We start from the raw sequence: 57,671 nt of genomic DNA on the forward strand, positions 1-57,671 counted from the left end.
AGGCGTGGCTGCTGATGCGCGACGGTGAGGGTGCCCGGTTCCTCGCCCGCATGGCCAAGGCCGCCCGCAAGCGCCACGCCGGGCTGGCCGTGATCACCCAGGACGTCGCCGACATCCTCGGCACCGACCTCGGGCAGGCCGTGGTCGCGAACGCCGCCACCCAGGTGCTGCTCAAGCAGGCCCCGCAGGCGATCGACGCCGTCGGCGACGCGTTCGGCCTCACCGCGGGCGAGCGCCGGCTGCTGCTCGCCGCGCGGGTGGGCACCGGGTTGCTGATCTCCGGCACCAACCGGACCAGCTTCGAGGCCATCGCCTCCCAGGCCGAACACCAGTTGTGCACCACCCGACCCAGCGACCTGGCCGACTTTGAGAACGAGGAGGAGCTGTGAAGCCGCCCCTCACCAGCCACCTATGGTCACCTGTCCCGATGCGCGCCCCGTCCGAGCCGGGCGCCAACGTCCCTATGCCGCCGGCGGCTGCAGGCGAGTGGGTGGTCGACGCGGCCGCGTGGGCGGCGCAGCGGCCCTGGCTGCTCGTCGTCGCCGCGACTGCAGTGGCTGCCTACGTCACCGGACGCAACCTCGTCGCACTGCGGCGGCACCGCCGGCACGCCGACGCCGCTCGACTCGTGACGATCGCCCCACCACCCGAGGTCGACCCCCGCGGCGCCGCGGCGCTGTGGGCCAACCTCGCCGGCACCCTCACCCCGTCCCGGCGCCGCCGGTGGCTCTACGGCAGCCCTCACGTCGCCTGGCAGTACACCTGGACCGGCCGCCGACTGCTCATCTCCGTGTGGGTGCCCGGCACCGTCGCACCCCGCGGGGTCGAGGCCGCCGTGCGCGCCGCGTGGCCCGGCGCCGCCTGCACCACCGACATCACACCTGCCCCGCCCATCCCGGCTGCGCTGCCGGCGGTTGTGGGCGGGCAGCTGCTGCCCGCCGCCGCCGAATGGCTCCCCTTCGCCAGCGACCACGACAACGACCCGCTGCGCGCCCTGATGTCAGCCGGATCGGGTCTGCGCGCTGATGAGCACGCCTGCGTGCAGATCCTCGCCCGTCCCGCCACGCCCCGCCGCGCCCAACGGGCACGTCGCGCCGCCGCGCGGCTGCGCGCCGGGAAGACTGCTCTACCGGCGATCAATCCGGCCGCGCCGCTGCTGTGGCTGCTCGAGGCACTACTCCCCGGGCGTCCCGCCACGGCACGGCCCGCGCAGACGGGCCGCCGTGACCCGGCAGTGGAACGTGACGTGCGAGCCATCCTCGACAAGAGCTCACACCTGCTGTGGGAGACCGCCATCCGGTACGCCGTCGGCAAGGACAGCCGCGGCCACACCGACCAACGCCCGCGGCTGCGGGGCATCGCCGACACCATCGCCTCCGCCTACGCCGTCTACGCCGGACGCAACAGCCTGACCCATCGCACCCTGCGCCAGCCGGCGGCGGTGCTCGCCCAGCGGCGTCTCACCCGCGGTTTCCTCACCTCCACGCCCGAACTGGCCGCGCTCGCGGCGCTGCCTCGTGACCTGGCCGTGCCCGGGCTGGACCGGGCGCGGGCAAAGTCCATGCCGGCGCCGGTCGCCGTCCCTACCGGCGGGCGCGGCACGAAGAGACTCGGTGACGCGCAGGTCGGCGGCCACGGCGTCGCCCTGTCCGTTCCCGACGCCCGCTACCACCTGCACGTCGTCGGCTCCACCGGGAGCGGAAAGACGACGCTGCTGGTCAACATGGCCGTCGACGACATCAGAGCCGGTCGGGGCACCGTGGTCATCGACCCCCACGGCGACCTGGTCCTGGACATCCTCGACCGGCTTCCCGCCTCCGTCGCCGACCGCCTCGTCATCTTCGACCCGGACCAACCGAATCCGCCGACCATCAACCCACTCTCCGGCGACGATCCCGACCTGGTCGTGGACAACCTTGTGTCGATCTTCGGGACCATCTTCGCCAAGGCGTGGGGGCCCCGCATGGACGACGTCATGCGGGTGGCCTGCCTGACCCTGCTGCGGCACGCCAACGTCACCCTGCAACACATCCCACCCCTGCTCAACAGCGCCCAGTTCCGGTCGGCGATGACCGTCGACCTGGACGACCCGGCCGGGCTGTCCGGGTTCTGGCAGTGGTACGACGAACTCAACCCGGCCCTGCGGTCGCAGGTCATCGGTCCCGTCCTCGCCCGCCTGCGGGCGTTCCTGCTGCGCGACTTCGTCAAGCGGACTATGCGCTACCCCCACTCGAGCTTCGACATGGGCAAGGTTCTCGACGGTGGGGCGCTGCTCGTGCGCATCCCGAAGGGCCAGCTCGGGGAGGACACCAGCAAGCTGCTCGGCTCCCTGGTGCTGGCGCAGGTGTGGCAGGCCGCCACCGCCCGCGCCCGCATCGCCCCGGACAGGCGCCGCGACGCCACACTGATCATCGACGAGGCGCAGAATTTTCTCACCCTCGCCAACAGCCTGGACACGATGCTCGCCGAAGCCCGCAAGTACCGGCTGTCCCTCGTCCTCAGCCACCAGGACCTCGCGCAGTTTCCCAAGGACCTGCTCGCCGCCGTGTCCGCGAACGCCCGTAACAAGGTGTACTTCTCGTGCGCGCCCGAGGACGCCCGCGTGCTGGCCCGCCATACCGTGCCCGAACTCGACGAGCACGACCTGACGCACCTCGACGCCTACACCGCCGCGGCGCGGCTCGTCGTCGGCGGCCGGCAGACGCCGGCATTCACCCTCAAGACGCGCCCGCCCCAGCCGATCATCGGCGAGGCCACCGCGATCCGCGCGACGGTCGCCCAGGCCGTGGACCCGCAGAACAGCACCGCCATCGACGCCCTCGTCGACCACCTGTCGAAGCCGACGAACGGCAGCACCACGGCTCGAAACACCAAGAACAGGCGGTAAACGAGGCGGCTGCGGCAGGAGGTCCCGTTACCGCCGACGGGCCGGGGCTGCACAGCCCCTTCGGTGAGCCTTTCGTCGCCCGTTCACCACCGCGGTGCTCACCGCCGCTGACAGACCCACCGGAATCGGTCTGTCAGAGCCGCACACCAGCCCTGACCGATCGTCACCACGGCCCTCGCAGATTCCAGACACCCCTCCAACGGAGGGGTGTCTCCGTCTTCCCCTGAAGGGATCCGCTCATGTCCACCACGACCGCCGGCTCGCATCCGCCCGAACCTCGTCCGCCCCACTCGGTTGGCTCGTCTCCGTCGCCCTCGCTGTCGTCGCGCCGGCCATCCCGCCAGGAGCGCCTGGAACACCTACGGCGACTGACCCTGCGCGACCGCACCCTGCTCGGCTGGCTCGCCGAGCACTACCTGCTGTCCACCGACCAGATCAGCACGGCGCTGTTCCCGTCCCGGCGGGCGGCCCTGCTCCGCCTCGCGACGCTGCGCACGATCGAGGCGGTCACCCGGTTCGTCGACGTCACCACCGGCACCAGCCAGTACCTCTACGCCCTCGGACCGCTCGGCGCCGTGCTGCACCCCACCGCCTACACCGACCCCGACCGGCCCACCGCACGCCCACCTCGCTCCAGCATCGAACGCACCGAACGCATCGTCGGCAGCCGCAAGCTGCGCCACCTCCTCGGCGTCAACCAGCTCTTCGTCGACCTGCACGCCTACACCCGCACCGACCCGAACGCCCGACTGCTGCGCTGGTGGTCCGAGCAGCACGCCACCGCCGCCTACGCCGCCGCCGACATCCGCCCCGACGCCCACGGCGTCTGGTCTAACGGCGACCGCACCATCGGATTCTTCCTCGAGCACGACAACAACACCGAAAACCTGGGCAGGGTGCTGCGCAAGCTGCGCGCCTACGAACGCCTCGCCGAGTTCGGTCCTCGCTACCCGGTTCTGCTACGCGTTCGCAGCCGTCGCCGGGAGGTCAATATCCTGCGTGCGCTGGCTGGCGTGCCCACCGCCATGCCGGTCGCCACCGGCATCCACGACGAGCACCCGGCCGGCCCGGCCTGGACTCTCACCAGCGACACCGGGTTGCGCCGCTGGCTACACGAGCTGCCCAGCGACCACGGACCGGACAACCGTGCCACCAACCCGCACCGCTTCGTCCCCCCAGATGTCGACGAGTAGCACGACTCGCAGTAGTTAATAGCAGTGTCGCTTCTCTCTGAGCCTGTCAATGGCCGGCGCCTTCGGCCTGGGCTGTGAAATTTTCAGGACGGCCTGTTGTGCCGGGTTCTCCCCGCTCGACTTCTGAGTACGCGCATCTGCAGGGCTGTTTGCTGTCCTGAGCGCAGAGCAGCGCTGGCGGTTGAATCATGAGTCGGCGAGCATCGACGGCTGGCGACCGCCGGGTTCGTGCCTCAGTGGTCGGAGGCCGTTGGTCAACGGCATGCCTATAGCCGCCGTTACACACCTCCGGCCCCTGCGGCGACCCGGGCGGTCACTGCTGCGCGTCCGCGCGAGGGTGGGTCGCCGTCTCGGGGACCGTGTTGAACAGGGAGACGATGTCGTCGAGAGTTGCCGTCACGATGGCGAGAATGGCAGCGAGTCCGCTGACGAGAACCAGGCTGCCGGTGGGCCGACCCGCACCGGCGGCTCCGGCGGCCCACCCGAACAGGCCCCCTCCCGCAGCCAGGAGTAGGACCACGTTCCGGGCGATGTGCCGAGGCGCGACCGGACTGCCGCTGTCGCCGAAGCAGCCGCAGGTGGTTGCGGTCTTTGTTCGCAGCGCCACGACCAAGGCTGCGGTGAACGCGGTCACCAGCACGACGGACAGCGTGAAGCCGACCGGAGCGGTCACGGGAAGCGCCAACGTGAGCGCTGACGCTGTCTCCGCGACGACGATCAGTGCCGCTGCGGGCGTCGCCGCGCCGCGCAGTGGCGGCGCCAGCGATACCACCGACTGTCGGAACGCGCGGAACGCCGCAGGGCGATGCACCTTTCCCGCGACCGAGAAGGCGAACACCAGGCCGAGGAAGATTCGGCCGAAATCAAACAGGTGATCCACCGACGTCCGCTCCTTCGGCGAGGTCCCACCGGGCGATGGAACGCTCCGGGGCGGCGCCGTCGGACCGACCCGGCTCACCGTGGGCGCTGTTGGACCTCACCCTCGATCGCGGGCCACCCATTCGGCGTACGACGGTGCCCAGGATGGCGCAGGTCGGGATCAGTCCGAGATGTCGGGAGTCCAGGCTCTGTGCGATGTTGTCACCGAGCACCAGCACGTACCCGTCCGGCACGTGTCCCCCCGGCATTCCGGGAAGCAGTCGGTCTCCGGCGACGGCGACGATGCGTTTGACGAGCCAGGGACCGGTCGACGAACCGGGCAGACCTGGCGGGCGCGGATTGCGCAGCACCACGACCTGTCCGGTCGACAAGGGGTCTCCGCCGGCACGCCGCCGGGTGAGCAACCGGTCCCCGTCACGATAGGTGGGAAGCATGCTTGGTCCGTGCACCTCGGTGACGATGAGCCGACGACGGATCCATCCGACTGCGCCGAGCAGCAGCGCCAGCGGTGGTACGACCATGAGGTACACGCTCATGTGGCTACCTCGATCGGTCCCCGGTGGTAGCCCGACGACTGGATGTCGAACAGGCGCGCGTAACAGCCGCCCCGATTGATCAGATCGTCGTGCGTACCCCGCTCGACGATCCTTCCCTCGTCCAGCACGGCGAGCAGGTCCGCGTCCCGGAGGGCGCCGAGCCGGTGTGAGATGAGCAGGCTCGTCCGGCCGGTACGGTGTCGCTTCAGCCGGCGGTGGATGTCGTACTCGGCCTCGGGATCGAGGCTGGCGCTGGGCTCGTCCAGGATCAGCAGATCGCGTTCGCCGCGCAACACGGCGCGGGCCATCGCCACCCGTTGCCACTGGCCGCCGGAGAGCGGGGCGCCGTCGGCGGGCTCGTCGCCGTCCATGTCGAAGAAGCTGCGGCTCAATAGGGTGTCGTACCCGCGGGGAAGCGCGGCCAGCGTCTCGTCGACACCGGCGCCCTGGGCGGCCTGCCGGATCGCCGGCCGGTCCGTGAGCCGGGCCAGATCGCCGAGCCCGATGTTCTCGGCGGCAGACAGGTCGTAGGCCATGTAGTCCTGGAACAACGCGCCGATCCGCTCCCGCAGCTGCGTCGGATCCATGTCCCGCAGGTCCACCCCGTCCCACCGGATGCTGCCGCGCTGTGGGTCGTAGAAGCGGCAGAGCAACTTCACCAGCGTGCTCTTTCCTGACCCGTTGCGGCCCACGAGGCCGAGGGATTGTCCGCACGGTATGGACAGGTCGACCCCGCGGAGCACCCAGGGTGAGTCCGGCCCGTACCGGAACCACACGTCCCGCAGCTCGATGCCCGTGTCCAACGCCGGGACGGGGGTGGTGCGGGGTCGGACGACAAGGTCGGGCGGCGTTCGTTCGACGTCCCGGAAGTGCTGAAACAGCAGGAGGTGCTGGTGAGTCGAGGCGACCTGGTTGACCAGTGAGGCGGTGCCGGCCTGCACGCCCGCGACGGCCGCGAGGAAGATCGCGATGTCGCCGACACCGATCGTTCCGCCGCGCACGGTGGAGACAGCCCAGATGATCCCGCCACCGTTGATGACGGCGTAGAGCAGCCCCAGGGCCACCTGAACCCGAAGGCCCCGGCGGTCGAGCCGGCGGCGTTCGCCGTCGGCCTGCCGGCGCTCGGTCAACATCCGGTTGCGCAGGAAGCCGCCGAGGCCGAACAGCCGCAGCTCCTTCGCCGCGTCGAGGTTGGCCATCAGGTCGGCGTAGAAGAACTCGCGCCGTTCGGTCGGCCCGATTCTCCACAACATGGCGGCCGTTCGCCGGGCCAGGGCGATTTCGGCTATGAGCGCCGGGATCGCGCCGGCCAGAACGACTAGGGCCATCCACGGGCTGATGGTGATCAACGTGCCGAGGAAGCCGCCGATCGTCACCACGCTGCCGACCAGTGCGATGGCGCCCTGGACCACCGCCGGCGGTGTGGTTGCGCTGGACTGACTGGCGATGCGGAGCCGATCCATGAACGTGGGGTCTTCGAACCGGGCGAGGCCCGGCAAGCGGTTGAGCGCCGAGTACAGCCGGTCGCTCGCGGCCAGGCCGGTCGCCCGGCTTAGCTCGGCTCGCAGGTAGTTGGTGGCCTCCGGCAGGACACCCAGGACGAGCCCGAGCACGCAGAGGCTGACGCCGATCGTGGTCAGCCCCGCCGCTCCGGTCACGATCCGGTCGAGCAACGTCTTCAGCAGCCAGGCGGAGCAGACGGGAGCGGCGGACGCGACGAGCGTGACCAGGCCCAGCAGGACCAACGGTCCGGGAGCCGCCCGCCACGCCATCGTGAGGGCTGCCCGGACGCCGCCGGGCCTCCGCCACCGGCGGGTCGAGGGCCTACGAGTCATGCTGGTGCCACCGCGTCGCTCGCCCGCAACTTGGTGACGACCGACTCGACCGCGGTGATTACGCCGTCCTCCACGCGCAGGAGCGTCGGGGTGGCCACCACCTGGAGTGCGGTGCTGACCGGCCCGCCGAGCGGCTCGAGGACGACGTGGCAGGCCTCTTCCAGCCGGGCCACCAGCTCGGCGTGATCCCCGCCGCCGGTCAGCACGACGGCCACCGGGTTGTCGAGCTGCCGGGCGTACGCCACGAAGTCCGGCAGTTGGCGGTGGCACGGCTCGCAGCCGGGGGCGAAAACACCGATCGTGGCGCGTGCGGATAGCGACTCGGCGTTGAGCGGGACGCCTCGGGTGGAGGTGGCCGAGAACGCTCCGATCCGGCTTCCCAGCGACGCGGAGTGGCGCGGCTCGAGGCCGGCCAGCCTCGTCTCGTGGTCCCGCAGCCGGCGGACCATGGCGAGGGTGAGGACGAGGTTGAGCAGGCCGATGACGGCCGTGATGAGCACGGCCGCTGCGGTGAGGGACATGGCGGCTCCAGTCGTTCGACGTTCAGGGGTGGCCAGGGCGGGGACCGGGTGGCCTGGTCGGCAGACTGGGCCACCCGGCCGGTCGGCTCAGCGGCAGACCCACCTGCTGGGGCAGTTGTCGTAGTTGGCCAGGCACTGGACCCTGCAGCCGGAGGTTCCGACGACGCAGGGCCCGGCCCAGCCGGAGAAGATGCAGGCGGCGTCGGCCTGCATGCGGCGGGCGAGGCGGTTCAGCAGCGCGTCGCCGATCCGGGTGAAGGTTTTCATGACTCTCCTCAAAAGCCGGCGGTCCGTGACGGACCGGAGGTGGAGACCCCACCATCGCCGTCCCGAATTGGATGAACCTTGAGCGAAGCTTGAAGGCCTACGCCACCAGGGGCTTCGGCTCAGGCCGTACCAGCAGTCGGGCGGGTAGGCGATACTGTCCACGGGCGACGCTTGACACGTTTCGCATCAGCTTTGGGCGCCGCCTGGTTGAAGCGGTGTGAGGCGCTGGCCTAAGGGGGGCGATGGGGACCGCTTTTCTCCTGCTCGGCCAGGTGGAGGTTCGACTCGACGACCGGGTGATCGACGTCGGACACTTTCGGCAACGTGCCGTGTTGCTGGCGCTCCTCGTTGACGCGAACCGTTCAGTCTCCACCGATCAGCTCATCGACCGGGTCTGGGGCCAGCGCCCTCCACAGCGGGCCCGCGGCACCCTCTACGGCTACCTGTCTCGGCTGCGGAAGAGCCTCAAGGACGCATCGGACGTCGACATCCGGCACCACGCTGACGGCTACGTGCTCGCCGTCGCGGACACGTCAATTGACCTGCGGCAGTTCGAGCGGTTGGCGGTCGCGGCAGCTGTGGAGCACGACGACGAGCAGGCCCTGGCACTGTGCGAGCGGGCACTCGCTCTGTGGCGCGGGGAAGCCTTCGCCGGCTGGGACGCGCCGTGGTCGAATGCGATCCGGGACAACCTGCAACGTCAACGGCGGACGGTCGAGCTGCGGCGTAATGACATCGCCCTGCGTCTCGGCCGGCACAACGATCTACTGCCCGAACTCGCCGCCGCGACCACGGCCCGTCCACTCGACGAACGCCTCGCCGGGCAGTACATGCTCGCACTGCATCGCGGCGGCCAGCAGGCGGAGGCCCTGCAGCACTACCACCAGACCAGAGTGCGGCTCGCGCGCGAGTTCGGCGTCGATCCGAGTAGGGCGCTCCAGGACGTGTTCCAGCGGATCCTGGCCACCGATCCCAGCCGGGAGTCAGCTCTTCCTGACCGCCGACGCGACAGGCAGGACTCGGTGCCGTCCCAGAATCCGGTGGCCGACGAGCTCGCCCTCGCCCCTCCTTGCGCCGTCGCACCCGGTCCATCCGGGCCGGGTGATCCCTCGTCGGCTGCCGTTGCGCCGGCGTCGCCACCCGACCCTTCTGATCCCCAAATCGCCTGGTGCACGCTGCCGCGCGACTCGGCGACCTTCATCGGCCGGGCCCCGGAGGTCGACCTGGTTGCCGGTTCGCTGGCCGCCGGTGGGGCCGGCGGACCGGTCGCCGTGTACGCGATCGACGGCATGCCCGGAGTGGGCAAGACGGCCCTGGCCATTCACCTCGGTCACCGGCTGGCCAGCCAGTTCCCGGACCGGCAGTTGTTCATCGATCTGCACGCCCACACCGCCGGTCACGAACCCGTCGCCCCGATGGAGGCGCTGGCCGCGTTGCTGGTCGCCGACGGGTTCCCGGCACATCGCCTGCCGGCGGGACTGGATCAACGAGCTGCCTTGTGGCGGGGTCGACTGGCGGGCAAGCGGGCGCTGCTCGTACTCGACAATGTGCTGGACTCGGAGCAGGTGCGTCACCTGCTGCCCGGTACCGCTGGGAGCCTGGTGCTGATCACCAGCCGACGCCGACTGGCCGACCTCGACGCGACGTCCATCCCGCTCGACATGCTGCCCGCTGGGGAGGCCGCGGAGATGTTCGGTCGGCTGGCGCGGCGCGGCGGGGAGGAGCCCGATGCCGTCGCCCGGCTGGTCGACCTGTGCGGGCGCCTGCCGCTGGCGATCTCCCTGCTGGCCGCCGTACTGGCCAAACACCCTTCCTGGCGGGTCGACCATCTGATCCACGAGGCCCGAACCAGGATGCTCTCCGTACGGGCCGAGCAGCGCAGCGTCGCCGCCGCGTTCGACTTGTCGTACCGACACCTGCCCGCGCCGCTACAGCGCTTCTTCCGCCGGCTGGGCGCCTACCCGGGCATCGAGATCGATCCGTACACCGCTGCGGCCCTGGATGACACCACGGTGGACCAGGCGACCGAACAGCTCGACGCTCTCTGCCACGACCACCTGCTGACCGAGGGTGCCTACCGACGGTTCCACCTGCACGACCTAATCCGTGAGTACGCGAATTCGCTCGCCGCTGGCGACGGCGATCAGGAACAGGCGCTCGACCGCGCCTACGGATACCTGGCCGGGGTCGCGGCCATCGCCGATCGGCGGATCAGTCGGTATCCGCGGCCCCGCAGCCGCTCGATCGGTCCGGTCGGCTCCACCGACACGTCATCGGCACCGGAGTTGGTCAGGTCGGATCAGGCGATGGCCTGGCTGCGTGCCGAGTGGCCGAACCTCCTCAGCCTGCTTCGTCACGCGAACCGGCGCGCACAGCATGAGCGGGTCGTCGCTCTCGCTGCCGGGCTGGCCTCCCTGTTGCGCGTCGACGGACCGTGGCGGCAGGCCCAGGCCGTGGCTGCCATGGCTGCCGTGGCGGCCCGTCGGCTGGACGACCGGCGGGCGTTGGCCGACGCCCTGGTCGACCGGGGCATCGGGGAGCAGCTCCTCGACGACTACTCGGCCGCGAGGGCGACTCTCGAAGAGGCGCTGACCCACTACCAGGCCCTGGGCGACGAGGTAGGCGAAGCGAATGCATACCTGCACCTCGCCGAGGTGGCAGATCTGGCCACCGACTACCCTCACGCCCTGAGGCTGGTGCGCGAGGCGCACTCCCGCTTCCGCCGGCTCGGCAACACGCTCGGTGCTGCGGCAGCCCTCGTCACCATCGGCAGCGCGCACCGCGCCCTCGGCGACTACGGGCGGGCAGCGGAGGCACTTCACGAGGCACTGCTGGGCTACCGGGAGCTGGACAACGACCTCGGCGAAGCGAGCGTGCTCATCCACCTCGGGCCGGTGCGGGAACAGCGCGGTGACCTTTCCGGCGCTGCGCAAGCCCTGCGCCGCGCCCTCGCCATCAGTCGGCGCGTCGGCAGCCGCCTCGGTGAGAACGGCGCACTGCATAATCTGGGCCCGATCCTTCAGCGGCAGGGCGACCTGACCGGCGCCGCCGAGGTTCTCTCCCGGTGTGTACGGATGAGCCGTGAGATGGGTGATGACGCCGGACAGGCCAACGCCTTGAACTATCTGGCCAGTGTGCGGTGCGACATGGGTGAGCTCGCCGGCGCCCGGGAACTGCTGGACACGTCGCTACCGATGTTGCGCCAGATCGGCGACAGGCTCGGCGAGACGGAGGCGCTTAACCAGCTCGGGACGCTCCACCGACTGTCCGGCGATGCGCTGACCGGCGCAGAACTCCACCAGCAGGCACTCCAGCTGGCCCGGCGCATGCACAGCCGGTGGTATGAGGCGCACAGCCTGGCCGGCTTGGGCCGCTGCGCCATCGCCCGCGGAAGCACCACCGAGGGGACCGACCTGTTGGGCCAGGCGTTGGCGACCTTCCAGTCGATCGGCGCAGGCGAAGCCAGCGATATCAGCACCGAACTCGCGGCAGCGCGCGGACTCGACCCGTCATCGCCGTCCTCGGTGCGAGCCCGTACCTAGCCACCGCCGCCTGCTAGGCCAGCCTGGGCAGCGCGTGGTCCACTGCCGCGCATGACGTGGCGGAGGACCCCGGCCGTGGTGGCCGTCATCTTGACGTTGGCGGCCTACGACGGTTGGCGCTGGTGGCACAACCACCCGCCGCACGGTCCGGAGGCGTTGGCCATCACGTCCTAACGACGGCTCTGGTGCTGGTCCAGGCCGACCTGATTCTCGGCGGCCTGAAAGGTCTCTTCAACGGTCCCGCGGATGCCCTCGACCCGGACGAGTTTGGCGAGGGTGGCCGGCGTGGGGGTCCAGCAGCGGTAGAAGGCCAGCTCGTCGGTGCTGATGTTGCGGCGGACAGCAGGCTGTGCCGCCCGCGGTCATCGGGACCAGCGTCACTGCACACGTCGTCTGGCGCGTCCAGTCCTAGAAGCGCGGGCCTTTGGACCCGGCGCCGGCGCTGCGGCGCTGCCACGCCCCGGACCCTGGCAGTTCCGCGGTCTTGCCTTTATCGAAGATATCGATCATCAACACGTTGGCAGCTTCCGTCAAACCGCCTGATCAGACCATACGAAACAGCCTAGCCAGCCGGGTGGAAGGTGCGTCCTATGCAGCGCCGCGTACCCCTGGATGTGCCAGCTACTGCCCCTCTTGCCGGGGACCGGCACTTGACACGTAGGCGGCCTTCGCGGCCTTCACACGGTCCCGCACGTCACCATGTACCGCGCCTTCAACGTTCAGCGGTGGTCGAAGTTCCCTGATCAGCCCCGTCTCATGCTGTCGAGGCTCCTCGCACGCGAACCAGGTGAGACGCAGATGAGCTTGCATCCAGGCGGTGAGACGCCGTTCGTCTTCCTCGAGGAGGACTACCCGATCCGTCCATCTCGTCTGGTAGTGCTCGGTCGGCAAGAGGAGACCGGCAAGTGTCCGGCGGAGAGTGGAGGTGCCCGAGCGGGCCAGATGGTTACTTGCAATCCTGCTGCGTAGGTTGGTCGCAATGCCCAGGTACAGCAGGCGCACACTCGGATCCGTGGCGTTGAGTGGACCGGGAAGGTCGGCAAATATCTCCGGGCGCGCCCACCACGCATAGAGGCCGGTGGTGCGTGGCAGCAGAGCCACTCCGTCAACCGGGGCTACGGGTGCGCCGTTCAGGCCCTCAGTGACGGCCTGAACCGCCGGCTTGGTTGACACCTCCATTGGAGACTCCTCACAGCAGGTAGTCCGGCTGGTCGCTGCGGCAACCGATCCGGTTCAGCGGTCGCGACCGGACTGCCATCGCCAGATCGCGTGATCAAGTTTGGTTGGAGTGACTCCAAGCGCGTGGGCCGCCCCGGTGACGATCCTCGCTGCCAGGTCAGCGCTCATGGTGCGTTCCGGGCGACCAGCGTCCTAGTCACCGACCGGGTCGCGGCCCTAAGTCCGCGGTGAGGCGGGCGCTGCCGCACGCCGTCCTGGTCGTCGACCACTTCCACCTCGTTCAACTGGCCAACCAGACCGTCACCGAGGTCCGCCGTCGCGTCACCGTGCAGCAACGTGGCCGGCGCGGCCGCAAAGGCAACCGGGAATGGGAACTGCGCAACCGGCTCACCCGCTCCGCCGCACGGATGCGTGGCGAGCACGTCGACGCCCTGGTCGATGACCTGTCCGCCTTACCGACGCCGATCGGCGCCCCGATCCTTGCCGCGTGGAACGCCAAAGGAAGACCTCCTCGACCTGCTCACCACCGCTCGCGCCCACCCCGACCGCGAACAGATCTGCCGACTGTTGTATCGGTTCTACCGCCGTTGCGCCGAAGCCGACGTGCCCGAGCTCCAGCGCCTCGCCACCACTGTCGAAGTGTGGTGGCCGCAGATTCTCGCGTTCCTGCAAGCCGGCATCACCAACGCCGGCTCCGAAGGCACCATCGACTGCGGCGCCTACGACTTCCGCAACCCTAACAACCAGCGCTTACGCACCCGCTGCGCCACCACTCGGAAAGCACGCGGACACCTCAACGCCCGCTAAGTTCAAGCCAGAGCCCCAATCGGGCGGGCACGAACCCACTGAGGTCATCACCGTCGAGGCGCCGCTTGACGTACCTGTGGAACTATTCGGATGGGATCGTCCGGGTGGCTTGGATGGCGCGACGCAGCCGACCGTCGGCAGCCAACTCCCCGAACATGTAGATCTCCGTGGTTATGGTGCCGCCCTTACGCAGCTCCGCGATGAGCCGGTACCGGGCGGCGACCTGGTCGCCGTCCACCAGCACCTGCTCCACCTCGACACGGAGACCAACTGCCCGTTTGCGGGCCGGACGGATGTGATCCAGCAGCCGCTTCCGGTCCAGCAGCACGCCGTCGTTGACCAGCTCATAGTCCGGCGTGTGGTAGCGGTCAAGCACAGTCGCCGGATCCTCGTCGCCCAGCCCCGCCTCCTGCGGATAGCGGATTAGATAGCCGGTCAGATCGGTACGGGGCGTCATTTGATCTCCCTGAAACGACTTATCTTTGACAGGGTGTCTACGATAATGCTAGGCGGTAGATTAGACAACATGTCAGAGATAACAGTTGGTCGGCGCCGACGGCGGCGCTCGGACGCCGAGCGCAGCGCCACCGCTGTACTCGACGCCGCCGTCCAGGTGCTCGGTCGGCATCCGGAGGCGAAGGTGGAACAGGTCGCCACCGCAGCTGGCGTCACCCGCCAAACCGTTTACGCCCACTACCCGTCCCGGCCGCTGCTGGTGGCCGCGGTCATCGATCGCATCACCGCCGAAGCCGTCGCCGCCCTCGACGCCGCCGGCCTTGACAGCGGCACCGTCACCGAGGCGCTGCTGCGCTGGCTGGACGTCACCTGGCGGCTGTTCGACCGGTACCCGCTGCTCCTGCACCCCTCGGTGACCGCGATTGAGCAAGCGGACTCCGACCGCCAGCATGCCGCAGTCAACGAGCGCCTGGAGCGGCTGATCAGGCGCGGCCAGGCCACCGGCGAGTTCGACGACACCCTCAGCCCGGCCTGGTTGGTCTCCGCGACCATCGGGCTCGGACATGCAGCCGGCGGCGAGGTCGCCGCCGGCCGCATGACCACCGCGCAGACGGCGGCAGCGCTGCGCCACAGCATCCTGCGCCTCTACGGCGCCCGCGAGCCCTGATCAGCGACGGTCTCCTGCCACTCCCGGATCCACTCGATGTAGATCCGTGCACCGAGCCCGCCAGCACACGAACCCCAGTGCCGTGGTCGAGGGGCCACGCATCGTGGTGGCCGCGGGCTCACCCTAAGGTCCGCCGCGACGGTTGCCGAGGCCCGCGACAGATAGCTGAAGAATCCGCTGACCCCCGCTAACTTCGCAGTGCCTGGAACGGTCTCGTTCTGGCTCGTTCTGCCTGCCGTGGCGGTGCTCATCCGATCCGCGATATGCCTAGTGCGGGCCAGGATCTTCCTGTCCGGAGAAACGGCCCCCTTTGTGAGGTCGGCCGGATCTCACTGCCTGTCTCACAGGCGGCGTCCGTTGTCTGGCAGCGCAGGTCATCGGCAATTCTGACGATCATGACTGCGTGCCGCGCTGACAGATCCAACCGCTACCGTCATCGCCACCAACCTTTCATGTCGCTCCACCTGGTCCGGTCCCACCTTCGGGAACCCCCGCCGCACCATCCCGGCACGCTTCGCCCACCCGCCACCAGGCCGGTCGGTGCCCGCGCCGCGCGGCGACCCTGAACGGTCGCACCGAACCGCCCCGCGCCCACCCGCTTCTCACCCTGTTCACCCCGTGATCCGACCCATGCACCCGGTGGGCTGGTCATGTCCGCGCGCCCACGACGGCGCCCACAGCGAAGGAGACCACCTTCATGACACCTACCCCTGCGGGTACCACACCGCTGACCCGCTACGGCAGCCGCGTGCCGACCGTCACGCCCCGCTCGGGTTGCGCGGCCGCTGCGACGGCCAGCACCGGCAGCAGGCCGGGCCACGGCACTGCGGCGGCGCCGACCGCGACGATCCGCACGATGATCGTCTGCCTGCCCGACGGGTTGTCCGCGCAGGCTCTCGTTACCGCCCAACTCGACCGGCGCCTCGCCGGGTCCGGCATGTCGCCGCGGTTCTGGGCGACGCCTGACCTGCGGTGGTGGCAGCGCGGTCAACTGCTCGGGCTGCAAACCGGCCGGCCGGCGTACTGTGCCGGCGGACCCGTTCGGCTACTCGACCTCGCGGGCATGCGCCACGCCGCCGGCGTCGGCGCCGGCATCCGATACGAGGTGTGGCGGCGGGTCGTGCACGGCACCCGGCCCGCCATCCCGTGGCCGACCTATTTGGCCCGCCACCTGGTCTCCCCCTTCAGGTATCCGCGTGAGCGGGCGGAGGAGGACTTCCACCAGCAGCCGCGCGTCAACGCGATGCGGATGCACAACGCGGTCAGCTACGGCGCCCACCGGCTGCCGTTGGAGGACCTGGAGGTGTTCCAGGCTGGCTCGGTTGCCTACCAGCACTACTGCGCTGCCAACGCCGTGTGCGGCGACGCGCTGCTCACTCCCGACGGGCGCAAGCTCGCCCCGACCAGCGACGCCCTCTGCCATCGGGTGACCTACCTGGAGCAGGCCACCCGCTACCTCGACACCGTGCAGCCTCACCAACGGCTGCTCGCTGTCGCTCTCTGACACGGCAGAGCCGCTGCGGCGCAGCCGTCATCCTCGCGGTCGGCGGCAGCCCTTCGGTTCTCCCACACCTGAACGCGCCAGGTGCGAGCCCGCCTCCCACGCACGCCGTCTCACCCCCGGCTGGCGCTGTCTGCAGCGCGCCGGGCATAGGCGGGCGCCAACGTGGTGGCCGGCGCCGGGTGCCCCGGGCTGGGGTGCCCTCCAGGCCACCCACGACGAGATCACCGGCCTGCCCAACCGGCGGCTGCTGCTCACCCGCCTACGCGCCGCCCTCGCCGCGGACGTCGCATGCGGGCTGGTGTTGCTCGACCTCGACGGGTTCAAGACCGTCAACGACACCTTCGGCCACGACACCGGCAACGTGCTGCTCGCCCACGTCGGCCGCGTCCTCGCCGGCCTCGACGGGTCCGTCGAGGTCGCCGCCCGGCTGTCGGGCGACGAGTTCGCCCTGCTCGTGCGCGGCGACCGCGACGAGACCGCGGCCGCAGCCCGCGCCGCCTACCGCACCATCGGCGCCACGCGCATCGACCTCGACAGCGGGACCGTCACCGTCACCGCGTCCGTCGGCTACACCCACACCCACGACCCACAGGCCAGTCCCCGGCAGCTCCTCGCCGAGGCCGACGTGGCGATGTACGAGGCCAAACGCTCCCGCACCGGCGTGCACGGTCACCACCCGCTCGCCGCGCCGGGCCGGCGCAGCCGCGACCGCCACTGAACCCAGCTCGAATGCGTCAAGGACCCCGCAGCCCACCGGCTGCGGGGTCCTTCCCATTCCACCCCCGTTGCCAAGGGAGAACCACGTGCTGTCCTTCGCTGCTGTCCACACCCTTGCCGGTTGCCTCCTGGCCGCCGACGCCGAAGCCGACGCCCTCGGCTGGGGCACTCCAGCGACGCTGCTGCTCATCCACGACCGGCCCCTGCCATCCGACGGGTCGGTGCCGGTGCGGGAGATGCGCAGCGTCGAGTTCCCGCTGCAGCGCGGTGACCTGCTCACCGACCCCGCCGGGCTGCCCGCCCTGCTGCACCGCCTCGCCGCCGGCCTCCACCACCCGAACGCCGCTAATCGGGCCGCTTTCGACGCCATCATCGGCCTGATCCGGGCGGCCGAGCCGGACATGCGGCTGCTGGCGTGGGCCGCCTGCTACGACGACATCCTCACCAGCGGCGGGCAGCGCCGGCCGGCCCGCCGCATCGACGCCGTCGACACCGACGGGCGCCTCTACCAACTCACCCACCTGCGCGGTGAGGACCGCGCGCTCCTGCACGTCCACGACACCCCCGACACCAGCATCGGGGCCACCTATCCGGGGGTGTCCGCGCTTCTGGCGGCCACCACCCGCCACACCGTGCGCGTCCGCGGGGGTGCGGAGTGACCGGCCGCGACTCCCGCATCGACCCCGACGAGCCGATCTTCGCCGTGTGCGGGCCGGGCGGGGCGTCGGTCCGCTGCCGCGTGTGCGGGGCCGTCGACCAGATCTTTCAGGACGAAATGCCGTCCATGGCCGGCTACGGCACCGACACCTACGCCCGGTGCGCCCGTTGCGGATCCGTCGAAACCAGCGACCCGATCTTCGGCTGGCATCCCAAGCCCGCCCCCTGGCCGCCGCCGGGGCGGCCGTGAATACCACGCAGGCCACCGCACCCCGGGCCGTTCGAGCCCGCCCGCCGGCATGCCGTGCACGTCGCGGGGATCCGGCCGCCGAGCACACACATCACCCCTCACTCGCCCGCCGCACGAAGAAGGAGCCCTGCCTCGTGAGCACCCACTGCCTTGTCGGCACCACTCACCCTGCCAACCCGCACCTGGTGCACGCCCGGTTCGTCCTCCTCGACGGCCACCCGAGGATCGTCGTACCCACGCTGGCCGACATCTGGGCCCACCACGCCCGCTACGACGCCCACGCGCTGGCCGACGCGGTCCTCGCCTGCGACTGGGAGTACCTCGACCCGACCACCGCTGCCCTACCCGGTGCTGCCGGCCGGCACCGGCTACCCGTCGGCATGCCTCTCCGCGACGGTGCGCCGGAGCCGGTCACCGTGTTCCCGCTGTGCCAGGCCCAGCACCTGGACGCACCGTGGATCTACCTGATCGTCCCCGTCACCGCCACCGTCGCCGTCCATACCGACGACGGGCACCTGCTCGCCCACTACCAGCTTGACGACTTCGTCCGACCGTCACCCGCGACGACGCTGGCGGCGGGACCCGACGGCGGCCGCACCGCACCGAAGGCCCCCGACGCGCTGGTCGGTAGGTGGGGAGCGCCACGGTGACCGTCCGCGCGCTGGCCGCCATCGCCGCCGGGCTGCTGGCCGTGCTCATGCTGTGCGCGGGCGGCCTCGCGGCGCTGTTCACCGGCGGCACCGCCTCGGCCGCCTGCGGTGCGGTTGGCCCGGACGGGCAGCAGTTGCTGCCGTCGCCCACGGTGTCCCCGCCACCGGGCGGGGCAGGGTGGAACGGCGAGCAGGTGGGCAACGCCGCGGTGATCGTGACCGTCGGCGTGCAGCGGGGTGTTCCGCCGCGGGGTTGGGTCATCGCGCTGGCCACCGCGATGCAGGAGTCCACGCTGCGGAACCTGCCCGGCGGGGACCGCGACTCGGTGGGGCTGTTCCAGCAACGCCCGTCGCAGGGCTGGGGCACCGCCGCCCAGCTGCAGGATCCCCGCTACGCGGCCGGCAGGTTCTACGCGGCGCTGACCGAGGTGGACGGGTGGCAGGCTCTGGCGGTGACCGACGCCGCGCAGGCGGTGCAACGCTCCGCCTACCCGGGCGTCTACGCGAAGTGGGAGGACGACGCGATCGCCCTCGTTCGGGTTCTGACCGGTGGCACCCCCGGGCCCGTCGCCGCGGATCTGGAACAGGCGATGAGCAACCCGCTGTGCCTGATCGACGGCGGTGACGGCCAGCTCGGCGGCGAGCAGGTGCCGCTCCCCGACGGGTTCACGCTGCCGCCGGGCACGCCGCTGCCGGTGGTGACGGCGATCGGCTGGGCCCTCGACCAGCGGGGCAGCCCCTACACGTTCGGCGGGGACTGCACCGCACCCCACTCCGGTGTCCCCGCCCGTCAGTGCGACTGCTCCTCGCTGGTGCAGCAGGCCTACCGGGCCGCTGGCATCACCCTGCCCCGCACCACCCGCGACCAAGTCGACGCCGGGCGCCCGGTCACGGACCACCGTGACCTCCGGCCGGGGGATCTGCTGTTCATCCCTGGTAGTCGCGGCACCGCCTCCCGACCAGGTCACGTCGGCCTCTACCTCGGCAACGGGCTGCTCGTGCAGGCCCCGCACACCGGTGACGTCGTCAAGGTCAGCCGCCTGTCCGGGTGGCTGCCGGACCTGGCGGCCGTGCGCCGCGTCGTCGCCTGAACCACCCCAATCCGCACACCCACCCAAGGCCGCGCCTGGTTCCCTGCCGGGCCGGCGGCCACTCCGTGGAAGGACATCACCGTGAACGACACCAGCGACAGCAGCATCGAGCGGCCGCGTAAGCAGCCCGAGGACGGCACCGATTGGAGGGCGTTGGGCCGGCTGCTGCAACAGATCCAGAACCAGCTGATCCACCGCGACCAGCTCCCCCGCTACGGCGACGACTACTACGCCGAGTCTCTGCGCCGGCTGCTCACCGACTCCCGCTGCGGTTTCATCACCACGGCCGAGCATCAGCGGCTGGTGGACCTGCACACGCAGGTGGACCGGCGGAACCTGCAGGACGCGAACCGGAGGGCCCGGGAGGCCCGGGCCCGCTACGCCACCGCTTCCCGCAAAATCCGCGCGGAGTTGGCCGGGTGGCTGCGGCGGGTCGCGAACGACCGGACGGTGCCCTCCCGCTACCGGCGCGAGGGTGTGCTGCTGGCCGCGGACTGGCTCGACCCGGCCAGCTCCGCATCCCCGTACCCCAGCACCCGGTCCACCGGTGCGTCGCCGCAGCCCCCACCGCCGCTGGATCCGCATCTGCTGCAGGCGTTGCGGGATGCCGGCGGGCGGGAGGGACGGCTGGCCGGCGGCTGGTGGCAGCAGCACGCCCTCACCGGCCGCACCCGCGCCGAGCGGGAGGGCGTCGCCCGCACGGTCCTGGACGGGATCGACAGCGGCGACGACGCGGTTCTGGCGGGGCTGCCCTGCTTCGACGTCGCCGGCTATGACGCCGACCGCTACCAGGCCCACCGGCCGGCCGGTGCGCCCGACTGGTCGGACCTGGCTGCCCACGAGCGGGCGCTGGTAATCGACGCGGTCCGCGACGGATTCACCGAGGCCGTCCGCGACGACGTCGCCGCCCGCTGCCACACCATCCTCCACTCCGATCCTGCTGGTGAGGGTGAAGGGGTCCGGCGGTGAGCTTCCAGCCCGGCGAGCGCGTCGCCCTCGAGCACACCAACGACCCGCACACCCTGCTGCGTCCCGGAGATGAGGGCACGGTGCGCCGCTACCAGCCCGACTCTCAGGTGCTGGAGGTGGATTGGGACAGCGGCTCTCGCCTGGCGATGCTGCTGGCCGCGGGTGACCGTGTCCGCCGCATCCCTACCGGCGGCACTGTCGGGGTGCGGGTTCTCGACGCGCTGCGCGTCGCTGGCGCGGCGGCGGGACGGTCCGCCGCCGAGTGGTGGGCGCCGGACGTTCTCGGCGGCCGGGCCCCGGGCGGCAGCCGTGGACGGGCGCGGGAGGTCCTGGCCGGGGTCGACGCCGGGGATCCGGCCGTGCTCGACGGGCTTCCCGTCGCCGATCGCGACAGCGTTGCCGAGGGTCGGCGCCGGTACGCCGAGCACGCCCCGCCCGACGCCCCCGCGTGGGAGCAGCTGACCGTGCAGCAGTAGGACCGAGCGCGGTGGGCGTGGTGCGACGGCTACGACGAGGCGGTCGAAGCCGAAGCGGCCCGGCAGTGCCGGATGGTCCTGCACCCCGACGGTGATGACCGGGACCTGCGCCGCGTGTACCCGGACCGGGTGCGTCTGGGCGGGCCGGGGGTGTTCGCCGGGGACTGGGCGTGGACGCCGAACGCCGACGGGGACCTGCGCATCTCGGTCGGGTTCGTCGGCGTCCTGGTCGACTTGTGGAACGGGTGGGCGGTGTTCACCTGCACCCGCCAGGTGGCCGAGGCGATCGTCGCCGACCAGAACACCGCCCGCGACCGCTACCGCCAGCAGCTTGCCGCGGACGATGTCCCCGGTGAGCGGCTGGACCGGATGGTCGACGAGGCCCTGGCCCGCCTGTGGTTCGACGGCGACGTCATCGTCGCCGACGAGACCCGCGTGCACGACGACCCGGATGCGATGGAACGCATTCAGCCCGACGCGCAGGGCCGGTACGTGGTGATGGGCCGTGCCTGGACCTGGACGGCCGTGCACCCCTACGACTGCGACCGCATCGCCGGTCGCATCCCGGACCCGCCGGCGGAGTCCGCCCTCTGACCCGCCTGGCCCTGCCTACCGTGGTGGGGGCTCGTCGAGGGACAGCTGATACCAGCGGTCGGCGGTGATCACATGCAGAACCGATCCCCGGCCGACCGCCGTCACCTCAGCGGGGAGCGGAGTCCCGCCGGGCAGCACGAGCCGGTACTCGCCAACGACCTGCATCGCCTCGCCCGCCAGCTCACCCACGACGAACCGGTCACGATCCGGTCCGTACCCGCCGAGGAGGCCGACGCGGGTGCCGTGGACCGCCAGGGCTTTCGCCCCGCCGACCTGGTTGTGCCAGCCGCTGACCGCGCCATCGTGTACCTGCACGATCGGGAAGTCGGTGTAATAGCAGGTCCAGACCGCGTCGTCGGTGACGTTGAGGGCGTAGCAGTCGCTGATCGCACCCCACTCATTGTCCACGTGGGACGGGAACATCCACGCCGGCTCGAGGTCCGGTGAGAAGCGCACCAACCCGCGGTGTCCCATGGGCGGTGCGGCGTCGGCGTCTCCCCAGCCGTAGTTGCCGTAGACGCCCTCGTCGAAGTAGCCCACCCACACCTGTCCAGAGGTGGTGGTGAAGACGTGCTCAATGCCGTCGCCCAGGGTCGCCGTCGCCTCGACGCGTCCCTGGCTGTCGTAGACCACGGCGTTGCGGTCCGGGCCGCCGGCCCGCCACCGGCACCGTGCCCCGACCAGCAGCACGCGCCCCTGCGGGAGCGGCTGGACCGAAGGATGCGCCAGCGTCAACCCGGCCAGCGGGGTGACATCGACCGTGTCCCCTGCCTGCCTGGTGACGTGGGCGGCGACGGGCCGGCCGGTCGTCGGGTCAGGAAAGGTGGCCCAGCCCGGTTGCGTGGTGACCGACCGCAGCGCCGCCTCGTTCTCCGCTGTCGACCACAGGGCCACCAGTTCCCCGGCGGGCCCGATCGACCCCGACCCGAGCGCGTCAGAACCCTCAGGCCGGATGACCGGCAACCCCTCGCCGAGTGCCCACGTGGGCAGCCGAGCGGCCCGCCCTCGGTTGCGCCGGCGGCTCTTCCATCCCGTCACGCCGCTACCTCATCACCCCATCGCATCCGCAGGCCAACCGATTCGATCCCGCATCCGTGGCAGGGCGCCGCGAGCAGCGGGACCGGCATCGAACGACACGATTCATGATCAGGAGTATCAGCATGGCCCACGACGACGTCGACGAGTTCGGCGAGTACACCCACGAGGAGATCCTGCAGGCCCTGGTCCTGCGTCTGCTGACCAGCGCGGACCTGGACGAGCTGTGCGACGACGTTGACCTGCCGCAGCTCACCTCCGACGGGCAACCGGTGACCATCACCGCGGCCCACACCTACCGAGACGCAGGAGTGCTGACCCTGGACCGCGGGGTGTGGCTGGAGCTGTCCGACGGCAGCGCCTTCGGGCTGACAGTGCACATCTCCCGCCGGCCCCGCGGCGAGGTCACCCTCCGCCGCCAATAGCCCCCGAGCGCCCCGGATTGACTTGATCAATCCGGGGCACGGTGGCTTCCTTGTCGTCGCCCACGGGTGGCGGCGACACCACGAAGTCGGCAGCCCTACCTGGCTGCCTCGCGGTGAGCACCTCACCGGCGTTGCTGGCCGTCCCTGCGACCCAGGGCACGGCCCGCTAACCGCCCGTCTTCGCGCGGACACCACAACCACGTCTGCCCGCGCCCCGCAGACGGGTGCGCGGGCCCACCCCTAGGACAGGAGGCCCACGAATGGACCCTGCAACCCCACCCGCCGACCCCGCCCCGCAGGGGTCCGCCGAGGGGCGGCGGCCCGGCCACCTCTACCGGCAGGTCGCCGCTCACCTCGCCGCCCACCCCGACCAGGTCCTCAAGGTCGGCGAGATCACCACCGCCATCGCGGCCCGCTCCGGCGGAGCCGTGTTCGAAGCGTTGAAGAAGATGGCCGCCGCCGGCTACGCCACCCACCGCACCGGCCCACACCGGTTCCAGATCACGCAGGCCGGGATCGACGCGGCCGGGTCGATGCCCCCACCCGCCACCCGCCCACCGCGCAGCGGCGGTAGCGGGACACGTCGGCGCCAGCCGGTCCCCCGCCCCAACGGCGACCTGTACTTCCCCCGCAAACTCGCCGGCGCCACCGACGTGGACGTGCTGCGCCGGCTGCGGGACAAGCGGATCCCGGTGCTGCTCTACGGGCCGCCCGGCACCGGCAAAACCGCCCTCGTGGAAGCCGCGTTCCCCGACCTGCTCACCGTTGCCGGCACCGGCGACACCGTGGTGGAGGACTTCCTCGGCAGCTTCATCCCCCTGCCTGATGGCGGGTTCGAGTTCGTCTACGGGCCCCTCGTGGTCGCGATGCGCAAGGGGCGGGCGTTGCTGGTCGACGACGCCACCCTCATCCCCCCGAAGGTCCTCGCCGTGCTGTACCCGGCCATGGACGGGCGGCGGGTTATCACCATCCCCGGCTACCGCAACGAACGCGTCGAAGCCGTCGACGGGTTCTACGTCATCGCCGGCCACAACCCCGGCGTACACGGCGCCATCCTCACCGAAGCCCTCGCGTCCCGGTTCGACGTGCACATCGAGGTCACCACCGACTGGGACCTCGCCCGCCACCTCGGCGTCCCCGCCCCCGCCGTGCAAGCGGCCATCACCTTGAACGCCGACCTCGCCGCCGGACGCGTCGGCTGGGCGCCGCAGCTGCGGGAGCTGCTCGGCTTCACCCGCGTCCGCAAGACCCTCGGCCTGCCCGCCGCGGTGGCCAACCTCGCCGGCCGCGCCCCGGAAGACGACCGCGAGCAGGTGCTCGCCGCCCTGCGGCAGCAGTTCGGCACCGACATCACCGCGCTGACCCTCGGCAAGCAGCGCTAACCCGGAAAGGAGAACCCTGTGCCCCACCCCCACAACCATCTACAGCACGGGCCGGCGGCCGCCGGTGACCCCGGCTGGCAGGCGTGGAGCGACGCCTGGACCCGACACGTGCCCGTGCTGACCGGACGCACGGACCTGACCGTCACCGTCTCCCCCGGCGCCGGCGGCGGCGCCCCCGCCTGCTTCTACCCCGACACCGGCCGCATCGAGGTCGACGCCACCCACATCGGCGCCCCCGACGTGGCGAACCCCCGCCGCGCCGGACACAAGCGCCTCGTCCCGGCGGCTTACGGGCTGCTCGTGCACGAAGCCGCGCACGCCGCCCACAGCCGCTGGCGAACCCCACCCGGCACCCCGCGCGTCGTCGCCGCCGTCGCCGAACTCCTCGAAGAGTCCCGCATCGAGCACCGGCAGCGCGCACGCCGTCGCGGCGACCGCCGGTGGCTGCGCCACACCGTCACCACCCTGGTCGCCGGCGACGACGTTCCCGTCGACGACCCGTGGCACGCGGCGTATCTCGCCGCGCTGCTAGTGGCGCGGGTCGACGCCCGGATCCTCACCACCAAAGACATCAAAGGTGTCCGTGCCGCCGTCACCACCGTCCTGGGCCGCAAGCGGCTGCTGCAGCTGCGGGAGGTGTGGCGGCAGGCCCACAGCCTTGATGACGCCGACGCGGCGGGCATGATCGACCTGGCGTGGCGGTGGTGCGTGATTCTCGGCATCGACCCGCACCGCCAGCCGCACACGCCGGTGCCGGACCCGGGTGTGTTTGCCGGGCTGCTCGCCCAGGCCCTCGCCGATTACCTCGCCCACACCGCCGGGCTCACCCCGGCCCAGTACCGGGACCAGCAGAACACGCTCCGGCATTCGGCGCCGACGACGTGGACCCGCCGCGACCCCACCGACGCCGAACGGGCCGCGGCCCGCCACCTGGCGGCCCGGCTGCGCCGCGCCCGCACCCACCACACCGAACCCGACACCCGGCCCAGCCCGATCCCACCCGGCCGGCTGCGCACCCGCCACGCCATCACCGCTCAGGCACAGGCGGCTGCCGGCAGCACCCCCACCGCCACACCCTGGCAGCGGCGGGTACAGCTGCCCCCACCGAAACCCACGCTGCACCTCGGCGTCATCGTCGACGCCTCCTACTCGATGCACCCCTACGCGGCACCGATGTCCTCGGCCGGGTGGATCCTCGCCCACGCCGCCCACGCCAACACGGCGGTCACCACCACCATCGCCTTCGGCAGCCGAGCGACGCTACTCGTGGCGCCGCGGCAACGCCCCCACCAGGTGCTGGAACTGACAGCCGCCGGCGGCAGCAGCGCCTTCACCGACGCGGTAAAACTCGCGGACCAGATGCTGCAGCTACGCCAGCCCGGCCGGCTGCGGATGCTCGCCGTCGTCTCCGACGGCGACCTACCCGACATCGAACCCGCCCAACGCCTCATCACCACCCTGCACCGCACCGGCTGCGCGGTGCTGTGGCTGCGCCCCGCCGACCTGACCGGGCACACCTTCACCGACACCACCACCCTCGCCGTGGCGGACCCGGTGCAGGCCGTCGCGCAGATCGCCGACGCCGCCGTCACCGCCCTCGAACAGGCCTGACCAGCCGCCTCCAACCAGCCCGACCTGGTCGCCCCGCGCCGGGACCCGTTGTCCCGCGCAGCGGACTGCACCGATCGGACCCTTGCCGCACCGCTATCGGCCGCTTGCCCGGCCACCCGCGCATTCCCGCGCATCCCCGGGCACGGCCGAACGGCCGTGCCCGGGTCCGACCCTGAACCTGGAGAACACCGTGGACCACTCACACGACCGGGTGCCGATCACCTCACCCGCCGACCTGCTCGCCGCCGTGCCGTACCTGCTCGGCTTCCACCCCACCGACAGCCTCGTCCTCATCGGCCTCACCGGTCCCCGCGTCGCCGTCGCCACCCGCACCGACCTCCCCCACCCCGACGACGTCGCCGCCTGGGTCGACGAGCTGACACCGTCACAAATCCGCACGCTGCACCAGGCGACCGCCGACACGGCCATCGTCATCGGCTACGGCCCGGCCGCCGCCATCACCCCGGTCATGGACGCCCTCAACCCGCGGCTGACCGCCACCGGAATCGACCTGTTCGACGCACTACGGGTCACCGACGGCCGCTACTTCTCCTACCTGTGCCAGAACCCGGCCTGCTGCCCCGCCGACGGGACACCCTTCGACCCTCACCGCAGCGACATCACCATGCACGCCATCGTCGCCGGCTGCCATGCCCTACCCGACCGCGACGCGCTCGTCGCCAGCATCGCCCCCGCCACCGGACCAGCCCGCACCGCGATCACCCGCGCCACCACCCGCGCCAAAGCCCACCGCAGCGCCCTCGTCCGCGACGCCGGCCGCAACGCGCTGATCAACGCCGGCGCGGACATGCTGCGCACAGCCCTCACCCGCTACGCCAACGCGCGGACCCTCACCGACGACGAACTCGCCTGGCTCACCGTCCTGCTCCCCGTCACCGCGATCCGCGACGCCGCCTGGCAGGCCACCGACTCGCAACCATGGCATCTCGCGATGTGGGCCGACATCACCCGCCGCGCCGATCCGGCCCTCGCCGCGCCACCGGCCGCCCTGCTCGCCTTCGCCGCCTGGCGCCGCGGCGACGGCGCCCTCGCCTCCATCGCCCTCGACCGCGCGCTGGCGGCCAACCCCACCTACAGCCTCGCCCACCTCATCGACCAGCTGATACGCGCCGGGCTCCCCTCGTCGGTGCTCGATGGCTGGCCTGACCTCGACCAGCTCCACCTCCGACTGCTCGGAGACGCTGATGCCTGACGTAATCCTCGACGTCTTGCGTCAGGTGCTGGACAGGCACGGCTACACCCTGCAAGCCGAACAGCTCCCCGAAGCCTGCGCCCACCACCCCGAGCAGGTGTGCGCGCTGCTGTCCGCGGCCGGCACAATCGCCGCCACTGGCATGCAGATCAGCGTCCTGACCGAGCCAGCGCACCTGCTCTGCGACGCCCACAACGACGGCGACAGCAGCAGCGTGCTGTTCCTGCGCGAGCGCCTCGACCAGGTCGCCGACGCCCTCACCGCCGCGCTCACTCCGCACGACAAGGCGATCGCGGCCCTCCATCGCACCTGCAAGGCCCTCGCCCGAACCGACATCCCCGTGGTTGTCGCCTCCCACGGCAGCACCACGGCTGAGGGGCACGCCAACACCGCCACGGAACCGACTCCCTGACCCCGAACCTGGACGCCCGCCGTCCGATGCCCGGGCGGCGGGCGGTCACCTCTTGCCACCGACACAGCGAGGAGATCGCGATGACCGAGCCGACGACGACCACGCCGGCGCCCCCAGTCGGCGGCGACCCGGGCACGGTATGGGGCCGTTTTCGGCGCATGTCATTCATCAACTACGCGCGATACATGGCCGCGGCCGGGGAGCCGAAGCCGCATAAGCGAGTCCTCCATGCTTCGAGGGGATGACAGGCACTCGTCGTCCTCTCAAAGTTGGACAACGGCAGGCGCCACACCATCGTGCGCGCCTGTCGCATGGTGGCTGTTCAGTCCTTCGGTGCGACCCGGATACGGTTCCCGTCAGGATCGGCTGCGAGGAAGGTCAGCCCGAACCCCGCATCGCGAGGCTGGTGCAGGATCGTGACGCCCTTGGACTGCCACTGCTTGAAGATCGCGTTGATCTCGTCGGGTCCACCGCCGCTGATGGCCAGGCACACCTCACTGGTACGCGGGACGTTCGGCGACAGGCCCTCGAACTGACCGGACCACAGAGCGAGGTCAGCGCCTGGTCCGAGGTCGAAGGTGATGTATCCCGGAGTCTCGAGCGAGGGGCTCATGCCGAGGAGGTCGCCGTAGAAACGGGCTGCGGCGGGAGCGTCGTTCACATAGACGATGGACACGACGGACGTGGTCATGGTTGTTCCTTCTCGCAGGTCGTAGGTACGCATCCACCAGCCTGGCCGGAATATGCGCCGCATCGTGTCGCAATTCCTGAAAAACTTGGTGGGTGACCCCGGACCGCTTCTTCGCCCTGATGCTGCTCCTGGAATCGAGGGATGGCGCGACCACACAGGAACTTGCCTCGGCGCTCGGGGTTTCCCTGCGAACCATCACCCGGGACCTGAACTGGCTCCGCGACGCCGGTCTGCCGGTGACCGCACACCGGGGCCGCCTCGGCGGCGTGACCATGCTGCCCGGGTCCGGGCTCGACCTCACGCGGCTCACGGCCGACGAGCGTGATCACCTCTCGCTCATTGGGCTGGATGAAAAGCAACGCGCGGAGCTCGACGCATCGGTCGAAAGCCGGCGCGCGCTCGCCAAGATCGCAGCGAAACAGTCACCTCGAGATCAGGAACTCCTGCCGCTCACCGACGTCGTGCACGTGGACAGCCGTCCCTGGCTCCAGACATCAGCGTCCGGCACGACCCCGGCTTCGCTGATCGGCTCGGTGCGGCGAGGTCGCCGGCTACGGATCGAGTACGACAGCTCACGCGAGTCATGTCCACGCGACCTGGTCGTGGATCCCTACGGGCTGTTCGCCAAGGCCGGCGTCTGGTATCTCATCGCCGACTGTGCCCGGGTGCCACGGATGTACCGACTCGAACGGATCACGACGTGGAAGGAAGTCGATCAGCCACGACGGATCCGCGAGAACCAGACCCTGGCCACCGTCGCTGCCGCGCTCATTGATCAGTGGGCACACAACCACGCGATAGAGGTCAGCGCCACCATCGACCAGTCCCAGATCGAGCGGGCGGAACGGATTTTCGGCCCACGACTCGTCCGGGACGACCGGGAAGAACCCACCACCGGCCACAAGGCGACAATTCGCTTCCTGCACCTAGAGGACGTGCGAGCATTGCTGCCGTTCGGGGACGCCATTACTGTGCACGGCCCCACCGAAATCCGGGCTCACCTCCGCGCCCTCGCCACCAACCTTGCCCACCACTATGCGCCGTCGCCAACGTCCTGACCACCGACACCTAGTACTGCAACGGCACTCGGATTGACCGTGCATGGATGTTGTTCGTTGTGGCAGTAGCGGAGATCGAGGCGTGGTGGGCGGAGCTGGATCGGCTGCGTGATCGGATCGGCCGGCGGTTTGGCCGGTCCGAGCCGCGGCGGCGGGTGCGGGATTACCTCTGTGGTCTGGTCGCCGGGTTGGAGCGCAAGAACGGCTGGACGGTGGCTGAGCACGCGGGTGACGTGTCGCCGGACGGGATGCAGCGGTTGCTGCGCTGGGCCGATTGGGACGTCGAGGCGGTCCGCGACGACGTGCGCGACTACGTCATCGAGCATCTCGGCCGCCGGGACGGGGTGCTGATCGTCGACGACACCGGGTTCCTGAAGAAGGGCACCCGCTCGGCCGGGATACAGCGGCAGTACTCCGGCACTGCCGGTCGGACGGAGAACTGCCAGGTCGGCGCGTTCCTGGCCTACCGCAGCGAAGCCGGACACGCCCTGATCGACCGCCAGCTGTATCCGCCGGTCTCGAGGACCGATGACCGAGACCGGTGCCGCGCCGCGGGCATCCCGGACGAGGTCGCGTTCGCCACCAAACCGGAGCGGGCCAAGGCCATGCCCGCCCGGGCGCTCGATGCCGGGGTGCCGTGTTCGTGGGGGACCGCCGACGAGGCCTACGGGCAGGTGAAGTCGTTGCGGGTGTGGCTGGAGGAGCGCGACATCGGCTACGTGATGGCCACCCGCCGCACCGATGACGTGGTTACCACGAGCATGGGCATGGTGCGGGTCGAGGACCTCGTTGCCGCCCTGCCGGCTTCGGCGTGGCGGCGGCTGTCGGCCGGTGCCGGTGCGCACGGCCCGCGGATCTACCAATGGGCCCGGGTGCCGATCCGGGTGTCGTGGCAGCCCGGCCGCGGCTACTGGGCGCTGACGCGTCGCCACCCTGATACCGGTGAACTGGCCTACTACGTCTGCTACGGGCCCCGCCGCTGCACCCTGGCGGACCTGGTCTGGGTGGCCGGCTGCCGGCGGGCGATCGAGGAATGCTTCCAACAGGCCAAAACCGACGCCGGCCTGGACCACTACCAGGTCCGGGACTGGCGGGCCTGGTACGCCCACATCACCCTGTCCATGGCCGCCCACGCCTGGCTCACCGTCGCCAAAAGCCTTGTCGCACAAGGGGAACCGAGCCCGGCGACGACATGTTGGTCGGCTACACCGCACCGGAGATCCGCCGGCTGCTGATCGCGTTCCTCCTCCGACACGCCCATCGACCAGAGCGGATCTGGGCATGGTCACACTGGCGCCGCAGACGCCAGCACCAGGCCCGCCTCAGCCACTACCGACGACACGGCCACCCACTCACCTAACTGCCGTTGCAGTACGAACACCCCTTCCCGAGTCGGAGTGGTGGGGCGACGAACTTGATCGGGGCGCAAAGTCGAGCGTCACTGGTACCGGCCGCCGCCCCGGCGAACCCGACAGCGGCATCCCCACCCGTTGGCCGGGGTGGCGGCCACCCAGCCCACACCGTCCCCCGCGCGGAGGCAGCGCATGAAGCCCCACCGCCGCCCCGGCACCAGGTGCCGTCATCGACGTCCTGCCGTGGCTTCTCGGCACCGACGCCGTCGCGTGCCGGTGGGCACGGCTATGCCTCGCGGGCGCAACGCGGGTTGGCGCAGCGGCTGGGCGCGGCTGGGTCGGGTCGGTGGGCGCCGCAGCCCACCGCGCCCACGCAGCCGCCGCCCAACCCACGCGGCGCGCCTACGGCCGAGCAGCAGTCCCGGCCGCCCAGCACTGCACACGCTGGTTCCGGCCCACCGAGCCAGCAGCACGGCAGCGGAGGATGACGTCGCCATGAGGCGCCTGAGCCCCGCCCGCCCAATTTCGCGGCGACAACCGCCTGCCGGTGGGGGCCTGCCTAAGGACGGCTGGCTCGGGGTGGGCTCGTCACGAGCTGGGTTCTAACGTTTCTCCCGCACGATCGCGCACGGTCAGAGCCACCGCGGCAGTTCGGGCACAGGCTCGTCGCCGGTCCTGCTGACCGCGAGCGCCGGGCGGCCGGAAAGGTACGCGGTGAGCCCGGCGAGGGTGGCGGTCACCCGGGTGGCATCGCCGACGCCAGAGACGGCCCAGCTACCGGGGTGATCGGTGGCTGCGAGGGTGAGCGCGGGGCCGTCGCCAGCGGCGGATCGCTTGGCGACAATGTCGTCGAGCAGGGCGGCGAGGAAGTCGGCCGGCAGGTCGTCGAAGCCCAGCCCGGCGCCAAGGTCGACGGCATGGACCATGACCTCGCGGGCCCGCATCCAGGGAATCTCGTTGGCGGGGACGGTGCGGCCCTGGGCGGTACGAACCTGTCGGCGCCACTGCTGCTCGTCCAGCTCGGCCAGCCGCGCCTGGAGGGTCTCGGAGGACAGCGTCGCCCAGGCGCGCAGCTCGGCCACCGGCCGCCTAGCGCCGGCGTCGATGTCCCTGTCGCGCTGCTGGGGCGAGGAATACATCGGCGTCTCCTCGCCGGTGCGCGCCCAGTGTGCCAGGTTGACCAGAGCGTCAGCGTTGGCGGCGACGTGGGCCAGCAGGTGCTTGCCGGTCCAGCCGGCGAGTGCGGTGGGCTGGTCCAGCCGGTCGTCGGGCAGAGCGGCGAGGGCAGCGGCGAATGTTTTGCTGCCCTGAGCCATCCAGCGCAGGCTGTCCGCCCGGGTGCGGTCGGCGGCCATTAGGCGACCGTCTCGGCTACAGCCTTGGCCTCGGACCGGCCCAATCCGGTGATCTCGGTGGTCAGCACGCTGCCGGCGGCAAGGTATCGGGGCGGCTTTCGGGCATGGCCCACCCCACCCGGGGTGCCGGAGGCGATGACGTCGCCCGGATTGAGCGTGAGGATCGTGGAGATGTACCGCACCAGGGCGACAGGGTCGAACACGAGATCGGAAGTGTCGGCCTGCTGCACCACCTCACCGTCAACGGTTCCAGTCAGGGTGAGCGAGGGTCGGGTGCCGCCGGGCAGCGCGTCGGGGGTGACCAGGTACGGGCCGAAGGGCGTGCTGGCTTCCCACGTCTTGCCCTGCAGCCACATGTGGCTGCGGTACTGCCAGTCGCGCATGGTGACGTCGTTGAGGACGGCGAACCCGGCGATGGCGTCGTCTGCGGCGTCGGCGCCGCGGCGTACGGTCTTGCCGATGACAATCGCGAGCTCAGCCTCCCAGTCGACCTGGTCGGACTCCGGGGGGAGCTGGATCTCGTCGTAGGCACCGATGAGCGCCTCGGGGTACTTGGCAAACAGGGTCGGGTACTGCGGAAGCTCGCGCCCCATCTCGAGGATGTGCTTGCGGTAGTTCAGACCGACACAAATGATCTTGCCGGGCCGGGGCACGACCGGCGCGTAACCGACGGCCTGAACCGCGGGCCCCTCCGTCCGCGCCGCGTGTTCGGCCCAGTCCGGCCGGGCCAGCAGCTCGCCGACGTCTGCGAGGCCGAGGTCGACCAGGGTCTCCCCCTGCACCCGGACGGCCCGGGTGGCGCCGTCGACGGTACGGATGGTGGCGAGCTTCATGCCTTCTGTCCTTCCACGTGGACGCGGTCCAGGTGCAGCGCCTCGAAGATCGGGCTGTCGCTGAATCGGAAGAGATCGAGAGCAGCCGAGTCGGAGTCGGACGCCGAGGCTTCGGACCGGGCTGAGAACGGCACCCAGGAGGGGACGACGAAAAGGTCACCGCGGCTGACCGACCAGGAAGCGTCGCCGACTGTAACCCGTCCGCTGCCGTCGAAGACCTGGTATACCGAGGAGCCGGCCTCGCGGCGCGGCGCCGTCTCGGCGCCTCGGCGGATGCGATGCATCTCCGCTCGGATGGTGGGCAGCACGTCGCCCCCGCTCGTGGGGTTTGCATAGCGGACCGCAGCGTGACCCGGCTCGATTGTCCCGGCGTACCCCTCGGCCTCCAGTTCGAGCTGGTCGGTCAACGCTCGGTCGGTGTCCACCCATCGGTAGGCCAGCAGCGGGGTGCCGGGCTGGGAGCCGGGAACCGAGACAGGGCGCAAACCGGGGTGGCCCCAGAGCCGCTCGGAGTGGGAGCGTTCGGGGGTGGTGCGCTCGGCCGGGCTGATCTCGTCCCGGCCGAACTCGAAGAACTGCGACTCGGTGACGTACTGGAACGGGATGTCTAGGCCGTCGATCCACGCCATCGGCCTGTCCGCCGCGTTGTGGTGGGCGTGCCAGTTCCAGCCCGCCTGCGGTAGGAAGTCCCCGCGGTTCATGGCCACCGGATCGCGGCCGACCACGGTCCAGACACCCTCGCCCTCGACGACGAAGCGGAAGGCGTGCTGGGTGTGCCGGTGCTCCGGGGCGTCCTCGCCCGGCATCAGGTACTGGATCGCCGCCCACAGCGTCGGCGTGGCGAACGGACGGCCGCCCAGCGCCGGGTTCGCCAGCGCGATTGCGCGCCGCTCCCCGCCCCGGCCGACTGGGACCAAGTGCCCGGCCCGATCCGCCAGGGCCACCAGGCTCTCCCACCGCCACAGATGGGGCGCCGCCTTGGAGCGTGGATGCAAGGGCATGAGGTCCCCGATCTCCGTCCACAGCGGAATAAGCAGCTCATCCTCGAAGCCGTGGTACAGCTCTTGGAGCGCCGCCGACGGCGTCGGCTGATCCGGGGAGTCGACCATGGTGAGCCGCACCGGCGACGTCACGGTGTCAGTCATTTCTGCCTTCTTTTCAATGTCATGGCTGGAGAGTCATAGCTGCTTCGCCGATCCCCAAGCGTCTCTGTTCGCAGGGCGGCAGCTCAGGCGTGAATCAAGCCGACACCGGATCAGCCGCCGGTGCGCAGGACCTCCGGCGAGAAGCCGGCGACCTCCTTGTAACGCTGCGAGATCGCTTCCAACTCGGCCTGGCTGATCACATCCTCGATGCGTTCGAACGGTTGGTCCTTGGTGCGTTCCCACACCTCGCGGATGATCACGTCAGGCGGTGTGCTGCGGTTGGTGCGCACCACCTTCGCGGTGGCCGGTAGCCGCTGGTCGGCGTACGCCTGCAGAGCGGCCTGCGGGTCCCCGACGGTCGACAGCGACTGGCGCAGCACTCGTGCGTCGATGATCGCCTGTCCGGCCCCGTTGGACCCGCGCGGCACCATCGGATGTGCCGCGTCGCCCAGCAGCGTCACCCGGCCGAAGGTCCAGCGGTCCAGCGGATCCTGGTCGACCATCGGATACTCCAGCACCTCTTCGGTGCCGCGCAGCAACGCGGGCACGTCGAGCCAGTCGAACTGCCAGTCGGCGTAGGCGTCGACGAAGTCCTCGAGCCGGCCCTTGCGGCCCCAGTCGCGCTCGACCTCGCGAGGCGTCTCGATTTCCGCGACCCAGTTGATGAGCTGGTTGCCCTGCCCGTCGACGTTGTCGCGGATTGGGTAGATGACCATTTTCCCGCGGTCCAGCCAACCCGCGCGGATCATGCTTGCGCCGGTCAGGATCGGCGGGCCGACCGTGGTGCCGCGCCACATGTTGATGCCGGAGTACCGCGGCAGTCCTTCGTCGGGGTGCAGTTGCGCGCGGATCGCCGAGTGGATGCCGTCGCAGGCCACGACGGCACTCGCCGCAACGGTGGGCAGTTGCGCGTCGGTGCTGGAGCTGCGGAAGTGCACCTGCGCGCTCCGGTCGTCCTGGGTAACGCCGGTGCAGCGGTGGTCCATCGCGACCGCGTCCGGACCCAGCCGCTCGCGTACTGCCTGCAGTAGCACCTGCTGCAGGTCGCCGCGGTGGATGGAGAACTGCGGGTAGTCGTATCCCGCGAACCGACCGCTCGGCTCCCGGTAGATGAGCTGACCGAACCGGTTGTAGAAAACGGATTCGCGGGTGGTGACCGCAACCCGGGTGAGCTCGGGCTCCAGGCCCAGTTGGCACAACACCCTCGAGGCGTGCGGCAGGATGTTGATGCCGACGCCGAGCGGGCGAATCTCGGGTACGGCCTCGTAGACGCGGCACGGGATGCCGGCGTCGTGCAGTTCGAGGGCGAGCACCAGCCCACCGATTCCGGCGCCGATGATGAGCACGTCGTCGCCGCTGTGAAGAGTGTTCATTCCTTTTCCTCTCGACAGACGTTGACGCACTCGCCGAGGCCTTCGATGACGGTCAGTAGGGTCTGTCCGGGCGCCAGGAAGACCTTTGGGTCTCGGGCCGCGCCGACTCCACCCGGCGTGCCGGTGGCGATCAGGTCGCCCGGACGGAGCGTGGTGAATTGGCTGATGTAGGCGACCGTAGCCGCGGGGTCGAACAACAGGTCCGAGGTACGGCTGTGCTGCATGACGGACCCGTCGACCTCGCAGCGCACCTCCAGGTCCCGGGCATGGTCGACCTCGTCCGGCGTTACTAGGAACGGCCCGACCGGCGTGGTGCGCTCGAACGCCTTGCCCTGCAGCCACTGCGTGGTTCGCCACTGCCAGTCGCGCATCGACACGTCGTTGACGACGGTGTAACCGGCGATGGCGGCGTGTGCCTGCTCCCGGGTCGCCCGGCGCAGCGAGGTGCCGATGATGACCCCCAGCTCGGCCTCCCAGTCGACCTCCGCGCTCGTGATCGGCAGTACGACGTCGTCCCGAGCACCGATGAGCGTGTCGGCGAACTTCGCGAACAAAGTCGGGTGCTCGGGCAACTCGCGGCCCATCTCGAGGATGTGCGTGCGATAGTTCAGTCCGACGCAGATAACCTTCGATGGGCTGGTGAGGACCGGGGCGAAATCGGCGTCCTCGACGGGCACCGGCTTGCCGGCCGGCGGGATCCGATTGATGTCCTGCACGTCGGCTGCGGCGAGCAGCGCGCCCACGTCGGGATAGCCAAGCGGGATGGCGACGTTAGTCTCGACCCGAGCCGCTCGGGTGCCCGTAGCCGTTCGGATGGTGGCCAGACGCATTGCTTCAGGTGCCTCCTTTGGCAGGTGCTCAGATCCGGGCGGCCGGCTCGGCCGAAGGAGCGGATCCCGCGAGAGACCAGGCGGACCGGACGTCCGCGACGTTGACAACCGGCCCCAGGTAGGACCGGAATTCGTTGACGGCACCGTCGTGCCGGGCCCGGCTCGTGGCCGCGGTGGCGTCGGCGACCAGCACCGGCTGGAAGCCCCGGGCGAGCGCGTCGAAGCCGGTCGCTCGGACGCACAGGTCGCTGGTCACCCCGGCGAGCAGCACGACCTGGCGGCCGCGCGCCCGCAGGGACAGCTCCAGGGGGGTGTACGCGAAGCCGGAGTACCGATGCTTGACGACGACGCGCTCGTCGTCCGCGGCGGTGATGCGGTAAGGCCGCGCTCCCCACGAGCCCTGCCGGACGATCGGGTGATGCCTCGGGTCAAGCAGGTTGCCGGCATCACCCCGGGCCAACCATTCGGGCGTGTCTGTCCAGTCCGAGTGCTCTGTGCGCACGTGCAGGCACGGGACCCTGGCCGCCCTGGCCGCATCGAGCAGCGCGAGGATGGCGTCCACGGCGGGGGCGACGTGACTCATGTCGCCACCCGCGCGGGCGAGCGCCCCCTCCGGGTCGCAGTAGTCGTTCTGCACGTCGACGACCACCAGCGCGCTGCGGGACACCGGCAACACGTTCGCGGCCATCAGGCTCACTCCGCCGCCCCGGACGCAACCAGCTTGTCCAGGTCGATCTTGCCGTCGGACAGGCCGTACTTGCCCATCTTCTCGGCCATGAAGCTCAGCGAGTCCAGGTCGCACTTGGCCTGCCACACCGGCAGGATCATCTTCTGCGCGGCCTCGGGGGTGACCTTCTGCAGCGTGGGCAGGGCGGTCCGGAACCCGGCAGGGTCGGATGCGATGGCCTCGGCGGTGGCCGCGACGCCCTTCTGGAAGGCTTCCACCACCTTCGGCCGTTCGTTGACGTACTTTGTCGAGGCGACATACGAGCCGACCTGCAGGCTGGGCTTGGACTCGACGTAAGGCCACAGCACCGGCCGGAATCCCTGCTCGCGACCGAGCGACACGAACGGCTCGATCTCCCAGGCGGCGTCCACCCGTCCGGCGTCCAGCGTAGCCAGCATGTCGGGAAAGCCGAGCTCGACGAACTGGATGCCGGAGGTGTCGACGCCGCGGGCTTCGAGGGCGGCCTTGATCGTGACGTCGCCGATGTTCTTCAGGGTGTTGACCGCGATCTTCTTGCCGGCAAGGTCCTGCGCCGAGGTGATCGGGCTGTCCTTGGCTACAAGCACAGCGGAGAAGTCTTCGTCGGTCTTGTCGGTGGCGAACGTGCCGGGAGCGACGAGGGAGATCGGCAGGCCTTTGCTGGCCGCGAGCAGAACGCTGGTGGTGTTGGAGCCGCCGAACTGGTAGTTGCCGCTGACAACACCCGGGATGACGGCGGCCCCGCCGGCGGCCGTGTCGATCTCCAGGTCCAGCCCCTGCGCCTTGAATAGGCCCTTCTCCTCGCCGTACTCGAGGAAGGCGGCGGGGACGCCGGCGGTCTCAGCAATCTTGATGACGGTCGGTTTGCTGCTGTCGGGCGCGGCATTGGACGAGCCGCCGCTTGACGCACCGCAGCCGGCGAGCAGCAGCATGAGTGCGGACGACGCGGCAAGGCGCAACGAAGAGTGCATGGGCTTCTCCTGGTCTGTTGCCTGAGTTCCGCCACCGTAGCGACCGTGTTGCGGGTGGTGGAACAAGCAGTGGCGATTTTTCCGCTAGCCAGAACAGGGGGTAGTCACATATCGTCCCGTCATGCCGAATCCCGGGGACAAACCTCTGCCTCCCTACGCCATCGAGTCCGTCGACAAGGCGCTGCGGCTGATCCTCCTGATGAGAGACAGGGGGGAGGTCCGTGTGACCGACGTGAGCGATGAGCTGGGTGTCGCGAGGTCCACGGCGCACCGGCTCCTCATGACGCTCGTGCACCACGGGTTCGCCACGCAGGACGCGGCGTCCCGGTCGTACCGGGCGGGAGGGACCCTGATCGAGATCGGCCTGGCCGCGGTCGGCGAACTGGATGTGCGCCGCAAGGCTCGGCACCACATGGAGCGGCTGGCGGGCGAATTGCGCGAGACGGTCAATCTCGTGGTGCTTGAGGGTGCCGCCGTCCGCTTCATCGACGGCGTGGAGTCCGCGCAGGCGTTACGCGTCACGTCCCGCACCGGAGCGCTGGTGCCGGCGTACGCCACGTCAGGCGGCAAGATGCTCCTCGCCGAGCTGACCGACAGCGAGCTAGAGGTGCTGTATCACAAGGGATTCAGCCACATCACCGACCGAACGTTGACCGACCTGGCGGCGCTGCGGGAAGAGCTCGCGGACGCGCGCCGACTCGGCTATGCGATGAACCGGGGGGAAAGCGAGCAGGGCGTACACGCTGTGGCGGTCTGCGTACGGGACCACGCCGGCCGTGCGGTCGCCGCACTCGCGATCGCCGTGCCTGCCCCGCGGGCCGACCATTCCCGCCTCCGCGGCTTTGTCGGGCCTCTGCGCCGCACCGCCGAGGCGATCAGCCAGGACCTTTGACCGGGTCCCGGGCCGTTTGGGCGGTCTACCTGTTCCACTACGCAGAAAAAACGGCTGCGTCGGTTCTGTAGCGCGCAACGGGTGGCCTATGTTCGTCGGAACCACGGCCGCAGCAGGTGAACGCCTGCATGCCGTGGACCTGGCTGTCGCACCAAACTAGGGGGCTGGAGATGAGCGGTCCGACCAGTGTGTCGACCGGGCGGGCGAGCCCGGTGACACTTTCGCAGCCAGCTGCCTTGCAGTCGGGCACTGCGGCGCACCAACGGCGCAGGCACCTCCCGCTCGGACTGTTCGGACTGATCGGGTTGCTGCTGGTGCTGGAGTTGGTGCCCCGGATAGGCCTCGTCTCGCCGGCCTACCTCTCGCCGACTAGCGAGATCGTCAAGACCCTGGCCGGCGAGGTGGGCCGGCCTTCGTTCTGGATCGCGGTCTGGGACACCGTCCGTTCCTGGGCGATCGGCCTGATCATCGCCGTGATCGCCGGAACCGTCGTCGGTCTTATCCTCGGCAGCGTCGGCTTCCTGCGGCGACTCACCTCCTCGCTGATCGAGTTCCTGCGTCCCATCCCGTCGGTGTCGCTGGTCCCGCTGGCCGTCCTGCTCTACGGCAACGACATCCGCTCCAAGCTCTTGCTTATCGTGTACGCGGCGTTCTGGCAGGTCCTGATCCAGGTCATGTACGGGGCGCACGACGTGGATCCGGTCGCCGCCGACACCGCGCGCTCGTTCCGGCTGGGTCGGCTGGCGTTGCTGCGGCACGTCACCTGGCCGACGGTCCTGCCGTACTTCATGACCGGCGTGCGATTGGCCGCCAGCGTGGCGCTGATCCTCGCGGTCACTGGCGAACTCGTCATCGGCGCGCCCGGGCTCGGCAAGGAGATCGCGATCGCCCAGTCCAGCGCCGCGATTCCGCTGGTATACGCGTACGTGGTCACCACCGGGTTGTTGGGCGTACTGGTGAACCTCGGGGCTCGCGCCGTCGAGCGCCGGGTCTTGTCCTGGCATCCATCCGTCCGGGGAGAGGTGGCGGCATGACCTGGCTGCTTCGTCGCGCGACGTCGCTCGCATTCATTGTGGGACTGCCGCTGGTCGTCTTCGTCGCGCTGTGGTTCGGCACGGCCGGCAGCACCAACTTCTACCTGCCGTCGATGCAGGTGATCATGGACTCCCTGGCCTCCGACTGGCTCGGTTCCCGGCTCGGCGACGACGTGCTGCCTAGCCTCGCGCGGCTGGCGATGGGCTACCTGCTGGCCGCCGTCCTCGGTGTCGGGCTCGGTGTACTGGTGGGTCTTTCCCGTCCGGTCCGGCAGGTCCTCGAACCCGTGCTGGAGTTCTTCCGGGCGATCCCGCCCCCGGTACTGGTGCCCGTGCTGATCCTGTTCGCCGGCATCGGAACGACGATGAAGGTGTTCGTCATCGCCTCCGGCGCGGTATGGCCGATCCTGCTCAACAGCGTCGAGGGCGTCCGCGCCGTCGACCCTGTCCAGCTCGACACTGCCCGCTGCTACCGGTTCTCCCGCCGGGCGCTGCTGCGTCGGGTGGTGCTTCCGGCCGCGAGCCCGCAGATCTTCGCGGGTCTCCGTCAGGCGCTGTCCATCGCGATCATCCTGATGGTGATCAGCGAGATGTTCGCGGCGACGAACGGCCTCGGCTTTGCCATCGTGCAGCTCCAACGCAGTTTCGCCATTCCCGAGATGTGGGCCGGCATCGTCGTGCTCGGCCTGCTCGGGTTTGTGCTGTCCATCCTGTTCCGCTTCGTCGAGGACCGCGTCCTCGCCTGGCACCGCGGTCTGCGGCGCGCCGAGCGGTCGTGACCGCTCCTGTCCGCCGGCTTTGGCAAAACTAGGAGGTAGGCAATGCTCGAGGTGCGCGGCCTGCGGAAGGTCTACGGCGGCCACGGCCGAACCGTCGAGGCTGTCCGAGACCTGACGTTCGAACTGAAGGCGGGGGAGCTGGCCTGCCTGGTCGGCCCGTCCGGCTGCGGCAAGACGACGTTGCTCAAGTGCATCGCCGGCCTGCTGGCGCCAACGTCCGGCGAGGTGTCGGTGCACGGGCAGCGGGTCGCCGGGCCGCCGGCCGACATGGCGGTGGTATTCCAGGAGTACGGACGCAGCCTGTACCCGTGGATGACGGTGGGAGCGAACGTCGAGCTTCCGCTGAAGGAGAAGCGGCTCGTTCGTGCCCGGCGACGTCAGCTCGTCACGGATTCGCTCGCCGCCGTGGGCCTGCATGACGTCGAGAACGCGTACCCCTGGCAGCTGTCGGGTGGAATGCAGCAGCGTGTCGCGATTGCCCGGGCGTTGGCCTACGAACCGCAGGTGCTACTGATGGACGAGCCGTTCGCTGCGGTCGACGCCCAGACCAGGGCGGATCTCGAGGACCTGGTCCGCTCGGTGTGGCAGCGGTTCGGTATCACGCTTCTGTTCGTCACCCATGACATCGACGAGGCGGTCTACCTCGGCGAGCGGGTCATCGTGTTGTCCGCCTCGCCCACGGTCGTGCAACACCAGGTAACGGTTGACCTGCCCACCGAACGTGACCAGTTGGCGACCCGGTCGCTGGCGCGGTTCGCCGAATTGCGCGCCGAGATCTACCAGCAGATCCACCAGGCCAAGGCAGCGAGCACGGCGGACCGTCTTGCAGCGGAGGCGCTCGCCTGAAGTCGAGGAGCCGGGAGGGATTCCCCTCCCGGCTCCGAAAGATGGGCGTAACAGCGCCCTTACCCAGCTCTTGTCATCCCGGCTGTCAAACGCCGGACCCAGGCCCGTAAGACGAATGGTGTACCTCCTGATCAAGGAGCCGCACCTTATGTCCGAACACTCGACGGCCGCCATTGCTACCGAGACCGCCCCGCAACCGGGACGGGCCATTCACCCGGCAGATCCCTCGCATGCGTCAGCGCCGGCTGCCCGGCGTGGACGGCATGGCGACCTCCCTGTCCGCCACGGGCCTGACCACCGGCGAGATCCGGGTCTATCTGGTCAAGGTCTCTGGCGCTGACGTGTCGCGGCAGAGCAGCCGCACGATCACCGATGAGGTCGTCGAGGGCGCAGTGCCGAGCTCACCGATGCATGGCACGACAGTGGCAGGTCTCCGGCGATCGTCAGGTCGCGGTAACAGGCGTGGGCGCCATCGAGTCCGTTAGTGCTCGTGTCCGCCCCGCCGTCCGCGTCCACGGCCACTTGCCCAACAAGGCCGCCGAGCTCAAGTGCGTATACCTCGCGATCATGATCCTCAACCTCATCCGGCCAGCGCCGTGGACGCTGGACCATGCGCGGGAAGCCCACGCTGAAGGCCTTCGATATCGCCTGAAGGACGCCTGCCCACCGGCCGGCCGAAGCAGCCGTCAACAAACCGGGTCACCCCGTTCGTTTGACAGACCCCTACCTGCCGCCGCCGCCCTCCTGGCCCCCGAAGCTGCCCCTACCGCCGGTAAGACAGTTCCCGGACACGAAGAATCCGCGCACCCGCGGCGACACGCGACCGTCCCGCACCCACTACACCGAGACAGAACGGTCAGCCGAAACGGTGGGAAGAAATCAACACCCTCCGACGAATCGAACCCAAGCAGTGCCGGGGCGCGCCCAGGGCAGACCGATTTGTCCGGCCCCGCGACGGGTGTTCCGCTTACCAGAAAATCATTACGGACATGTTCCTATTCGCGCAACAAGATCTTACGCTCCTAATCTAGATAGGACTCCGCTGCGGGGTGCGGGCAACGGGCGAGATACGCCACCTCATGGGCCAGTCAGTTACCCCCTCGGACGTACCTGGTCCACGTCTATCACTCGGGAGGTTGTGACTCCGCGCGCCCGGTCACAGCAGCTGTGACCGGCGAAAACGCGCCCAGACAAGGTGGGCCGACGCTACCGAAAGCGGTTCATGAGGGTGTCGGTCTCGAACTCGGGTGGTGGCTGGATCGAATCGGTCGCCGCATTTCTGCGTGCTCTTTTTTCCGGTTGGTTGGAGGTTGGAGCGTGGCTGTGGTGAGATTGACGCGGCTGGTCAAGCTCGCGGTATTGGTTCCCGTCGTCGCGGTCTCGGTGAGTGTTCTACCGGCGGCGGCGGGCGCGGTTCCAAGGTCGGGGCCGGCGCGTTCGTGTGCGAGCCTGACCGGGTTGTCTATTGCGAATACGGCGATTGACAGTGCGGTTGTGGTGCCGGCGAGTGGAGCGACGCCGGAATACTGTGCGGTCCGGGCGACGGTGTCGAACCCGCCGACGTATTCGAATGCGGTGCGGGTCGGGGTGTTCCTGCCGACGCGAGGGTGGAACGGTCGTTTCGTGGGAACCGGTGGTGGCGGGTTCAGCGGTGGCAACCCGAACAGCCCGGACGCGGCGATGGTCCAGGCGGGGTACGCCACGGCGGGTACCGACGCCGGGCATGCGGGTGCGTCGGGGAGTTTCGCGCTCAACGCGGATCGGACCTTGAACTGGCCGCGTATCGATGATTTCGGTTTCCTAGGTATCCACAACATGACGGTGGTGGCGAAGGAGGTGGTGAACGCCTTCTACGGCAAGGCGGCGGAGTATTCGTACTTCAACGGTTGCTCTACGGGTGGCCGGCAGGGGCTGATCGAAGCGCAGCGGTACCCGACCGACTATGACGGGATCGCGGCCGCCTCTCCCGCCATCAACTCGCAACTGTTGCGGACCGTCCAGGCCTGGGGCCAGATGCAGATGCAGCTGGCGGGCAACTTCCTGCCGCAATGCAAGTTCGATGCGTTCAACCAGGCGGCGATCACGGCGTGCGACAACCTGGACCGGGTCACCGACGGGATCATCAGCGACTGGAAGTCCTGCCAGTACGATGCCCGCCGACTGGTCGGCACGGTGACGCCATGCGGGACGATCACTGCGGCGGACGCCGACATCGTCAACAAGATCTGGCAGGGACCGGTCGACCCGAAGGGCAACTCCCTCTGGTTCGGGCTGCTGCGTGGCACCCGCTTCAACGGCTTGAACAATACGGTGACCACGGCGGACGGCACGACAACCGGCTCGCCGTTCGCCGCGATGAACGACTGGTACCGGTACTTCCTCAACCAGGATCCGAACTGGGACTGGCGAACCCTGACCTATGACCAGTTCCTGCGAGCCTTCCAGCAGGCCGGCTCGCAGTACGCCGACTTCGACGTGACCGCCGCCGACAGGATCGACCTCACGCCGTACCGCGACGCCGGCGGCAAGCTGGTGATGTGGGCCGGCGCCAGTGACGAAGTGGTCTACCAGCAGGGCACGGTGGACTACTACGAGCGGGTGAAGGCCACGGTCGGCGGGGCCAAGGAGACGGAGAAGTTCGCCCGGTTCTTCTTCGCCCCCGGCGTCGAGCACTGCGGCGGCGGCGTCGGCGCGGAGCCGACCAACGCCTTCCAGGCCGTGGTCGACTGGGTCGAGCACGGCAAGGCGCCCAGCCAGCTGACGGGCGAGAAGGTCGACGCGGACGGGAACGTCGTGATGACCCGTCCGGTCTGCATGTACCCGCAGGTCGCCAGCTACAAGGGCAAGGGCGATACCAACACCGCCCGGAACTTCCAATGTAAGAACAGCTTCTAACCAACTGACAACCACATCGAGGCCCCGCCCAACCGGCGGGGCCTCGATCATCGGCGGGTCATCAACCGGCCCGCTCCGCCTGGTAGGCGGCGAGACGCTGCTCGTATCAGGCCGTGTGCCGCTAGCGACGGGCGCGGAGCTGATCTGTGAGTGGGTTTGCCTCCTGCCCGTTGTCGGCGCGCGGCGGCGAAGGTGGCCAGTACCGGCGCACGGTACGTTCGGAACGCCCGATCTTGGCGGCGATCTGCGCGGGATGCAGCGACGGGTCGCGCTCGTACCAGTAGGCGACGGCCGCAGGCGTCTTGAAGGGCGCCTCAAGGCCGTCGGCTAAGTCACCATCCGGGCCGCCTTCGCTGGTCCCGTCGTTCTCGACCCGGCGTGTCCGCGCCGCGACGTGCCCGCCGCGTGGTGCGGATGGTGAGCGAGGAGCCTTGTCGCCAGCAGCTGGGGTGCGCCCGTTGGCCCGGCTGCCGGCGTCGGGGTTCGGCGGGTCGTCGGCTTGGCCCTTCGTGCCAGCTGCTTGCTGCACCTGCCCGTCTTGCGTGGATCCGGTGAGGGAAGCTGAGGGTGCGGTGGTCTCCGATTCCCGGGACGAGAGTGGGCCGGCCAGCCGCGTTTTCACCGGAGGCTGGTCATGGCCGCTGGGTGTGAGGGCGGCAGATGGCGCACCAAAAGCACGGATGCGTCCAGCGATTTCGACGAGACTGATGCTGGCGACAACGACGAGGCCGTCAACGGAGAGGGGTAAGAGATAGGAGGCACCTGCGTCGGTTTCACCGTAGCGGGCGGCGACGCCGACCATGTGCCAGTAGCTGACCCAGGCGGCGATGCTGGCGATCGCGGTGGTGGCCAACATCCGCAGCACTGCGAGCGGTCGGCGGTGGGAGGGCACGCGGGAGATCAGCTCGACGGTGAGGAGCAGTGCCAGTGGTGGCCAGGCGGCGATGATCTGGCTGACCGGGTGAGGTCGGGCGTGCAGCACGTTCGCTGCGATCGAGGCGACCACACCGAGGGTAAGCACGGTGCGCACGGCCCACCTCAGCCGCCGCAGTCGCCGGGCCTCCGTGTAGCCGAGCAGTGCAGGGTCGTTGCCGGCAGGCACAGAGAGCGGTGCGGTGTTCATGCTGCATCTCCCCTGCCGGGCAGGGACGCGGGCGGCGGCTGTACGTGATGACCAGGGCGTTGCATCCTGGCGATGAGGTCGTCGGCCAGGGCGGTGATGTGGTCGCCGGGTTCGGCGTCGATCTCGCTGAGCGCGCGGGTCAGCGCCCGCCGCAGGGACCGGATCGCGTCGAGGTGTCCGAGCGCCGCGTGGGCGCACATGGCCTGCTGGTACAGCTCTTCGGTGTACGGGTTGTGGCGGATAGCCGTGGCCAGGACGGCGAGTTGCTCGGCCGGGTTGTCGGCGAGGGCGTCGGTGAGGGCCAGGTAGGCGTCGAGTGCCTGTTGGCGCACCGCTTCCCGATACGGTTCGATCCACTCGTACGTGGCGCCGTCGGCGAAATGACCCCGGTAGGTGTCCACGGCACGGCGCAGTGCGGCGACACGAGCTTGCGGCGTGCTGGCTTGGTCGGCGTCGCGGATCGCGGCGCGCATGCGCCACAAGTCGACGTCTATCCGGTCGGGGTTGAGCGCGTACCGCTGGCTGGGGTGGGTGAGGTATATGCCTGCGCCGCCGATGCGGCGCATGACGGCGCGCAGGTCGGACACGTAGGTGTACAGCCGTCCGGGTGCTTTGCTGGCGGGGGCGTCGGGTAGCAGGTCGTCGAGGATGGCCTCGACGCGAGCCTGGCCATCGTGGACCGCCAGGTACACCAGCACCTCGAGGGATTTCTTGCGCAAGGTGGGCCGGGGGCCGGCGTCGACGATGCCGGGTGGGCCGAGCACGTTCACTTGCACTCGGCCGTGGTGTCGGCGCTCGTCGCCCTCGGACGGCGCGTGGGTCCCCGTCCGGTCACCGGAGGCAGCATCGGACTCGGTGGAGCGGTGGTGCTGGCTGCCGTCGGTATGCCCGGGCCACGTATCGGTCTCCGCAGGCTTAATGTCTAGTAGCGCAACACGGTCGAGATCCTCAGCGGTGTCCGAGGCAGGTGGCAAGGCGGCATTCGTCGGGTTCTGCGTGGGTGGCGGTCCGGCAACTCCAGCCGTCGACCGGTTGGCGGACTGGGCCGCCGACGCGTGGGCCGGTTGCCCGGCTGGTGGGGTGGGCTCGATGACGGCGGGCGTCTGCGGTTGGCCGGTGTGCGATTCGGCGAGGGTGACGAGCAGGTCGAGCGTGTCGGCCGGCGTGAGAACGGCCAGGCGCCCAATGTCAGCGGGGTGCTCGTCGCGTCGGGTGGCGTCAGTGTCGGCAGGCGTGGTCGTGCCGTCGTCTTTGACGACGATGGTGTCGCCGTCGGGCCAGGCACCGAGCAGCACGCCGTGGATGTCGAGACGCCCGCCTTGGGCGAGTAACGCAGCGATGCGGGTGCGCTGCCGGCGGGTGGTGGCCTCGGCCAGCAGCAGGACTGGTGGCACTGGTTCCTCGGTGGGATCGGCGGTGCGCAGGTCGGCCACGGTGTTGACGTCGTGGGCGTGGACCAGGCGGCTGCGGTGCAGTGCCTGCGTTTCGAGCAGATCGAGGGCCTCGTCCAGGCTGGCGGTGACCGCCAGCCTGGGAGTGTGGGGCAGCGCGGCGTCTGTGCCGAGCAGCGTCGCTGCAGTCGCGGACGGCATCACCACGTGAGTGCGCTCAGTTGGTGCGTTGGGGCCGCCGGAGGCGAGAGCGGCGGCCAGGCATCCGCGGGCGGCGGCGTCTGCGGCGGGGCCGGTGAGCCCGAGGCCCGCTGGCGGCCAAGGCGTGGACAGCGGGTGCGCGGATGACGGTACGACCGGGCGAGGTGGGGTGGAGGCTTCGACGGTGGGCTCGTGGTCACGGTGCTGCCTGGATGGTGCCTGCTCGTCGCCGTCGAGGTCGTTGTCGGAGTCGTCGGCGTGGACGTCGCTGGGTTGGTGTGCCGTGTAGCGGTGAGGCGGTTCCGGGTCGGAGTGGACGTCGTCGTGGCGGCTCGCGCTGGGCAGGTCGCGGTCGTGCGCGTCGTCGAACGAGTCCGGCCGGGCGTCGCGGGGTTCGCCGCTGCCGGGCGCGGGCTGAGTGTGGCGTAGCCGGCGGCGGATCTGGTTGACCACAGGTCGCATCGGTGCCAGGTCCGAGCCCGCGAGACGAAGGTCTGGAGAGGGTGGGCGACGGGTGTAGCGGCGGCGCCGGTGCGCCCAGATCAGCGCGACGGCGGTCGTGATCGCGGCGGCGAGTCCCAGGTCGAGCCAGCTGCCGCTGGGCAGCAGGATGCCGTGGGGCTGGTTCGGCTGCCCCGTTGGGAGGCGCGTTGGCTCAGCGTTGCCGGCCGACGGTGATGAGGTTGGCGGGGGCGACGTGGCGGGTGCGGTGGCGGGCGGCGGTGAGCCGGCGGCACCCCCCGGTCCGGTCGCGGTTGGCGCGGCGCCAGGCGTCGCCGGCGATGCGGCTGCGCGGTCTGTCGATGGGGTTGCCGCTGACGAGGTGTCGCCGGAGGGCGAGGGGTGCGTGGACGGGACTGATGGCTGAGGGCCGGGTTCGGTAGGCGCGTCGTGGTTCCGCTGCGGTGGGGCCGGCCGCGGGGCGTCCGATGGGGCGGGGTCGGTGGGCAGTTCGAGTTCCCAGCCTGGGTAGATGAGGTTCGGGTCGCGCAGGGTCCCGCCGACGTGAGGGAAGTGGGTGCCGCGGTTGAGGGCGTAGATTTCCGGCCATCGGTCGGGGTCGCCGAGGGTGCGTGCGGCGATCCGGCAGAGGCTGTCACCGCGGCGCACGGTGTAGGTGGGGGTTGCTGGTTCGGCCGAAGGTGGATCGGCGCGGTCGATGGCTTGCGGGGTCGGCGTTGCGGTGGCCGGTTCAGTAGCGGGTAGCTCGCCGCTGGTCGTGGTGGCCTGGTGGGCGTGGGCGGTGGCGCCGGTGACTGTGGTGACGGCGGTCGCGCCGAGCAGCGCCGCGGCGAGGCTTTGGATCGGGCTAGGTAGGCGTATAGAGGCGTTGCCGCGCACGCGGCGGGCCAGTGTGTTGTAGACGTGTGTGAACACGGCGGTGATCAGCAACAGCCATAGGGCCGTCGCGGCGGCGCAGGCGAGGGCGATGATCAGGTCGGCGTTCAAGGGTTGGGTGATCCACCGCTGGACGGTGCCTGGTGCGGGAACTGCGGGCGCCCATCTACCGCTGGCGGCGAGGAACGCAGGCGCTGCGGCGGTGGAGAGAACGCTGGTAGCGATTGCGAGGGCGCGTGGGGTTCGGGATGTCACCTGGCCTCCGTTCTCCGTTCGGCCGCGACGGCTGCGCTGGTGGGAAAGCGGCGGATGATGCCGTGACGCTATGGCCGTCGGCGCGACGGCAGGGCGAGCTGTCGCCTGACAGCACCTCACACGGGCTCACACGGCCTCACACGCGCAGATCAGGGCCCTGGCCGTTGCCGCGAACGCACTGGGGGCTTCCCCTGCCGGGATGGCGTTCGCCTGCCTCTCGGCGGTGCTTTGGAGGACGCAGACCGGTGGGCGGCCTCTCATGGCGATCGCCTAGTGGTGAAGGATCCCGCTGCGCAGCGCGCCGGTCGGTTAGCAACGATGGGCTGCCGGGCGCCTTGAGAGCTCGGAAAGGCCAAGGACCCCGTTGCAGGTGCCCCGTTGTCTGTCCGACGCGGTGGTCGGTTATCGGCTAGCGGGGGCGGTCTCGCTCACGCCGACGGCGGTCGCGCTGAGGTTGTCTTCGGGGTGAAGGTCCGCGCCGGTGAGTCGGCGGCGGTAGGCCTCGCGTAGCTGGTGGGCCGCTGCGGGGTCGCCGAGCGCGGTGAGGGTGTTCGCCGCGCGGGCGTGCAGGTCGGCGTTGTAGGGGTCGATGCGGATGGCGGCCTGCAGCAGAGCAAGGGTGGATTGGCTGTCGGGTGCTGCGTCGGCGAGCGCCACGTAGGCGTCGATGACGTGCCGGCGCAGGGTCTCCCGGATCGGGTCGAGCCAGGGCCAGGTGCGTCCGGTGGCGAGCTCGTCGGGGTATGCGTCGATGACGGCCTGCCAGGCGGTAGTGGTGTCGGTGACGGCGGTGGCGGCGTGCTGGATGGCGGTGTGGAGACGCCACACGTCGACGTGAACGTGGGCGGGGTTGAGGCGGTAGCGGTCGTCGGTGTGGTCGATGACGTTGCGCCCGTAGCCCGCCCGGATGGTGCTGCGGAGTTCGCTGAGGGTCGTGTAGAGCCGGCCGGTGAGGGTGTGTGGGGGCGGGCCCGGCCAGATGGCGTGGATCAGGTGCCGGGTGTCGGCGCCATCGGGGTGGGTGGCGAGGAAGGCGAGGATCTGGGTGGCGGCGGTGCGCCGGACGGTCAGTGGTTGTCCGTCGATGAGCAGTGTCGGTTCGCCTAGGACGCGCAGCTCAAGCCGCCGTGTGTCGTCGCCGGGCGTCGGGCGGGGTTCGCGACGGGTGGGCTGGCGCGGCAGGCGCTGAGCTAATGTCGCTGCGGCGGGAGCAGGCGGCGAGGCCGGCGACGCAGGGTTGATGGCTGGCGGGTCGGAGTGGGCGATCACGGTGAGCAGGTCGCTGGCCGCTACCGGGTCGAGAACACACAACCGTTGTCCGGCCTGGCCGGGGCGGCGCGAGTCTCGGATGCGGCCTGCCTGATCGACCTGCCACGTTTGACCAGCCGGCCACGGTCCCAGCACGACGACGGTGTGGGTGCCGGCGTCGAGACCAGCCACACCTCGATGGTCGGCTGCTCCGGCTTTCTCGTCGACGATCAGTACGAGGGCTAGTTGTGAATCGGTTGTTGTCTCGTGACCGGGCCGGCCGGAGCCGCCGTGTGTGCTGCCGCCTTGGCCGCCAGATCTGGGTTGGAGGAGCCGCACCGCGTGGTCGACGTCGTCGGCAATGGTCAGCCCGGGGAGGCGTCGGGCCAGTGACTCGGCGGCGGGGCCGAGCAGACTGGTCAGTGCGGTCCGGGTGATGACCAGTGACACTGTCGGCTGGTGTTGCCCGGCGAGCAGGGTGGTGACCAGGAGTCCCCTGCCTGCGGCCAGCGCGCCCGGCCCGGTAAGTCCGACGCCACTTGCGGGTAGGACTCCGCTCGCCGGCGTTGGAGCGTGTGTGGGGCGGACGAGGGTGGCGTTGGTGTCGGCAGGCGGGGATGGGTGTTCGGCGAGGGCGGCCTGCACGGCGGCGGCGGTGGCGGGCAGCGGGGTCAGGTCCTGGTCCACGCCACCGGGCTGGCGGGGTGGGTGGGGCCGGTAGGCGCGGCGGCGGCGCAGCCAGACGAGGGCGGTCGCGGCGGTGACCTGTTCGGCGACGTCGCGGGGCAGCCAGCCGCCCGGCACGACGATCCCAGCGTCGCGGAAGGCGCTGCCGGCGACGTCGCGGGTGTGGCTGGGATCGTCGGGGTTGGCGGCGGTCGCGGGCAGCGGTGGATGCGGTGCCGGTGCGGTGATCGCGTTGGCGCTAACACCGAAGACGGCCGCGCCGGCCATTCCACTGGCCGTCGCCTGCAGGGGTGTCGGCAGGGGCACGCGCCCCAGCCAGGACACGGTCGCGCGCAGGCGGGCCAGGACGCGGATGGTGACGGTGTAGGCGAGGATGAGCCACACCAGCCAGGCCGCGATCGTCAGCGCGACCGTGAGCGTCTGCTCCGTCAGCGGATGCTGCACCCACGCCCGCAGCTGCTGCACGGTGGGCCACCCGGAGATGGGTGGGCCGACCAGGCGCAGCAACAGCATCGGTGGGCCCGCCAGGAGCGCGAGGACGATCAGCAGCGACATCAGCTGCCGCGGCCACCGCACCTCACCCACCCCCACCCGGCGGCACCCCAGCCGGCACCTGCGACTGCGGGGCCGGGACGGTGGTGGCGGGGCGGATGATGCGCGTCCACAGCCGGGCGGCCCACCAGCCGGCGACAGCGAGGGCGTAGATGACGCCCAGGATCCCGGCGGCCTGGTCACTGACGATCGCCGCGGAGATAACCGCGAGCGGGGCGGAGAGGATGAGGCGGAACACTAGCGGCGCCACCAGCGCCATGACCACCCCGACGCCAAGGAGCAGCCCACCGACACGGCCGGCGATGTCAATCCACAACACCATGTCGGGCCACCGTTCGGCGGTCAACGAGTACTGCACCAGCACCATGCCCGCGGCGGCAGTGATGATCGATCCGGTGGGTGCGGCCAGCAGCGCGGACCAGCCGCCGTGCGGGACACGCCACTGCCGGGCGGCGACCACCGCCATCGCCACGGCCATCACCGCGATCGGGGTGATCGGCCACAGCGCCCAGCTCAGGAACCGGCCGACTGGCTGGCCGAAGTACTGGCTGGCGACCACCGCGTAGAGGCCGGCGATCGCGGCGCCGAGAGACACCGCGGCGAGGATGCCGACGCTGACCTTGCCACCTTCGGTCCGCGTACCGGGTGTGGGGCTGCGGGCGGCGATCAATGATCCGAGGACGGTTCCTCCGGCGAGGCTCGCCAGCAACGCGAATACGGCGGCCATGGTGAACTCGCCCCAGTTCAGGTCCACCCAGAAATGCACGCCGAGAGTGTTGTGCTGCTCCGCGGTCAGGAGGCACTGCCAGATCAGGGCCAGGGATGCGAAGCCGGGTACGGCGATCGCGACCGCCCGGCGCACAGGCGGCACCGGCACCTCCACCACCCCAGCGGCGCCAGGGCTGGTCGCTCCGGCGTCTGCGGCGCCCCGAGCAGCGGCGAATCCCGGGTCGACGACGATCGTGGGAGTAATGCCGCCGTGTTCGGCGACGGCCGTGGCCAGCTGGGGCAGGTGGGCGCTGCCGCCGACGCAGTAGATTCCCGCGAGGTCCGCGGCGGTGAGCTCGGCGGCGCGGATGGCCTCGCTCGTCAGCGTCGCCACCCGCTGCAGGACAGGACGGGCGGCGTCCTCGAGCAGGGCGTGGTTCGCGATGACGGGCGGCCGATCGGGAAGCGGCACCGTCACCGCCGGGTGAACACCAAGAGCCTCCTTCGCGGCGCGGACGCTGTCGATCACCGTTGCCTGTCCCCCACCGTCGGACGCCACCGCTGGGCCGAGGAGGTTGCCGGTGAGCGCTTGGTCGATCGCGGCGCCGCCCGCAGCCGGATCGGCGAGGGTAGCGAGGACCTCCCAGCCAGCGGGTCCGCGGCGCAGCACCGTCACCTCGGCGCCGGCGCCGACGTCGCAGACGACGATGAACGACCCGACCGGCAGCTGCACCCCGACCGCGAGCAGATGCTGCGCCACAGCTACCGGGGCTTCCACAAGGCGCGGCTGGGACAGCCCCGCGCGGTGCGCGACCTGCCGCATCCATGTGCGCCGTCGTGGTCCCCACCCGGCCGGCACCACCAACCGCACGTCCCGGACCGGCCCGCCCGCGGTCCTTTCGGCTTCGGCCGCGGCCCGACGCAACGGCGCCGCCGCCACGTCCAGCGCTGCGACGCCGGTTCCGGCGACGGTGGGGTCATCGTCGGCCGGGCGGCGTGGGCTGGGAATCAGCCGATGCGGCTCGGTCGCGCCGGCCTGCCGGGCCTGCTGCCCTGTCCACACCTCACCGCCGTCAGAGACGTAAACAACGCTGGGAAGGCACGGCGTGCCGTCGAAGATCAAAGGCGTCGAACTGCCGTCAGGCCAGGCGAGGACCGCCTTGGTGGTGGTCGTGCCACAGTCGATCGACAGCCGCGCCTCCCCCGCCCGCATACGCATAGTCAAACATGAGGATCACGTTCACGTCACCCGCCGATCACCCACAGAGACCACAGCAGCGCATCCTCGCCGGTCAACAGCAACGCTCGCCGTACGTCCCCGTGCACCCCCGGAGGAACACATGACCAACCCGACCACCCCCATGTCCGCAGAAGCACGCGACATCACCGTGAGGTGGACCCAGGCAGCGCTGGCCACCGGACCCGCCGACCGGGACCGCACGGAAGCCGCCGGTCGCGCGGCCTATCGGGCCGCCGGGCAACCAGAGCCATCCCGCTTCGTCTGGTGCCCCTCACCGTCCGCCGCTCTTCACCAGTTGCGGCGCCTCCTCGATGGCGGGCACACGTCGTTGGTCGGGTCAGTCCGGCGCGCGAACCTCAACCGCTGCCTCGCCGCGGCGCGCGCGCCGATCTGGGAGCAGACCAGCGACGCGAACAGGGTCGCCGCCTTCGGAGACTTCCACCAGTTCTTCGAACGCGAGGGCTACTACGGCGAACAGCGCTACGACGGCATGGAGGAACGCTACGACCTGATGGAGCGGCCATACCGCTGCAACCCCGTCACCGAAACAGAACGTGCCGCGCTACACCCCGGTCCTGCAGGCCGTTCGGCAGGTGTACGACCTCGTGCACTGCCCAACCTGGGCCGCCCTAGACCGAACCATGACGGGCAACTACAGGATGCGGCCCGTCTGGTTCTGGGACGACGAAGACGGATTCGTCGACCAGGACGACGAGGCACACGCCGTCGTGCGCTACATCCTCCGTCACGACGACCGGTTCTTCGAGCCGGCCTGGACCTATTACCCCGATTGGCTCATGCTCGCCGCGATCGACACCTACCACGCCATCACGGCTGCCGCTCCAGACCCGGCGTGGGAAGCTTGCCGGGAGGTGGCCCTGACGACCGGGCCCTGGTGGCCATTCGCCGACGTGGCAGTGGTGGCCGAACGATCCACCTCTGCTGCGGTCGACAGTTGCGGCCTCCTGCTCGCCGATGACCATCCCGTCGAATGTTAGGCGAGACGGCACCCAGTCGTGAGTGGGAGGCGGGATAGCACGCGAACCGTCGCCGTATCAACGCCGACTGAACTTTGACCCCTCTGTTCCGGGCGGGTTCCAGGAACCACGGGGTCGGTTTTCTGGCGGAGCCGACACGCCGCCGGCGCGACGCGCGCGGCCCGGGCTACGTGGCGGCGGTCAGCGCCGTCAGGATGCTCCGGACGGCGGTGGTCAGGTCGGCCCGGCTCTCGGCCGTGCCCGGTACCGGCGCGGTGAGGGCGCCCGCACCGACGAGCCGGTCGAAGAGGAGCCCATCGACGCAGGCGACGAAGTGGTCGCCGGCCTGCTCGGGACGGGCGGCGCCGGCCGCGGCGAGCAGTGCCCGGGCCTGCGCCCGGTAGGTCCTGCCGTGGTCGAGGATGGTCCGCAGCTCGGGGTGGTGCGTCGCCTCCAACAGGCAGGCGTAGCGGGCGAGGGTGCGCGTCCGGCCCGTGGTGAGCCACTCATCGAGCACGGCCGCGACGCTCTCGGCCAGGCGGTCGAGGTCTGCGGCGGTGAGCCGCTGTCCGGGCGGCAAGGTCGCCGTCTCGTCGGCGGGGAGACGGTTCCGCGCGAGCTCGACACGGTCGAGGTCGGCGAGGCGCCGTACGAGCGCCTCGACGAGCGTTTTGCGGGTGCGGAAGTACGCCGAGGTCGTCCCCAGCGGCAGGCCGGCGCGGGCGTCCACCGCGCGGTGGGTGAGGCCACGCATGCCGAGCTCGGCGACGAGGGCGATGCCCGCGTCCGTGATCACTTCGAACCGGCTCATTGTCCCCCTTCTTCTACACCTGTAGATTGTCCTTCTACGGCTGTAGAAGGAGGAATTCTATGGGTCGCGCGAGCGCTGTGGTGGTCGGGGCGGGGATCGCCGGCTTGTGCGCCGCGATCGGCCTGCGCCGGCGCGGGTGGGAGGTGCTCGTGCTGGAACGGACGCCACACCTCGGCCCGGTCGGCGCCGGCCTGACGTTGATGGCCAACGGGTTGCGCGGGCTCGACGCGCTGGGCGTGGGAGCGTCCGTGCGCGGTGCGGGTCTGGCCGACGCGCCGGGCGGTCTGCGTACCCCGACCGGCCGGTGGATCTCCCGCGTCGACGGCGCGGCGATGACCCGGATGCTGGGCACGACGGCCGTGGGCATCCATCGGGCCAGGCTGCACCAGATCCTGTGCGAGGCGCTGCCGGCGGATCGTCTCGTCACGGGCGCCGAGGTCGTCGACGTCGTGCCCGGCCCACCGCCGCGTGTGACCTACCGGCACGACGGCCGGGAGACCTCGGCCCGACCCGATCTGGTCGTCGCGGCCGACGGCATCAACAGCGTCGTACGTGGCCGACTGTGGGCGGACCTTCCGCCGCCCGTATATAGCGGCTCGACAGCCTGGCGGGGCGTCACGGACCTGCCGTGGCGCGGTGACCTCGCCACGGCGGTCAGCTGGGGCCGTGGATCGGAGTTCGGCATCGTGCCGCTGGTCGACGGCCGGGTGTACTGGTACGCCGCCGTGAACGCCGACGCCGGTCGGCACTCACCCGGCGGCGACGAGATGCGGATGGTGCGCACCCTTTTCGGCGCCTGGCACCACCCCGTCCCGGCCCTGCTGCACGCGACCGCGGCCGCGGCGGTCATCCGCACCGACATCTACCACCTCGGCACACCGCTGCCCTCGTATCGCGTGGGCGCTGTCGCGTTGCTCGGCGACGCCGCGCACGCGATGACCCCCTTCCTGGGCCAGGGCGCGAACCAGGCCATCGAGGATGCTGTCGTCCTCGCCGCGGCGTGTGATCCGGCGGGCGACGTCGTGGCGGCGCTGACCGCCTACGACGTCCAGCGGCGGCCCAGGTCGCAGCGGGTCGCCCGAGCCGCGTTGCAGATCGGACGGTTCGGGCAGCAGTTGAGCAACCCGGTCGCGGTCGGCCTGCGGAACGCCGTGATGCGGTTGACGCCGCCACGCATCGCGCTGCGGTCGATGGCCGGCCACGCCGACTGGGACCCACCCGTCATCCCCTCGACCACCGCCTGATCCCCACCGTCGACGGCCGCTATGCTGCTCCCAGCGAGGCCGGCGGGCTTGCCAACCGGCACGTGGCGCAGCGACAGACGACAGGGCGCGCCCATGGGCGCGTTCTTTGGGCCGCCAGCCAGATGAGGGACCTTTCAGTCATTCCAACCAGGCGCTGGACTCCTGGACCGTTCCCTGATCTGGAACCAGCGGCATCTCCTCCACGCTCTACGGGAGTTCGCGCAGACTTCGGCGTAGCCGACTCTCAGTACGCCGGCATCGACATACTTCAGCGGTTCGAAGGACTTGGCTGTTCCCGGGCTCTTCGAGGACAGAGGCGCCGGGTTTCTCCCGTCGGGCGTGGCCGCCGAGGCCGGTGCCGAGGACAAGGGCCAAATGTCGAGCGAGGCTGCGGCGGCCCCGGCGAGAGTTCCGGGGCCGCCGCGCTGTGCGGATAAGGTCAGGCGGTGACGCAGCGGTAGTTCGCGGCCGAGGCAGGGTCGCCGTGGCCGGTGTAGCGGGCCACCATCGGGTAGCGGCAAACGTTGCGGGTGACGCTGCCGTCGGGGTTGGCGGCGGCGAGGGTGTCCGGGGCCTGGCCCTTCTCCACCCAGTTGACCAGCGCGCCCAGGTCGTCTGTGGGCTGTGGGCCGGTGCCGCCTCCGCAGTGGTTTACGCCTGGGAGCAGGAACAGGCGGTAGAAGTCGTCGACCCGCTTGTTGCCGCCGAGGGTGCGCTTGACCTGCTCGCGGTAGTCGACGGTGCCCTGGGTGGGCACCAGTTCGTCGGTCTGGCCGTGCCAGCTGAGCAGCTTGCCGCCGGCCTTGGCGAACGCGGACAGGTTCGGGTCGTCGGTGCCGATGATGTCGTTGAACTGCTTCTGCGACGCGCGGAAGATCTGGTCGAACGACTTGTAGGTCAGCTTCGTGGTGTCGAACGACGGGTTCTGCGTCACGAAGTACTTGACCCAACTGTCAGCGACGAAGAAGGGCGCGCCGGGAGCGGCCAGGGCGGCGAGGCTAGCGCCCTTGTTCGGCCCGTACCAGAGCTTCTTGCCGGTCGGGGAGACCGGGCCGGCCCAGATCTTGCGGACCGCGTCGGCGGTGGCGTTGGAGATCGTGATCTCCTTACCGTCGCAGACGACCTTGGCGCCGGCCAGCCGCCGGGCGTCCCAGTGGCAGTCCTGCGGGTTGTCGATGATGCCGTCCTTGACCCCGTCGAGGGTGTCACAGGCCTTGACCGCGGCGGTGTTGAACGCCTCCAGCTCACACTGGGTGGGCGCGACCTTCTCCTCGTTAAAGACGGCCTGCGACCAGAGCGTCGCGACCGCGAACCGGTCCCAGTTGATCGCCGGCGCCTTGGCCAGGATTCCGTCGAAGTCCGTCGGGTTATCCTGGGCCTC

51 protein-coding genes and 3 pseudogenes (2 of these 54 cut by a window edge) are annotated in these 57,671 nt (G+C 70.3%); 31 read left to right on the forward strand and 23 right to left on the reverse strand.

What is annotated here, in order from left to right; genetic code table 11:
* From D7193_RS11175 to D7193_RS11185, 3 genes are all read left to right on the forward strand, one after another.
* Positions 1-389, forward strand: partial view of a VirB4 family type IV secretion system protein gene (locus D7193_RS11175; protein WP_120779447.1) — the 3' end only. Its footprint begins 1,399 nt before the window's first position; the window shows 389 of its 1,788 coding nt (coding positions 1,400-1,788); its start codon lies off the left edge, out of view; it ends in the stop codon at positions 387-389.
* A 38-nt stretch (positions 390-427) separates the two neighbouring features.
* Complete coding sequence (locus D7193_RS11180; protein ID WP_120779448.1) at positions 428-2,887, forward strand: type IV secretory system conjugative DNA transfer family protein; 2,460 nt, start codon at positions 428-430, stop codon at positions 2,885-2,887.
* A 317-nt stretch (positions 2,888-3,204) separates the two neighbouring features.
* Positions 3,205-4,080, forward strand: coding sequence for a replication-relaxation family protein (locus D7193_RS11185; RefSeq protein WP_241563003.1), 876 nt, complete (start codon positions 3,205-3,207; stop codon positions 4,078-4,080).
* Between the two features lie 313 nt (positions 4,081-4,393).
* Here D7193_RS11185 and D7193_RS11190 read toward each other — a convergent pair whose 3' ends face one another.
* The 5 genes from D7193_RS11190 to D7193_RS11210 all read right to left on the reverse strand — a co-directional run bounded on the left by D7193_RS11190 (position 4,394) and on the right by D7193_RS11210 (position 8,118).
* Positions 4,394-4,960 (reverse strand): MauE/DoxX family redox-associated membrane protein, encoded by a 567-nt coding sequence (locus tag D7193_RS11190; protein WP_158674793.1) that lies wholly within the window; start codon positions 4,958-4,960, stop codon positions 4,394-4,396.
* Positions 4,944-5,495, reverse strand: coding sequence for a S26 family signal peptidase (locus tag D7193_RS11195; RefSeq protein ID WP_120779451.1), 552 nt, complete (start codon positions 5,493-5,495; stop codon positions 4,944-4,946). The genes D7193_RS11190 and D7193_RS11195 overlap by 17 nt, the downstream gene beginning before the upstream one ends.
* Positions 5,492-7,330 carry an ABC transporter ATP-binding protein gene (locus D7193_RS11200; protein WP_120779452.1) on the reverse strand — a complete coding sequence of 613 codons (1,839 nt, stop codon included), beginning with the start codon at positions 7,328-7,330 and terminating at the stop codon, positions 5,492-5,494. Before D7193_RS11200 ends, D7193_RS11195 begins: the two co-directional genes overlap by 4 nt.
* Positions 7,327-7,851: a TlpA family protein disulfide reductase gene (locus D7193_RS11205; protein WP_120779453.1), complete on the reverse strand. Its 525-nt coding sequence runs from the start codon at positions 7,849-7,851 to the stop codon at positions 7,327-7,329. Before D7193_RS11205 ends, D7193_RS11200 begins: the two co-directional genes overlap by 4 nt.
* Positions 7,852-7,938: 87 nt before the next feature.
* A complete protein-coding gene (locus D7193_RS11210) occupies positions 7,939-8,118 on the reverse strand; it encodes a hypothetical protein (protein ID WP_120779454.1) in 180 nt (59 codons plus the stop codon).
* Between the two features lie 242 nt (positions 8,119-8,360).
* Between D7193_RS11210 and D7193_RS11215 the strand changes: the two genes are divergently transcribed.
* Both D7193_RS11215 and D7193_RS34560 read left to right on the forward strand, forming a co-directional pair.
* Complete coding sequence (locus D7193_RS11215; RefSeq protein ID WP_120779455.1) at positions 8,361-11,660, forward strand: AfsR/SARP family transcriptional regulator; 3,300 nt, start codon at positions 8,361-8,363, stop codon at positions 11,658-11,660.
* Positions 11,661-11,711: 51 nt separating this feature from the next.
* Entirely contained in the window at positions 11,712-11,834 is a 123-nt protein-coding gene (locus D7193_RS34560) for a hypothetical protein (RefSeq protein WP_277749899.1), read from the forward strand.
* 2 nt (positions 11,835-11,836) lie between these two features.
* Here D7193_RS34560 and D7193_RS34820 read toward each other — a convergent pair.
* Together D7193_RS34820 and D7193_RS33205 are read right to left on the reverse strand one after the other, a co-directional pair.
* Positions 11,837-12,119 (reverse strand): annotated as a pseudogene (locus D7193_RS34820) (IS701 family transposase); the annotation flags it as partial.
* 162 nt (positions 12,120-12,281) lie between these two features.
* The gene (locus D7193_RS33205; protein WP_147434361.1) at positions 12,282-12,839 is read right to left on the reverse strand and encodes a GIY-YIG nuclease family protein; all 558 of its coding nucleotides are present in this window, start codon (positions 12,837-12,839) and stop codon (positions 12,282-12,284) included.
* 218 nt (positions 12,840-13,057) lie between these two features.
* On the opposite strand from D7193_RS33205, the pseudogene D7193_RS11220 reads away from it, so the two are divergent.
* Positions 13,058-13,646 (forward strand): annotated as a pseudogene (locus tag D7193_RS11220) (ISL3 family transposase); the annotation flags it as partial.
* Between the two features lie 82 nt (positions 13,647-13,728).
* Here the strand turns inward: D7193_RS11220 and D7193_RS11225 are convergent.
* Positions 13,729-14,103 (reverse strand): nuclear transport factor 2 family protein, encoded by a 375-nt coding sequence (locus D7193_RS11225; protein WP_120779456.1) that lies wholly within the window; start codon positions 14,101-14,103, stop codon positions 13,729-13,731.
* Positions 14,104-14,172: 69 nt separating this feature from the next.
* Here D7193_RS11225 and D7193_RS11230 point away from each other — a divergent pair, with 69 nt between their 5' ends.
* From D7193_RS11230 to D7193_RS34150, 10 genes are all read left to right on the forward strand, one after another.
* Complete coding sequence (locus D7193_RS11230; RefSeq protein WP_174242609.1) at positions 14,173-14,769, forward strand: TetR/AcrR family transcriptional regulator; 597 nt, start codon at positions 14,173-14,175, stop codon at positions 14,767-14,769.
* Positions 14,770-15,625: 856 nt separating this feature from the next.
* Complete coding sequence (locus D7193_RS11235; protein WP_241562935.1) at positions 15,626-16,273, forward strand: hypothetical protein; 648 nt, start codon at positions 15,626-15,628, stop codon at positions 16,271-16,273.
* A 130-nt stretch (positions 16,274-16,403) separates the two neighbouring features.
* Positions 16,404-16,991, forward strand: coding sequence for a GGDEF domain-containing protein (locus D7193_RS11240; RefSeq protein WP_120779457.1), 588 nt, complete (start codon positions 16,404-16,406; stop codon positions 16,989-16,991).
* Positions 16,992-17,076: 85 nt separating this feature from the next.
* Positions 17,077-17,649 carry a hypothetical protein gene (locus tag D7193_RS11245; RefSeq protein ID WP_120779458.1) on the forward strand — a complete coding sequence of 191 codons (573 nt, stop codon included), beginning with the start codon at positions 17,077-17,079 and terminating at the stop codon, positions 17,647-17,649.
* Positions 17,646-17,897 (forward strand): hypothetical protein, encoded by a 252-nt coding sequence (locus tag D7193_RS11250; RefSeq protein ID WP_241562936.1) that lies wholly within the window; start codon positions 17,646-17,648, stop codon positions 17,895-17,897. The genes D7193_RS11245 and D7193_RS11250 overlap by 4 nt, the downstream gene beginning before the upstream one ends.
* A gap of 134 nt (positions 17,898-18,031) precedes the next feature.
* Positions 18,032-18,547 carry a hypothetical protein gene (locus tag D7193_RS11255; protein ID WP_187356251.1) on the forward strand — a complete coding sequence of 172 codons (516 nt, stop codon included), beginning with the start codon at positions 18,032-18,034 and terminating at the stop codon, positions 18,545-18,547.
* Entirely contained in the window at positions 18,544-19,638 is a 1,095-nt protein-coding gene (locus D7193_RS11260; protein ID WP_241562937.1) for a C40 family peptidase, read from the forward strand. Before D7193_RS11255 ends, D7193_RS11260 begins: the two co-directional genes overlap by 4 nt.
* An 81-nt stretch (positions 19,639-19,719) precedes the next feature.
* Complete coding sequence (locus D7193_RS11265) at positions 19,720-20,607, forward strand: hypothetical protein (RefSeq protein WP_120779459.1); 888 nt, start codon at positions 19,720-19,722, stop codon at positions 20,605-20,607.
* Entirely contained in the window at positions 20,604-21,083 is a 480-nt protein-coding gene (locus D7193_RS34145) for a DUF4314 domain-containing protein (protein ID WP_241562938.1), read from the forward strand. Before D7193_RS11265 ends, D7193_RS34145 begins: the two co-directional genes overlap by 4 nt.
* A gap of 72 nt (positions 21,084-21,155) precedes the next feature.
* On the forward strand, positions 21,156-21,677 hold the full coding sequence (locus D7193_RS34150) for a hypothetical protein (RefSeq protein ID WP_241562939.1): 522 nt from the start codon (positions 21,156-21,158) through the stop codon (positions 21,675-21,677).
* Between the two features lie 15 nt (positions 21,678-21,692).
* Here D7193_RS34150 and D7193_RS11275 read toward each other — a convergent pair whose 3' ends face one another.
* A complete protein-coding gene (locus D7193_RS11275) occupies positions 21,693-22,715 on the reverse strand; it encodes a hypothetical protein (protein WP_147434362.1) in 1,023 nt (340 codons plus the stop codon).
* Positions 22,716-22,837: 122 nt separating this feature from the next.
* On the opposite strand from D7193_RS11275, the gene D7193_RS11280 reads away from it, so the two are divergent.
* From D7193_RS11280 to D7193_RS11300, 5 genes are all read left to right on the forward strand, one after another.
* Positions 22,838-23,137, forward strand: coding sequence for a hypothetical protein (locus D7193_RS11280; RefSeq protein WP_120779461.1), 300 nt, complete (start codon positions 22,838-22,840; stop codon positions 23,135-23,137).
* A 260-nt stretch (positions 23,138-23,397) separates the two neighbouring features.
* A complete protein-coding gene (locus D7193_RS34570; RefSeq protein WP_120779462.1) occupies positions 23,398-24,519 on the forward strand; it encodes an AAA family ATPase in 1,122 nt (373 codons plus the stop codon).
* Positions 24,520-24,537: 18 nt separating this feature from the next.
* Positions 24,538-26,130 carry a VWA domain-containing protein gene (locus tag D7193_RS11290; RefSeq protein ID WP_241562940.1) on the forward strand — a complete coding sequence of 531 codons (1,593 nt, stop codon included), beginning with the start codon at positions 24,538-24,540 and terminating at the stop codon, positions 26,128-26,130.
* 190 nt (positions 26,131-26,320) lie between these two features.
* Entirely contained in the window at positions 26,321-27,343 is a 1,023-nt protein-coding gene (locus D7193_RS11295; protein WP_120779463.1) for a DUF4192 domain-containing protein, read from the forward strand.
* On the forward strand, positions 27,336-27,755 hold the full coding sequence (locus D7193_RS11300) for a hypothetical protein (protein WP_120779464.1): 420 nt from the start codon (positions 27,336-27,338) through the stop codon (positions 27,753-27,755). The genes D7193_RS11295 and D7193_RS11300 overlap by 8 nt, the downstream gene beginning before the upstream one ends.
* Positions 27,756-28,077: 322 nt before the next feature.
* Here the strand turns inward: D7193_RS11300 and D7193_RS11305 are convergent, their stop codons facing one another.
* On the reverse strand, positions 28,078-28,446 hold the full coding sequence (locus D7193_RS11305) for a VOC family protein (protein WP_120779465.1): 369 nt from the start codon (positions 28,444-28,446) through the stop codon (positions 28,078-28,080).
* A gap of 92 nt (positions 28,447-28,538) precedes the next feature.
* Between D7193_RS11305 and D7193_RS11310 the strand changes: the two genes are divergently transcribed.
* Positions 28,539-29,504, forward strand: a complete 966-nt coding sequence (locus D7193_RS11310) for a helix-turn-helix transcriptional regulator (protein ID WP_120779466.1) — start codon at positions 28,539-28,541, stop codon at positions 29,502-29,504.
* Positions 29,505-29,551: 47 nt separating this feature from the next.
* The gene (locus tag D7193_RS11315) at positions 29,552-30,739 is read left to right on the forward strand and encodes an IS701 family transposase (RefSeq protein ID WP_120779467.1); all 1,188 of its coding nucleotides are present in this window, start codon (positions 29,552-29,554) and stop codon (positions 30,737-30,739) included.
* A 749-nt stretch (positions 30,740-31,488) separates the two neighbouring features.
* On the opposite strand, the gene D7193_RS11320 is transcribed toward D7193_RS11315, so the two are convergent.
* The 7 genes from D7193_RS11320 to D7193_RS11350 all read right to left on the reverse strand — a co-directional run bounded on the left by D7193_RS11320 (position 31,489) and on the right by D7193_RS11350 (position 38,069).
* Complete coding sequence (locus D7193_RS11320) at positions 31,489-32,211, reverse strand: maleylpyruvate isomerase family mycothiol-dependent enzyme (RefSeq protein WP_120779468.1); 723 nt, start codon at positions 32,209-32,211, stop codon at positions 31,489-31,491.
* Positions 32,211-33,044, reverse strand: a complete 834-nt coding sequence (locus D7193_RS11325) for a fumarylacetoacetate hydrolase family protein (RefSeq protein WP_120779469.1) — start codon at positions 33,042-33,044, stop codon at positions 32,211-32,213. The genes D7193_RS11320 and D7193_RS11325 overlap by 1 nt, the downstream gene beginning before the upstream one ends.
* A complete protein-coding gene (locus D7193_RS11330; RefSeq protein WP_120779470.1) occupies positions 33,041-34,189 on the reverse strand; it encodes a cupin domain-containing protein in 1,149 nt (382 codons plus the stop codon). The genes D7193_RS11325 and D7193_RS11330 overlap by 4 nt, the downstream gene beginning before the upstream one ends.
* Positions 34,190-34,299: 110 nt before the next feature.
* The gene (locus D7193_RS11335) at positions 34,300-35,592 is read right to left on the reverse strand and encodes a flavin-dependent oxidoreductase (RefSeq protein WP_206611885.1); all 1,293 of its coding nucleotides are present in this window, start codon (positions 35,590-35,592) and stop codon (positions 34,300-34,302) included.
* On the reverse strand, positions 35,559-36,392 hold the full coding sequence (locus D7193_RS11340) for a fumarylacetoacetate hydrolase family protein (protein WP_120779472.1): 834 nt from the start codon (positions 36,390-36,392) through the stop codon (positions 35,559-35,561). Before D7193_RS11340 ends, D7193_RS11335 begins: the two co-directional genes overlap by 34 nt.
* A 28-nt stretch (positions 36,393-36,420) precedes the next feature.
* Positions 36,421-37,080: a cysteine hydrolase family protein gene (locus D7193_RS11345; protein WP_147434363.1), complete on the reverse strand. Its 660-nt coding sequence runs from the start codon at positions 37,078-37,080 to the stop codon at positions 36,421-36,423.
* Positions 37,081-37,085: 5 nt separating this feature from the next.
* Positions 37,086-38,069, reverse strand: a complete 984-nt coding sequence (locus tag D7193_RS11350; protein ID WP_120779474.1) for an ABC transporter substrate-binding protein — start codon at positions 38,067-38,069, stop codon at positions 37,086-37,088.
* A 121-nt stretch (positions 38,070-38,190) separates the two neighbouring features.
* Between D7193_RS11350 and D7193_RS11355 the strand changes: the two genes are divergently transcribed.
* From D7193_RS11355 to D7193_RS11380, 6 genes and pseudogenes are all read left to right on the forward strand, one after another.
* Positions 38,191-38,961 carry an IclR family transcriptional regulator gene (locus D7193_RS11355; protein ID WP_120779475.1) on the forward strand — a complete coding sequence of 257 codons (771 nt, stop codon included), beginning with the start codon at positions 38,191-38,193 and terminating at the stop codon, positions 38,959-38,961.
* Positions 38,962-39,131: 170 nt separating this feature from the next.
* Positions 39,132-39,995, forward strand: a complete 864-nt coding sequence (locus D7193_RS11360; protein WP_120779476.1) for an ABC transporter permease — start codon at positions 39,132-39,134, stop codon at positions 39,993-39,995.
* Positions 39,992-40,774 (forward strand): ABC transporter permease, encoded by a 783-nt coding sequence (locus tag D7193_RS11365; RefSeq protein WP_120779477.1) that lies wholly within the window; start codon positions 39,992-39,994, stop codon positions 40,772-40,774. Before D7193_RS11360 ends, D7193_RS11365 begins: the two co-directional genes overlap by 4 nt.
* Before the next feature lie 42 nt (positions 40,775-40,816).
* Positions 40,817-41,620, forward strand: a complete 804-nt coding sequence (locus tag D7193_RS11370) for an ABC transporter ATP-binding protein (RefSeq protein WP_120779478.1) — start codon at positions 40,817-40,819, stop codon at positions 41,618-41,620.
* A 188-nt stretch (positions 41,621-41,808) separates the two neighbouring features.
* Positions 41,809-42,009 (forward strand): annotated as a pseudogene (locus tag D7193_RS34825) (transposase); the annotation flags it as partial.
* Between the two features lie 928 nt (positions 42,010-42,937).
* Positions 42,938-44,515, forward strand: coding sequence for a tannase/feruloyl esterase family alpha/beta hydrolase (locus D7193_RS11380; protein WP_158674795.1), 1,578 nt, complete (start codon positions 42,938-42,940; stop codon positions 44,513-44,515).
* 121 nt (positions 44,516-44,636) lie between these two features.
* On the opposite strand, the gene D7193_RS11385 is transcribed toward D7193_RS11380, so the two are convergent.
* From D7193_RS11385 to D7193_RS11400, 4 genes are all read right to left on the reverse strand, one after another.
* A complete protein-coding gene (locus D7193_RS11385; RefSeq protein ID WP_120779481.1) occupies positions 44,637-45,638 on the reverse strand; it encodes a DUF2637 domain-containing protein in 1,002 nt (333 codons plus the stop codon).
* The gene (locus D7193_RS34575) at positions 45,635-48,679 is read right to left on the reverse strand and encodes an AfsR/SARP family transcriptional regulator (protein ID WP_277749902.1); all 3,045 of its coding nucleotides are present in this window, start codon (positions 48,677-48,679) and stop codon (positions 45,635-45,637) included. Before D7193_RS34575 ends, D7193_RS11385 begins: the two co-directional genes overlap by 4 nt.
* A gap of 546 nt (positions 48,680-49,225) precedes the next feature.
* Positions 49,226-51,334 (reverse strand): AfsR/SARP family transcriptional regulator, encoded by a 2,109-nt coding sequence (locus tag D7193_RS11395; RefSeq protein ID WP_147434364.1) that lies wholly within the window; start codon positions 51,332-51,334, stop codon positions 49,226-49,228.
* A gap of 1 nt (position 51,335) precedes the next feature.
* Positions 51,336-53,237: an Hsp70 family protein gene (locus D7193_RS11400; protein ID WP_338324087.1), complete on the reverse strand. Its 1,902-nt coding sequence runs from the start codon at positions 53,235-53,237 to the stop codon at positions 51,336-51,338.
* Between the two features lie 662 nt (positions 53,238-53,899).
* On the opposite strand from D7193_RS11400, the gene D7193_RS11405 reads away from it, so the two are divergent.
* A complete protein-coding gene (locus D7193_RS11405) occupies positions 53,900-54,256 on the forward strand; it encodes a DUF6745 domain-containing protein (RefSeq protein ID WP_147434365.1) in 357 nt (118 codons plus the stop codon).
* A gap of 166 nt (positions 54,257-54,422) precedes the next feature.
* Here the strand turns inward: D7193_RS11405 and D7193_RS11410 are convergent, their stop codons facing one another.
* Positions 54,423-55,046, reverse strand: a complete 624-nt coding sequence (locus tag D7193_RS11410; protein ID WP_120779486.1) for a TetR/AcrR family transcriptional regulator — start codon at positions 55,044-55,046, stop codon at positions 54,423-54,425.
* 59 nt (positions 55,047-55,105) lie between these two features.
* On the opposite strand from D7193_RS11410, the gene D7193_RS11415 reads away from it, so the two are divergent.
* Entirely contained in the window at positions 55,106-56,290 is a 1,185-nt protein-coding gene (locus D7193_RS11415) for an FAD-dependent oxidoreductase (RefSeq protein WP_120779487.1), read from the forward strand.
* Between the two features lie 439 nt (positions 56,291-56,729).
* Here the strand turns inward: D7193_RS11415 and D7193_RS11420 are convergent, their stop codons facing one another.
* Positions 56,730-57,671, reverse strand: partial view of a tannase/feruloyl esterase family alpha/beta hydrolase gene (locus D7193_RS11420; RefSeq protein WP_120780337.1) — the 3' portion only. Its footprint extends 660 nt past the window's final position; only the last 942 of its 1,602 coding nucleotides appear in the window; its start codon lies beyond the right edge, outside the window; it ends in the stop codon at positions 56,730-56,732.

The organism is Micromonospora costi (assembly GCF_003626655.1).
GTDB classification, from domain to species: domain Bacteria; phylum Actinomycetota; class Actinomycetes; order Mycobacteriales; family Micromonosporaceae; genus Micromonospora; species Micromonospora costi.

Coding starts and splice junctions, on each gene's coding strand:
- D7193_RS11180 (WP_120779448.1), top strand. CDS start 428: ATGCGCGCCCCGTCCGAGCCGGGCGCCAACGTCCCTATGCCGCCGGCG.
- D7193_RS11195 (WP_120779451.1), bottom strand. CDS start 5,495: ATGAGCGTGTACCTCATGGTCGTACCACCGCTGGCGCTGCTGCTCGGC.
- D7193_RS11200 (WP_120779452.1), bottom strand. CDS start 7,330: ATGACTCGTAGGCCCTCGACCCGCCGGTGGCGGAGGCCCGGCGGCGTC.
- D7193_RS11205 (WP_120779453.1), bottom strand. CDS start 7,851: ATGTCCCTCACCGCAGCGGCCGTGCTCATCACGGCCGTCATCGGCCTG.
- D7193_RS11210 (WP_120779454.1), bottom strand. CDS start 8,118: ATGAAAACCTTCACCCGGATCGGCGACGCGCTGCTGAACCGCCTCGCC.
- D7193_RS11215 (WP_120779455.1), top strand. CDS start 8,361: ATGGGGACCGCTTTTCTCCTGCTCGGCCAGGTGGAGGTTCGACTCGAC.
- D7193_RS34560 (WP_277749899.1), top strand. CDS start 11,712: ATGACGTGGCGGAGGACCCCGGCCGTGGTGGCCGTCATCTTGACGTTG.
- D7193_RS33205 (WP_147434361.1), bottom strand. CDS start 12,839: ATGGAGGTGTCAACCAAGCCGGCGGTTCAGGCCGTCACTGAGGGCCTG.
- D7193_RS11225 (WP_120779456.1), bottom strand. CDS start 14,103: ATGACGCCCCGTACCGATCTGACCGGCTATCTAATCCGCTATCCGCAG.
- D7193_RS11230 (WP_174242609.1), top strand. CDS start 14,173: ATGTCAGAGATAACAGTTGGTCGGCGCCGACGGCGGCGCTCGGACGCC.
- D7193_RS11235 (WP_241562935.1), top strand. CDS start 15,626: ATGATCGTCTGCCTGCCCGACGGGTTGTCCGCGCAGGCTCTCGTTACC.
- D7193_RS34150 (WP_241562939.1), top strand. CDS start 21,156: ATGGTCCTGCACCCCGACGGTGATGACCGGGACCTGCGCCGCGTGTAC.
- D7193_RS11280 (WP_120779461.1), top strand. CDS start 22,838: ATGGCCCACGACGACGTCGACGAGTTCGGCGAGTACACCCACGAGGAG.
- D7193_RS34570 (WP_120779462.1), top strand. CDS start 23,398: ATGGACCCTGCAACCCCACCCGCCGACCCCGCCCCGCAGGGGTCCGCC.
- D7193_RS11300 (WP_120779464.1), top strand. CDS start 27,336: ATGCCTGACGTAATCCTCGACGTCTTGCGTCAGGTGCTGGACAGGCAC.
- D7193_RS11305 (WP_120779465.1), bottom strand. CDS start 28,446: ATGACCACGTCCGTCGTGTCCATCGTCTATGTGAACGACGCTCCCGCC.
- D7193_RS11315 (WP_120779467.1), top strand. CDS start 29,552: ATGTTGTTCGTTGTGGCAGTAGCGGAGATCGAGGCGTGGTGGGCGGAG.
- D7193_RS11320 (WP_120779468.1), bottom strand. CDS start 32,211: ATGGCCGCCGACCGCACCCGGGCGGACAGCCTGCGCTGGATGGCTCAG.
- D7193_RS11325 (WP_120779469.1), bottom strand. CDS start 33,044: ATGAAGCTCGCCACCATCCGTACCGTCGACGGCGCCACCCGGGCCGTC.
- D7193_RS11330 (WP_120779470.1), bottom strand. CDS start 34,189: ATGACTGACACCGTGACGTCGCCGGTGCGGCTCACCATGGTCGACTCC.
- D7193_RS11340 (WP_120779472.1), bottom strand. CDS start 36,392: ATGCGTCTGGCCACCATCCGAACGGCTACGGGCACCCGAGCGGCTCGG.
- D7193_RS11345 (WP_147434363.1), bottom strand. CDS start 37,080: ATGGCCGCGAACGTGTTGCCGGTGTCCCGCAGCGCGCTGGTGGTCGTC.
- D7193_RS11350 (WP_120779474.1), bottom strand. CDS start 38,069: ATGCACTCTTCGTTGCGCCTTGCCGCGTCGTCCGCACTCATGCTGCTG.
- D7193_RS11355 (WP_120779475.1), top strand. CDS start 38,191: ATGCCGAATCCCGGGGACAAACCTCTGCCTCCCTACGCCATCGAGTCC.
- D7193_RS11360 (WP_120779476.1), top strand. CDS start 39,132: ATGAGCGGTCCGACCAGTGTGTCGACCGGGCGGGCGAGCCCGGTGACA.
- D7193_RS11365 (WP_120779477.1), top strand. CDS start 39,992: ATGACCTGGCTGCTTCGTCGCGCGACGTCGCTCGCATTCATTGTGGGA.
- D7193_RS11370 (WP_120779478.1), top strand. CDS start 40,817: ATGCTCGAGGTGCGCGGCCTGCGGAAGGTCTACGGCGGCCACGGCCGA.
- D7193_RS11385 (WP_120779481.1), bottom strand. CDS start 45,638: ATGAACACCGCACCGCTCTCTGTGCCTGCCGGCAACGACCCTGCACTG.
- D7193_RS11400 (WP_338324087.1), bottom strand. CDS start 53,237: ATGCGTATGCGGGCGGGGGAGGCGCGGCTGTCGATCGACTGTGGCACG.
- D7193_RS11405 (WP_147434365.1), top strand. CDS start 53,900: ATGACGGGCAACTACAGGATGCGGCCCGTCTGGTTCTGGGACGACGAA.
- D7193_RS11410 (WP_120779486.1), bottom strand. CDS start 55,046: ATGAGCCGGTTCGAAGTGATCACGGACGCGGGCATCGCCCTCGTCGCC.
- D7193_RS11415 (WP_120779487.1), top strand. CDS start 55,106: ATGGGTCGCGCGAGCGCTGTGGTGGTCGGGGCGGGGATCGCCGGCTTG.